Genomic DNA, 56,255 nt, shown 5'->3' with positions numbered 1-56,255 from the left:
GGGACCTTCGTTGATCAGCAGTTCCTCATAGGCGGAGAGGACACGGTCCCGTGCGGATGTCTGTGCAGGCATGGCTTTACGGTACGGCATCTGCTGCTGTACAGTCTAGACGGTACAGTAATCGTCCGGATCGTCCCGGGCGCTTACTGCTGCGTCTTTTAACCCCACTATTTGGCAGGCAAGGTCCTGCCCGAGTCCAAGGAGGAATTGTGCCTGCGGTACAGGAACGGCCCGTGATCCAGCGGGCTGGACAGCGTGAATGGCTGGGACTGGCGGTGCTGATGCTCGCGGTCCTGCTGGTTGCGGTAGACAACACCGTGCTCAGCTTTGCCGTCCCGTCACTTTCCCGTGCCCTGGCGCCTACCGGAACGGAACTGCTGTGGATCATCGATATCTACGCGCTGATCCTTGCCGGACTCCTGGTGCCCATGGGCAGTCTGGGAGACCGGTTCGGCCGGCGGAAACTGCTGCTCATCGGCACCGCAGGCTTTGGGCTGGTGTCCGTCGCCGCTGCCTTTGCACCGTCCGCGGAAGCACTCATTGGTGCCCGCGCACTGCTGGGCTTCTTCGGCGCCATGCTCATGCCGGCGACACTCTCGATCATCCGGAACATGTTCGTGGTCCCGGGCCAGCGGCGGATCGCCATCGCCGTCTGGGCCGCCGGGTTCTCCGGAGGTGCGGCCCTGGGGCCGATCGTCGGCGGCACCCTGCTGGAACACTTCTGGTGGGGCTCGGTCTTCCTGCTGGCTGTGCCGGTACTGATTCCGCTGCTGGTCTTTGGCCCGCGGCTGCTGCCCGAATCCCGGGATCCGAACCCCGGCAAGGTGGACCTGCTGAGCATCGGCCTGATCATGGCCGCGATGTTCCCGCTGGTCTATGGCATTAAGTCCATCTCCAGCCATGGGCTCGACGCCTACTCGCTGGTGCCCATGGCAGCCGGTGTGCTGTTCGGGGCCGCGTTCGTCCGGCGCCAGCTGCGCCGCGCCGAACCCATGCTGGACGTGCGGCTGTTCCGCAATCCGGTGTTCAGCGGCTCCATTTCCGCGAACCTGCTCAGCGTTTTTGCCCAGGTGGGCTTCATCCTGTTCCTGTCCCAGCATCTGCAGCTGGTCCTGGGGCAGGGCCCGCGGGAAGCCGGCCTGATGATGCTGCCCGGCCTGATGCTGACCATCGTCGCCGGACTCGCCGTCGTCCGGGTGGTGCGCCGCGTCCGTCCCGCCTATGCCGTCGCCGGAGGCCTCGCCTTCAGTGCTGTCGGCTACACCGTGGTCCTGCTGACCGGGCAGCAGGAGAGCCCGCTTGGCCTGGTCATTGCCTTCATGCTGCTGGGCATCGGCGTTGGTTCCGCGGAGACAATTTCCAACGACCTCATCCTGTCCAGCGTTCCCCCGGCCAAGGCCGGAGCGGCGTCGGCGATCTCCGAGACCGCCTACGAAGTTGGAGCCGTCTTGGGAACCGCCGTCCTCGGCAGCATCCTGACCGCCGGCTACCGCAATGGGATTTCGCTCCCGGAGGGCATGGACCCCGCTGCCGCCTCCGCGGCGTCGGAAACCCTGGGCGGCGCCGTCGAAGCAGCCGAGGCACTGCCCGGTCCGCAGGCAGCTGAACTGCTGGCCTCCGCACAGGCGGCCTTCGACTCAGGCGTGGTGACGACGTCGTTCATTGGAATCGCCCTGATGGTCGCCGCCGCCGTGGCGATGGTCTTCATGCTGCGCCGGGTCCCGGCAGACAACGACGCCGCCGTGTCCGCAGACAATGAACAGCAGGCCGCCGCAGCCCTGCCCGAACTGCAGGACACCGGCACCCGCGTGTAACGCAGCGCGTGCGGTCAGTCCCGCTCTTCTGGGTGGACGATCAGCACCGGGCAATGGGCATGCGCTGCGGCCGCGGAACTCACGGACCCGAGCAGCAGTCCGGCAAACCCGCCGCGGCCGCGGCTGCCCAGGACCAGCATCTCAGCCCCCTTGCTGGCTTCGATGAGCACCTGCACCGGTTGGCCCGCGACGACGGTCTTCTTTAGCCCTTCCGGGATGTCCTGGCCGAACGCTGCCTGCAGGGTCTCATCCAGGGCATTCTCCGCCTCCATTGCCGGAGCCCAGTCCGTGGAAGGAATCGGGACGGCCAGGGCAATCGGGTAGGACCAGACTGTTATGGCCTGCATGCGGCACTCGAGCAGGTCTGCCAGCCTGCGGGCCGTGCGGAGCGCTGTCAGTGAAAGCGCTGAACCGTCGACACCGACCACAATGCGCTTGCGGTTGTCCTCGGTCATGATCGTCCCCTCTGCCTTGAACGGTGGAAGCCTTTTCCAAAGTCTGCCCCCTGCCGAAGCGATCCACTACCCCCGGCGCTTCGGGCGCTGCCGGCCGAAGTCCGTTTGTGACGTCCCCGCCGCCGGGCATGTTCCCAATTCACCGGTGCGGCCTGGTGGTTCGTACTATCGGTTCATGCCCCCTGCTCATCCCACGCGTCCTGCCGCGCCGGCCCTGCGCACCGGCCTGCTGCTGGTGCTGGCCTTCCTCGCGGCCACCGGTCCGTTCACGACGGACCTTTACCTGCCGTCTTTTCCCGAGATGGCCGCGGAACTGGAGGTGTCGGCGTCGGGCGTGCAGCTCACCCTGACCGCTTTCCTGGTCGGGATGGCGGCCGGGCAGCTGGCCTTCGGGCCCATCTCCGACCGGTACGGCCGGTTGCGGCCGCTCCTGCTGGGATCGGGGGCCTTTGTCCTCGCCTCTGTCGCCTGCGCCGCAGCTCCGAACCTCGAAGTGCTGATCATTGCGAGGTTTGTCCAGGGACTGTGCGCTGCCGCCGGTCCGGTGATTGCCCGGGCTGTCGCCGCGGACCTGACCTCCGGCGCTTCAGCCGCCCGCACCTTCAGCCTGCTCATGACCATTGGAGGAGTAGCCCCGGTGCTGGCCCCGGCCCTCGGCGGAGTGCTGACGGGACTGTGGGGATGGCGCGGGGTGCTCTGGACCCTGGCTTGCATCGCAGCACTGATGTTTGCCTGTGCCGCGGCAGTGGTCCGCGAGACGCACCCGCCCCGGCAGCGCACCGCCGGGCCACCGTTCAAAGGCCTCGGCGTCGTGGTGCGGCGCGGCCGGTTCCTGGGATACGCGCTCCTGTTTGCCTCCTCCTTCGGCGTGCTGATGGGCTATATCTCTGCCTCGCCGTTCGTCTACCAGAGCATCATGGGACTCGGCCCGGAGGCCTACGGGCTGATGTTCGGCCTCAACGCTGCCGGCATGGTCGCCGCCGGGTTCACCGCAGCGAAACTCTCCCGGCGGGTTCCGCCGCGCCGCACCGTCACCAGGGCAGTCGCCGTCATTGTGTGTTTTGCGACGGCGCTGCTGGTGCTGACACTGACAGCGGTTCCGCCGCTGCTGCTGGCCGTGCCGATTTTCGGAATGGTGTGTTCGCTGGGCTTTGTCATGGGAAATACGACGGCGCTGGCCCTGGCTGAGGCGGACGGCGCCACGGGCAGCGGCAGTGCTGTCCTGGGCGGCGCCCAGTTCCTGATGGGCGCCGCCGTCTCCCCGCTGACCGGACTCGGCGGAGAATTCACCGCGCTGCCGCTGGCCCTGGTGATGCTCTGTTCCGCTCTTCTCGCAGCCGCGGCGCTGGCGCTCACCCGGGACAGGCGCCCCGCGTAGACTGGACGAACCATGCGACACATGAATAAGTACCGCACTCCCATTGTCTGGCTCCTCATCATCGCGCTGGTGGGCAGCATCAGCGTCGGCTTCCTGGGTCTCTTCCTCTAGCCAACCCCGCCTTTGCCTGCCGCGGCCCTGCGCCCACACCCGGTACAGCGGAGCCGGTCGCCCCGGCAGCGGCGCTTGATCCCGGACGTCCTTTCACCATAGGGTACTAAGTAAGCTTACTAATGTGTAGGCGGCCGCAGGACGCGGCTTCAATGTCCGTGACCCGTCGAAAGTGGGGAACATTTATGGCCAATGAACAGACTCCTGACCAACTGACCTTCCAGGATCCCGCCAAGCGTTACCCGGAGATTTCGCCCCCCAAGCAGGACCAGCCCGAGCCCGGTCTCGATGCAGACCTTGAGCCCAAGACAGACCGCGGCGAGGACTCCTACCGCGGAACCGGACGGCTCCAAGGCCGCAAGGCACTGATTACGGGCGCAGACTCGGGTATCGGCGCCGCCGTGGCGATCTCCTTCGCCCGGGAGGGTGCCGACGTCGCGCTCTCTTATCTTCCCGAAGAAGAGGAAGACGCCAATGAGATCATCGCGCTGATCAAGGACGCCGGACGGACCGCCGTCGGGCTTCCCGGCGACCTGCGCGACCGGGCCTACTGCGAACAGCTCGTGCAGGACGCCGTCGACGGGCTGGGCGGCCTGGACATCCTGGTGAACAACGCCGGCAAGCAGGTGGCGGTGGAAAGCCTGGAGAACCTCAGCGACGAACAGCTGGATGACACCTTCAAGACGAACATCTACTCGTTCTTCCGCATCACCAAGGCAGCCCTGCCCCACCTGCCGGCAGGGTCGAGCATTATCAACACCACCTCGATCCAGGCCTACAGCCCGTCGCCGCACCTGCTGGACTACGCCAGCACCAAGGCGGCGATCAACAACTTCACCAAGGGCCTGGCCCAGCAGCTGGCGCCCAGGGGCATCCGGGTGAACGCCGTGGCGCCGGGGCCGTTCTGGACTCCGCTGCAGGTTTCCGACGGCCAGCCCAAGGATGCCCTGCCGGAGTTCGGCAAGGACACCCCGCTGGGCCGCGCCGGACAGCCGACCGAACTCGGCCCGGCCTACGTCTTCCTGGCCTCCCCGGAGTCCAGCTACGTGGTGGGCGAGACGCTCAACGTGAACGGCGGCATGCCCTCGCCGTAAGTTCCGCATCAAAACGCCGCCCCCGGGACGATTCCCGGGGGCGGCTTTTTGTGTTCGGGGCGGCGGTTTGTCCATCGGTGTGAGGCGGGCCAGCCTCTGATTCTCAGCGGCTTATCTAAACGGAGCTCCCATGTTGGGCGTTACGGCCAAAGACAGTCCAATCGCCCGGTCCTAGGGTGATGGGTAGATCGGCTGCACCACCGGTCACGCGAAACCGGCAATGTGGCCGTTATTCGCCTTCCGGATGCGGCCCGCCGCACAACCCACGTGAGAGGACCCGGCATGCACGCCACCTTAGGAACCATAGAGACGGAACCTGTTCGTAACGGGCAGGGTGCTGGCCACGACGACTACGCCAAGCGCGCGTATGAAGCCGGCGCCAACTACCTTGGCGCCGTCGACGACATCCTGGAAATCATCCGGAACGGCCGTGCAGAGACCGAGCGAATCGGGCAGGTTCCGACGGCCACGGTGGAGGCTATGCGCCGCGCCGGTGTGTTCCGGGCGCTGACGCCCATGCGGTACGGAGGCCTCGAAATGGCACCCGCCAGCTTCTTCGAAGGCATCATGAAGATCGCGGGCGCTGAATCCTCCGCCGGCTGGATTGGCGGGCAGCTCAATGTGCACTCGTTCGAGATCGCGCTGATGGACAAGCGGCTGCAGGATGAGTTCTGGCAGGACGGCCCGGACACGCGCGCCTCGAGTTCGTATGCCCCGACTGGCAAGTGGACGGAGGTTGAAGGCGGATACATCGTGAGCGGCACGTGGGGATTCTCCAGCGGTGTCGACCATGCCGACTGGGTCATTCTTGGCGGCGGTGACCGTAACTTTGTCATCCCGCGCAGCGACTTCTCTGTGGCCCAGGACAGCTGGGATGTTTCCGGCCTCAAGGGCACCGGAAGTAAATCCGTGACAGTAAACGACGCGTTTGTTCCCGACTACAGGGTGCATCTGCTGAGCAACACCTACAGCGACCAGAATCCCGGCTGGGAGGTCAACGACGGACCTCTCTACCGGGTCTCGTTTATGTCCATCTTCAACTCCACCATGGCCAACTCCGCCGTCGGCGCGACGCTGGGCGGCCTGGAGGAGTTCATTACCGAAAGCAAGGTCCGCAGGGCCCGGCGCGGCACCGGGGTGTCGGTCACCGAAAACCCTCATTTGCTGGTCCGCCTGGCCGGGGCGATCTCGATGGTGCAGACGGTGAAGGAACGGCATCTCCAGAACTGGCGGAGCCTGTTCGAAATCGCCTGCGCCGGTGGAGTGGCGGATCCGGAACAACGCATGAAGGTCAGGTTTGAGGCGGCGGACTCCATTGCCATCAGCCTCAACGCCCTGCAAGAGATCTGGCCGGTGGCCGGAGCCGGAGCGATCCTCTCGACTAATCACCTGCAGACGGTTGTCCGCGATCTGCACGCGATGCGTGTGCACGGTTCAGCTGGACGGGAGGCGGCCGCGACCTTGTATTCACAGTGTTTGCTGGGCTTGCCGGGTCCGAGTTTTGAAGACAACCCGTCCATGCGCGCCCTGGCGTACCACCGATGAGCGTCGTCACGGCTCCGGGAGCCGAATACCAAGTCAGCGATCCCGTTCAGGACCGAAGGGCGTTCCGCAGTGCGCTGGGCCAATACGGCACGGGCGTCGCCGTGATCACCACGCTCAACGGAGGCATGCCCGTTGGCATGACCGTCAATTCGTTTGCCGCGGTGTCACTGGACCCGCCGCTCATCCTCTGGTCCGTGCAGAACACCTCTGGGAGGGCACCGGCGTTCGTCGGAGCACAGCATTTTGCCGTCAACGTGCTCTCTGCCGATCAGGTGGATGTCGCTCGAATCGTCGCGTCGCCACAGGGAGGGACCGGTGCTTTCGAGCAGATTGAGTGGACCCAGGGGCTTGCCGGGGTCCCGTTGATCGAAGGAGCCATCGCGCGCTTTGAATGCCGGACCTACGACGTCCTGCCCGGCGGTGATCACCAGATCCTCCTTGGACACGTAGAGCGCTGCGCCGTGGCCGACGGGGAGCCGCTGCTGTTCGTCCAAGGCGGCTACTCCGCATCAGCTTCCTTCCCTTCCTCCGGTCCCGGGGCCGCAGCTGCAACGGAAGACGCCTCGCCGGAGAGCGAGCCTGCTCCCTTCGCCCAGCTCGTGACCGCGGTGAACCACCGGCTTTCACGGGAATTCGATGAGCACAGGTCCCGTTTCGGGCTCAGTGCGGGCAGCAGCCGGGTGCTCAAAAGGCTCTCAACGGGTCCACAGACCGTCGACGAACTTGTGTCTTCGGCGTTCCTTGGGCCGCAGGCCATCGAGGACGCTTTGAGCGAGCTCATCGAGGGGAACCTGGTCGAAGTCACCGGTTCGGGTTTCCGGCAGACGCCCCGGGGCCGCACCCTCCGCCGGCAGGTAGCCGAGAATGCCCGCCGCTTCAACGAAGCCGCACTCTCAGGCATCCCGGAAGCCGACGTCGAAGCAGCCCACCGGGTACTGACTGCGCTTGCCCGCAGCGAACAACCAATTCGGTTTCACCACACAAAGGAGAATGCATAATGATTGGTCTTGGCTTGGCATGTTCCCATGCAGCTGGAATGTTCCGTCCCCCGGAACATTGGCAGAAGTGGATGACTGACAGGGTTGCTCCCGGCGTCTTTGAACGGTACCCGGAGGCGGCACGGCAGCGGGATAGCCTGGAGTACTGCCAGGAGCTCTACGCGCGGATCCATGAAGATTTCGCGGACATGCGCAAAGCGGTTGAGGAATACGAGCCTGACGTACTGGTCTTCATCGGCGATGACCAAGGCGATCTGTTCAACCTCTCGAACAACCCCACGCTGGCCATCTACACAGGCGAGGAAGAGATGTGGGGGCATCAGGCGTACGAATGGGACGTTCCCATGAAAGACCGCGCCACCATTACCTTCAAGAATGACGTCGGGGTTGCCAAGGCCCTTGCGCATGGACTGGTTAAGCGGAATTTCGACATTGCTACCCTGAACCGGTTCAATCCCCAGGGCCGGGACGGGTACGGGTTGCCCCACATGGCTGCCCGGATTGCTCCCGAGCTCGATCCGTCGCGTGAGATCCCGATCGTCTGCATCCTGATCAATGAGTACTACACCCCGCTGGCCGGAGGGGAACGGTGCGCCGACCTGGGCCGCGCGATCGCCGAGATCCTGAACATGCGTGAGGAGAAGATCGTTCTGGTCGCCTCGGGCGGACTCAGCCACTTCCCGTCGGACAAGGACTTCAACCGCGGAGACATCGATGTCCCGCTGGACAAGTGGGTCCTGGAGCGCGTAGAGCGGAACGACGTCGATGCCCTGGCCAAGCTGTTCAGTTTCGATTCGGACACCATGCGATCGGGTACGGGAGAGATCCGCGCCTGGATTTCGCTGGCCGCGGCGATGAACCGCCCCGGCGAGGTGATCGACTACCTGCCTGTCCACGCCTGTTTCACAGGTATTGGCTTCGCCAAATGGCCAGTCCTGGCCTGAGCGGTTAACTATGAGCGCAGATGATTCTTCACTCATTGCCGAGTACTTCGGCTACGAATCCCGTTGGCTCTCCACCCGTCCGGGCGAGCGCATCCATTACTTGGATGAGGGACGCCCGGACGGTGTCCCGGTGGTCCTGCTCCACGGCTCGGCCATCGGCATCACAGCAGCTGCGAACTTCTACCTCACCATCCCGGCTCTCGTAGCCGCAGGCCACCGGGTCATCGCCCCGGACCTCTACGGGTATGGCTTCACGGAGGCGCCCGGGGATGTTCCGGCAGTCCGGCCCAACCAGGTCGACCTGGTCATCCGGCTCCTTGACGCGCTCGAGCTGCCAAAAGCCTACGTAGTCGGCAACTCACTCGGCGGGATGGTGCTCACCAGCCTGGTACTGGAGCACCCTGAACGGGTGGCGGGAGGAGTAGTGGTCGGGACCGGCGGAGCCAGATGGGAATCCGGATCACGGTTCGAGCCGAATCTGACTTCCCACAAGGACATGGGAGGGTACTCCCCGGCTATGGTCCGCCGGTCCATGGAACACCTCGTACATGATCCGCGCATGATTCCGGAGCCGCTGGTGGAGTTCCGAACCCGGGTGGCTGAACGCCCCGGGGCGTATGAGCAGCACCAGGAATCCACCCGGCTAAGGGAAGCCAGCAAAGCCGACTACCCGTTTGCAGAAGACCGGGCCGGGGCCTGCCCCGTGCCGATGCTGTTTCTCTTTGGGCGGGAAGACAAGGTGAACCCGCCGGAAGATGCGCTGGCGGGAATGGAATCATTCGCCAACGCTGACCTGGTGGTCTTTGGGCACTGCGGACACTGGACCATGGTTGAGCGCGCAGATGAGTTCAACCATTTTGTGCTTCGTTTCATCGCTGGATGGGACCGCCGGATAGCGGCACCGCCGCTTCAGGGAAACGCCTTGGCGGACGCCCGAACAAACGTGGTGCCCGCATGCTGACGTATGACTCAACGTCCAGGTTTGCCCAGGCCGGCGACGTCCGTGTCCACTACCACGAGGCCGGCGAAGGACCTGTGCTGCTCTGCATCCACGGCGGTGCCCCGGGCGCCTTCGGCTGGGGTAACTTCGGCCGCAATGTGGAGGAACTCTCGCGGCACTTCCGGGTGATCGTCGTGGATCTTCCCGGCTACGGAAAATCAGACAAGCCCGACGTGGGGAGCGGGCGTAACGCGATGTACGCCGAAGTCATGGCGGCCCTCCTCGGGTCTTTGGGAATTGACCGGGCAAACGTGCTGGGGATGGCCACCGGAGGTGCGGTGGCCATCCGGCTGGCTGTGGAACGTCCGGACGTTGTGGACCGGCTCGTACTGGTTAGTTCCGCCGGTGGACAGACCATGTTCGGCCTGCGCCGGAAGGTGACTGCCAGCCAGGTCTATTACGGAGGCAGTGGGCCGACGCCGGAGAAGATGCATGAATACCTCTCCCAGCTGATTTATGATCCGTCCCTGATCACTGAGGATGTGGTGCGCGAGCGGTATGAAGCCAGCGTTGAACCGGAGTTTATGGAGAAGGCGCCGGAGGGGAGGACATCTGCCCGGCATACGCCCGAGGACTTGTGGAAGCGCCTGGACGAGATCCAGGCCGAGACGCTGATTGTCTGGGGCAGGGAGAACCGGGCCCAGTCGTACGAGAATGCGGTTTTTATGCTCAGCCGTATTCCGCGTGCTCAGCTCCACGTTTTCGGCGAATGTGGTTTGTGGGTGCCCTTCGAAAAGCCTGCAGAGTTCAATTCACTTGTGACTGGCTTCATACACGGTAAAAAGGAGCGGAGTTTTCCTGACAGCGACTAGTCTCGGAGAGGTCATGGACACTTCACAATTGGCATACGTGGACCTCGTCCGCGCATCGGGTTCTAAATACCCGATCTCTGCGATTCTCAGCTGCCTTATCGACAACAGTGCCGCATGGGCTGCGTTGGTTACTACAAGCGGCCGTTTGATTGAGTCCGTGCAGGCCGGGACCTCAGGCGAGGTAGACCAGGATGCGCTTGCCGAAGCAGTGGCCATCATTCCCCGCCCTTCGCTTAAACCGGCTACCGGTCGGTCGGCTGCCGGGCAGGAGCTGATGGCGTTCCCGGTCGGTGCGGAAGGGCGGGCAACCGCGGTACTCATTTTGGCCTGCGATGCCCCGCTGCATCCTGAGATGCACAGATTCGGCGGCAGCGCCGCCATGCTTCTGCGGCTGCTTCTGCGAGACATGCGACGGCTCCAGACAGCGTCTCGCATGGTACGGGACTCGATTACCCGGCTGATCTTTTCCCAGCGGATAGACAGCGCCTTGGAACTTGCGGCGGAGATGGGGCTGGCGACACCTCCCAGCCGCCCCCACATTGTCTGTGTCCGAGGCGTATCGGCATGGGATCCAGACGATCTCCTCGATTTGCTCGAAGCTGCAATGCCGCCTGATGCGCGTCAGTTGCTTGCGTACATCGACGACGATGAGCTGTGGCTCCTGCTCAACCGCGTCCAGTTTCAGGCTATGGCTCCCGAACTTGTGGCATTGGTTGACCGGCACCCGGCCCTCAGGGTGCTGCTGACCGAGCAGGTGCCCGCTAATAAGCTCTCACACCGGTGGCAGCACTGGATGAACGACATCCGTAAGGCTCCTGCCGGCACCGTGGTGGACAGGTCCCATTATCAAGGAGAGACTCCCAGCGACTGGGTGCACAAACTCCAGCGCGACGGCAGTCCCCAGGTGGTGGAAGCAGTGGTCGAATACCTGCGCTGCCGGGGCCGCTGGGAAGCAGCAGCGGAGTCCTTGGCCCTCCATCGGAACACCCTGCGTTACCGCGTCTCTTCAGCCGAAAAAATGCTGGGCTTGGATCTGACGGATCCCACCACATCCAGCCGGCTATGGCTCGCGCTCCGCAGCGAAGGACTCGCTGACTGAGCACGGTTGAACATTTAGGCAATTGCAGTCCCCGACTAGCTTCGGACGGGCTGCTTTTGTTTAATTGGCGGCGAATACCACCACCTGGCCATTTGGACAAGAGGCCTCCTGACGTAATGGTCCATTCATCTAAAGGTGCGGGAGTGCTTGGTTAGGCTGTCCCGAGACGTGATTCCCAAGACGCGGATACTGTCTGATGAACCGAGTGACACCAGTCACACCATGTTTGAATCCCGCCACAGTGAAGTGGCGACACCCCCTTGGAGTAAATCGATGAACTCTGCGTTTAGCACCTTCCTCCCTCGAGTCGCCTGTTTGGCTTTGGCAGCGGTCGCCCTGACCTCCTGCGGAGACCAGAGCGTGGCAGCAGAGCTTGGTACCGACTTCACTGATGTTGAGCAGCGGGCCTCAGCCGAAGGGGAGCTGGTTGTCTACTCGGCGGCAACCGAGGACGTCAACGCTGCACTCGTTGAGGCATTCGGGGAGGCGTATCCGGACATCTCCGTAACCATGACCCGGCTCTCTACGGGTGACCTGCGCAGCCGGTTCGCCTCGGAAACTTCAATTGGTGCCCAAAGCGCTGATGCTGTGATCGTCACCGACCCGCTCATGTTCAATCAGGATCCTGACTGGTTCCTGGGCCTGAACGAGGATGTGGTGCCGAACCTCGCCGACGTCCGGGAAGGATTCGCGCATGATGCCCATGTTGGGTTGGTGACCTCCCCGTGGGTGCTTACTTACAACACGGACAAGATCACGGCCGCTCCCCAGAGCTGGAAGGACCTGGAGAATCCTGAGCTTCTGAAGGATGCCACCTTGACTGATCCGCAGGTCGCCTCTGACAGCGTCCTCTCCTTCTACCAGCTCCTGATGGATGAATACGGCAGCGGATACCTGAAGAACCTCGGAGACAAGAATGACGATTGGTTCGATTCATCGGTTTCAGCCATCCAGAAGGTGGCAGCCGGACAGGTCGCCCTGTCGGCCCCCGGGGCCAAAGGCCACTCCCAGACACTGGTCAATTCGGGTGCCCCGCTGGGTGTAGTTATCCCGGAACCGGTGTTTGCCTTTACCAATCAGCTCGGTGTGGCCGCTAAGGCCACCCATCCCAATGCTGCTTTGGTTTTCACTAATTTCATGCTCAGCCCCGCCGGCCAGTCCGCGTTCTGCGGTGACGGCCTGTACCTCTCCCTGGTGGAGAGCGAGGTCGAAGGCTGCAGCCCCACACCGGATGACGCACGCATTGCAGACCCACTGCGCGCTGTAAATGAGCGCGACACAATCCTCGGCGCGTTCGAACTCGACTAAGTCCAACTCTTCCCCCCATAAGGAGGCCACCTGTGAGCCTTACCCAAATTCAGCCCGTTGCCCAAGGTGCCCCGGCAGCCGCTGAGACCAAGCCAATCCGTCTCTCCGTTCAAAACGTTGTGAAGGAATTCCAGCGGCATGAAGGAGAGTTCGTCAACGCCGTCGACGATGTGTCCTTTGAAGTGCGAACCGGTGAATTGCTTGTCCTGCTTGGCCCAAGTGGATGCGGCAAGTCCACTCTGCTCCGATGCATCGCCGGCCTGGAGTCACCGACCAGCGGTTCCATAAGCATCAACGGCCAGCCCGCCTATGATTCCGCCAGCGGGACCGCCCTCGCCCCCAACGACCGGGACGTCAACATGATGTTCCAGTCCTATGCGCTGTGGCCGCACATGAACCTGCTTGAGAACGTGGCCTACCCGCTGCGTACGGCCGGGGTGAAGAAATCAGCGGCGCTCAGCCGGGCCGCGGAGTATCTCGATCTTGTCAGCCTCGGAGGGCTGGGCAAGCAGCACCCGGGAATGATTAGCGGCGGCCAGCAGCAGCGTGTTGCGCTGGCGCGCACCCTCATCTCGGAGCCGTCAGTCGTATTGTTCGACGAACCGCTCTCCAACGTGGACGCGAGAATCCGGGTAAAGCTCAGGTCGCTGCTGGTCCGGCTGCACAAGCAGTTGGAGTTCGCCGCGGTCTACGTCACCCACGACCAGGTGGAGGCTATGGGTCTTGGCACCAGAATTGCGGTAATGCGGCACGGACGGGTCGACCAGCTCGCTTCGCCGGTGGCGGTCTACGAACGTCCGAGCAACCGCTCGACAGCGGAATTCATCGGCGAGGCCAATTTTATGGAAGCCACTGTCAGCGAGCAGTCCGCGGACAGCATGAAGGTGAAGCTGTGCGGCAGGGAAATGCAAGTAAGCCGGCGCGCCGACGACCCGGCGTTTGAAGCGGCCCCCGGTGACACCGTGACAGTGATGATCCGCCCGGAGAAGTGCCGGATTGTGCCGGCGGCAGCCGCAACGGGCGATGACGCTGCCTGGCATGGCGTGGTTATGTCCCGGACCTTCTCCGGATCGCACACCGAATACCAGTGCCAGTTGGGTGAGCAGGTGGTGACTGTGTGGGCTTTCGGTGCCCCGGACCCCCAGCTGCGGGAACTCAGCGAGATCGAAGTCACCATCCCCTCGGAGTTCCTGCGGGTGGTAACCGATGACTAGCAGCCCAACCCTTCCGAAGCCTCAGGTGAAAGATCCGCAGCAGGCCCCGGCGGGTCCTCCTGCCCGCAAAGGCTGGGGGAAGCTGCTGCGAAACCGCGCGTTTGGCGGACTGCTGCTCGCGCTCTCGGCACTGGTGGTCTTCCTGGTTGCATACCCGCTGTTCCAGATGTTCCAAAGGGCCGGCGGGCCGCTGGAGGCCTGGATCGAGCTGGTGAACGAGCCGTGGTTCCCCGGGATGATCCGAGACACTGCGGTAGTGGTGGGCATCAGCGCCTTCCTGTCCCTGGCAATCGGCGCCCTCCTGGCCTGGGTCAACGAGCGCACGGACGCCGGCCTGGGATCGGTAGGTGATTCCTTACCGCTGATCCCCTTGTTCCTGCCGGCGGTCGCCCTGGCAGTTGGGTGGGTGGTCCTCGCCAGCCCTGAGGTGGGCCTGTTGTCAGGCGTGCTGGAACCCCTGGGGTTCCAGATCTACTCGGCCGCCGGAATGATTTTGGTGTACGTGCTGCTCACCGTCCCCTATACCTACCTTCCAATCGTTGCGGCGATGCGTTCCCTTGACCCGTCGCTGGAGGAGGCCGCACGTGCCTCAGGTGCGAGCACCCTGCGGGTTATCCGGACCATTTCGCTTCCGGCCGTGGCGCCGTCGCTTCTCTCCGGATTCATCCTGGCCACAATCATCGGGGCCGGCGTGTATTCCGTTCCAGCCATTATCGGCAGCGGGACGGACCTGGACATCATGTCGGTGCGGATTGTCCGCTCGATCCAGAACTCCTACCCGGTGGACTATGGCACCGCTGTGCGGCTGAGTGTCCTGCTGCTGGTCGTGCTGCTGGTTCTTTACTACCTTCAGCACTCCGTGATCTCAAAGCAGCGTTTTGCGCGAATGGGCGGCCAGGCGCCGAAGGTGGCCAAGATCGCGCTTGGCCGCTGGCGCTGGCCGGTGCGGATGGTGGGACTGGCGTACATCCTCTGTGCCGCCGTACTTCCACTTGCTGCGGTGATCTTCCTGAGCCTGCAGCGCTACTGGCAGCCGGACATCTTTGCCCCGAACTGGACGGTGGAGAATTACAAGGTAATGGCCTCCGGAGCCGGCGGGGCACTTGAAGGGATTGGCAACTCGGTATTCCTGGGAGTGACAGCGGGCTTTGTGGTTGTCATGGCCGCCACCCTGATTCTGACGTATGCCCGCCAATCCAATAACTGGGTCTCGAAAGCGGCGGGGGCAGCAGCCAAGTTTCCCGGGGTTGTCCCTGGTGCAGTCCTGGCGGCGGCATTCATTTTCGCTTTCGCCGCTGCCCCTTTCAACCTCGGCGGCACACTGCTGATCATGGGCATGGCGTACTTCGTTTCATTCCTGCCCTACGCAGTGATTTCCCTTGAAGGAACCTCCGCACAAATCGACGGCAGCTTGGAAGACGCCTCCCGCCTCTGTGGAGCGGGAGCCGGGCGGACCTTCGGACAGATTGTGCTGCCGCTGCTGCGTCCTGGCATTTTTGCCACATTCGCCCTGGTGTTCGTGCGGATCATCGGCGACCTTGAGGTTGCCGTGCTCCTTGGCACCGGCCAGACCCCGATGGTCAGTGCCTTGCTGTTCCAGGTCTGGGGAGAAGGACTGTTCACCCAGGTGGCAGCTGTGGCTGTGATGATGACAGCGGTTTCCGCCGTCGTCGTGATCCTGATGATGTGGCTCTCACGTCCTGCGTGGGTGCGGAAGATGCACGCTCGAAACCGAAAGGCTCTGAAGCGTTGAACGCATTGGAAATTGCCGCTGCGGTGGCCCTCCCATGACCCTGAGGGACCAGCTGGGATCCGGCGAACCCCAGTATGGGCTGTGGCTGGGGCTCGCAAATCCGTACTCCGCCGAAATCTGCGCCGGATCAGGAGCGGACTGGGTACTGATCGACGCCGAGCACGCGCCCAACACGCTGACGACCGTTCTGGGACAGGTACAGTCCGCCCGCGGCCTCGTCGAGGTCATGGCCCGAACTCCGGACCGTGATTCGACGCTCATCAAGCAGTACCTCGACCTGGGGGTGCGGAACCTCCTGGTGCCCGGAGTCGAGACGCCGCAACAGGCAGCTGAGGTGGTCGCAGCGACGCGTTATCCCCCGGCGGGCAACCGGGGCGTAGCCAGCACCCTGAGCAGGGCGGCCGACTTTGGGCGCCACACCGATTACCTCAGGACAGCCCACGAATCTATCTGTCTTTTCGTCCAGATCGAATCTGCCGCCGGGTTGGAGTCGGTCAAGGAAATCGCCCTGGTCCAGGGCGTCGACGGCGTCTTTGTTGGGACAGGTGATCTGGCTGCCTCCCTTGGCCACCTCGGGAACCCGCGGCACCCCGAGGTTCGTGAAGCGCTGGGCCACGTCCTTGAGACAGTCCAAAGCGTGGGCCGGCACTTTGGACTCTACGCAAGCTCTCCCGCTGACGGCCGTGAGTGGGCGATGAAGGGCGCCGCCCTGGTTGCGGTCGGCAGCGATGTCGGTGTCCTTCAGCGCGGGACCCGCCAACTCTTTCAGCAGGTACGCGGGGACGCCATCCGGACCGGATGGTGAACACCCATGCCTACTGGACCATCTACCCTTATCCTCAATCGAAAGGCTGACCATGCTCAGTGATGACACCATCACTGCCATCGCCGACGAACTCGTCGAAGCGGGTCGGACCCGTGTTCCGGTTGAACGGCTGACTGCACGGTATCCGGACATGAATGTCCAGGATTCGTACCGGGTGCAAGACCTCTGGCGCAGGCGCTCTGAAGCTAACGGGCGCCGTCTTGCCGGCCGCAAGATCGGTCTGACATCCAAGGCCATGCAGGCGGCTGTCGGGATTACGGAACCGGATTACGGGATCATCTTTGATGACATGGTGCTGGAAAACGGCAGCATCATCCCGTGGGACGAATTCACCCATCCGCGCGTGGAAGTGGAGCTGGCTTTTGTCCTGGGAAAATCCATCAACGGACCCAACGCCACCGTCTTCGATGTTCTCGATGCCACAAAGTACGTTGTTCCCGCGCTGGAGATACTGGACTCGCGTATCGAGATGGAGGGCCGGACCATCGTTGACACCATTAGCGACAACGCCGCAATGGGAGCAATGGTTGTTGGCGGGAACCCCGTCGACCCCCATGACATGGATCTGCGCTGGATCTCAGCGATCCTCTATAAGAATCAGACAGTGGAAGAGACCGGCGTCGCCGCTGGCGTTCTGAACCACCCCGCAGCCGGCGTGTACTGGCTGGCGAACGCGATCGCTGCCCACGGCGATGGCCTTGGGGCCGGGGAAATAATCCTTGCCGGTTCCTTCACCCGCCCAGTGCGGGTTTACAAGGGCGACACCATCGCCGCGGACTACGGCAAGCTTGGGACCATCACATGCCGTTTCGAATAGACCCGCCGAGGTCCTTCAAGGATCTGTTCGAAGGCGGCTGCACGGCAGCCGGAATGTTCCTGAATTCAGGCGACGCCGGCGTCGCTGAGATCTGCGCCGGGTCCGGACTGGACTATCTGCTGATCGACGGGGAGCACGGGCCGATGGGTCTCGAATCCGTCCTGGACCAGCTCCGGGCGATCGCTGGCTACCCGCCCGTGGCCCTGGTCCGGGTTCCGGCCAACGACCCGGTGGTGATCAAGCAGTTCCTGGACATCGGCGCCCAGTCGCTGATTGTGCCCATGGTCCACAACGCTGATCAGGCGCGACAGGCAGTGGAGGCAACGCAATACCCTCCGGAGGGCGTGCGCGGTGTCGGTGCCGCACTGGCACGTTCAGCCCGCTGGAACCGCGTCCCTGACTATCTGGCCCGGGCGAATGACTTCATCTCGCTGCTTGTGCAGGTTGAGTCTGTTGAAGCGGTAGCCAACACCGCTGCGATCGCCGCCACGGAAGGGATCGACGGCATCTTTATCGGTCCGGCGGATATGGCAGCCACGATGGGCCTGCTCGGGCAGCAAGACCACCCCGAGGTGGTCGAATCGGTTATGCGTGTTATCCGGACCGTCAAGGCGCAGGGGAAGATCGTGGGCGTCAATGCCTTCCAGGAACCCCAGGCCCGTGCCTATGCCGAAGCCGGTGCAGATTTCATCAATGTCGGCGCCGACGTAGCCCTTCTCGCCCGTGGTTCTGAAGCGCTCGCTGCCAAGTACTGCCGCGGTGCCGCAAAAGGTACCCCGGCGCCGGCGAGCTACTAGCCATTGCCATGCAGCACGTAACCCTGGATCAGGGAAGTAAGGACAAGATGCCTCAGCCCTTAAATAACATCAGGATTGTCGACCTGTCGCGGATTCTGGCCGGCCCTCTGGCTTCGATGATGCTTGCAGATTTCGGAGCAGATGTCCTCAAGGTTGAAAGCCCGTTCGGGGACGAAACCCGCAGTTGGTGCCCGCCGGTAACGCCGGACGGAACCAGCACGTATTTTGCCGCCGTAAACCGGAACAAGCGTTCCGTGGTGGTCGATTTCAACGACCAGGATGATCTGGCGGCCCTCATGGAACACATCAGGGAAGCGGACGTATTAATCGAGAACTTCCGGCCTGGGGTCCTTACCAAATTCGGACTCGGCTACGACCAGCTCAAAGGGCATAACCCCAAGCTGGTGTACTGCTCCATTTCAGGATTTGGGGATCGGGAGGGCGCCCGCCTTCCCGGATTCGACCTGCTGGTCCAGGCGCTGGGTGGACTCATGAGTATCACTGGGGAGCCGGATGGCCCGCCCAGCAAGGTCGGAGTGGCGCTTGTGGATGTGCTTGCTGCGCAGAACGCCATGACTGGAATCCTGTTGGCGCTGCGGGAGCGGGAACAGTCAGGGAACGGGCAGCAGGTCAGGATTTCGCTGCTCACCTCCCTGTTGGCAGGCTTGACCAACCAGGCCAGCGGGACCCTCTCCACGGGAGAGGCGCCGGCCCGGCTAGGCAACGCACACCCAAGCATCGCGCCGTATGAAACGTTCAACACGGCTGACGGCGTACTCGCGGTGGGCGTCGGCAACGACAGGCAGTTTGCGTCCCTGATCGGTGAGCTTCGGCTCCAAGGCCTGAGCCGGGACGAACGATTCGCTACGAATCCGCTGAGGGTGAAGCACAGGCAGGAGTTGAAAGTGCTGATCGAGGAAGCACTTCAAAGCCGGACCGCCGCGGAATGGCAGGAACAGCTGATGTCAGCCGGCGTACCGGCCGGCAAAGTGAACTCCGTGCTGGAGGCCATCGAATTTGCCGGGTCCCTCGGCCTGGAACCAGTTGTTGCCACAACCGACGAATCGAATGGGCGAACCACACGCCATATTGCCAACCCCATCGGGCTCTCCCGGACGCCCGCTCTTTACACCCGTGTTCCTCCTGAATTGGGAGAACATCAAAGCCTTCTTTGCAACACGAGCACCATCCATTATTCGAACCCCGGCCAATGAGGGAAAGACAGATGACTACCGACGCACTGAACACCGAACTTGAACCGAGCGATCTCATCGATTTCGATGCGCTGCTCTCTCCCGGCGAACTGGAATTGCGGAACCAGGTCCGGGCATTTGTCCAGGCGGAAATCAAACCGAACATCGCAGCTTGGTACGAAGACGCGCACTTTCCTCTCGAGATCGTCCCCAAAATGGCCAAGCTCGGCCTGCTGGGAATGCATCTGGACGGTTATGGCTGCGCCGGGCGTTCCGCGGTGGAGTACGGATTGGCCGGGGCGGAACTGGAAGCCGGGGACTCCGGGCTGCGGACATTCGTCTCGGTCCAGGGCTCGCTTGCCATGTCCGCCATCCACAAACACGGTTCGGAAGAACAAAAGAAGCAGTGGCTGCCGGCCATGGCTGCGGGCCAGGCCATCGGGTGCTTCGGCCTCACTGAACCCACAGCGGGCTCCGACCCCTCCAGCATGACCACCTTTGCCCGCCGCGACGGCGAAGACTGGGTGCTCAACGGAACAAAGCGATGGATCGGCCTGGCATCAGTAGCGCAAGTAGCTGTTATCTGGGCGCAGACCGACGGCGGCATACGGGGATTCGTGGTCCCCACCGACACCCCCGGATTCACCGCAACCCCGATCGAACCGAAACTTTCCATGCGGGCCTCAATCCAGTGTGAAATTGAACTGACTGAAGTACGCCTGCCCGCTGAGGCTGTGCTCCCCGGCGCCGTGGGCCTCAGGGGACCCTTCTCCTGCTTGAATGAGGCCCGTTACGGCATCATCTGGGGTGCCATGGGCGCCGCGCGGGACGCCTTCGAAGATGCACTGGCCTACGCCCAGACGAGAATGCAGTTCGACAAACCGCTGGCCGGGTATCAGCTGACCCAGCAGAAGCTGGTGGACATGGCCCTGGAGATCAACAAAGGATTCCTTCTGGCACTTCATATCGGACGCAAGAAAGACGCCGGGACGCTTGATCTCCACCAGATTTCCCTGGGCAAGCTGAACAACTGCCGGGAAGCGATCGCCATTTGCCGGGAAGCCCGAACGATACTGGGCGGGAACGGCATCACCTTGGACTACTCCCCGATGCGTCACGCGAACAACCTGGAATCAGTTCGAACTTATGAGGGAACGGATGAAGTGCACACACTCATTCTGGGCAACAAGCTCACCGGCGTCCCGGCCTTCCGCTAGAGACTTCTGTGCAGCCGACTGCACCCTTTGGATGAAATGAACAGGAATATGGAAACGACCACCGACCTTGCCCAGGCCCCGCGACGCGAGCCTGTAGACCTGAAGATTTACGTTAACGGCGAATGGAGTGAGGGCACGGGGACCACATTGGTCTCAGCGAATCCCTCGAGGCCAGGAGAAATAGTTGCGCACGGCGCGGAAGCTGTCGCCTCAGATGTACGCGCGGCGATGGCCGCAGCCCGGTCGGCCGCACGTGGGTGGGCCCGCACTCCGATGCATGAGCGTGGAGGGGTGCTTGTACGAGCTGCAGGGCACCTCGAAGCCAACGCCGAGGCGTGGGGCCTGGAGCTGGCACGCGAGGAGGGAAAGACCCTTGCGGAAGGTATTGGGGAGGTGGTGCGGGCGGCTCAAATCCTCCGGTATTACGGCAATGAGGGCGACAGGCCGGCCGGCGAGGTTTTCCAGTCCCCGCGCCGGGGCGAGCGGATCCTCGTTACCCGCAGGCCGCTCGGGGTTGTGGGGGTCATTACGCCATTCAACTTTCCGATCGCTATCCCGGCATGGAAGATAGCGCCCGCACTCATTTACGGGAACACCGTGGTGTTCAAACCCGCCAGCCTGGTGCCGCTGCTGGCGATGCGGCTGGTGCAGGCGCTGGAAGCGGCCGGGCTGCCGCCAGGAGTCCTGAACCTCGTGTTCGGCTCTGGGGAACTGGGCAACGAACTGGTGGAGCACCCTGACCTGGACGGCCTCACCTTTACTGGGTCCACAGGTGTGGGCCGCACCCTCTCCGGGAAAGCCGCCCTTCGGGGAATTCCGGTGCAGGCGGAGATGGGCGGAAAAAACGCGGCGATCGTCCTGGCCGATGCAGACTTGGAGCTCGCCGTGGACCAGGTCCTCTTCGGGGCGTTCCGTTCCAGCGGGCAGAAGTGCACTGCTACGTCCAGACTGATCCTTCAGGAAGAAATAGCGGACGTGTTCCTGGAACGGCTCCAATCCCGTCTGCAGGAATGGGTTGTTGGCGATCCGGCGGACCCTGCCACCCATATGGGCCCGGTGGTATCCGCTTCGGCCGCCGAGGAAATACGCGCAGGTATCCGTACCGCTCTGGACCAGGGCGCCAAGCTGGTCTGCGGAAGTACCCCGGACCCCGCTGGAAGCGAAGCATGCCAGACCGCAGGCAGTTTCCTGGCGCCTTCGGTCTTGGAGGTGCCGGCCGGTAACGCGGCGGAGAATATTGCGTGGCGGGAAGAACTGTTTGGGCCGGTGCTGGCCGTACGCCGTGCCGCGGATGTTCAGGACGCTTTCGACCTTGCCAATGAAAGTGAGTTCGGGCTGAGCGCCGCAGTATTTACGCAGGATGCCACGCGGATCCTGGACGCTCTCGATGAACTTGACGTTGGCATCCTGCACATAAACTCCGAATCCGCCGGGGCCGATCCACACGTTCCCTTCGGCGGGACGAAGAAGTCCGGTTACGGTCCCAAGGAACAGGGCAGCGCTGCCCGCGAGTTCTTCACCCACACCACTACTGTCTATCTGCGCGGAGGTATTCCGGCATGAGCTCCGCTGCGCACACGGACCCTGGGCTTCGGACCATCCGCGTCATGGTCGTGGGGGCTGGAACGATGGGCCGGCAGATTGCCATGACGGCCGCGCTCACCGGATTCCCAACCATCCTTCAGGACATCTCGGCTGAGGGCCTGACCGCAGCGAAACAGGATTTGGCGCGCTGGGCCAAGGGCCGGGTGGGCAAGCAAAAGCTGACGGAGGAGGACGCGTCAGCGGCGCTGGGCCGCATCGAGTATGCAGGCGACCTGTCCGCAGCGGCCCGTGCCGACGTCGTCATCGAAGCCGCCACCGAGCGGCTGGACATCAAGCGGGACATTTTTGCGGAACTTGGGCGCATGTGCCCTCCCCATACGATCCTTGTCACCAATTCCTCGACGCTGGGGTCCTCAAAGATCGCAGGGGAGTCAGGCCGCCCCGACAAGGTCTGCAACATGCACTTCTTCAATCCGGCCCTGGTGATGAAGTGCGTCGAGGTGGTGCGCCATGACGCCACCTCACAGCAGACCGTGGAGACGGTCATGGCACTGGCGCGTGCTTTCGGCAAGGAACCCGTGCTTATTAACCGGGAGGTTCCCGGGTTTATCGCCAACCGCCTGATGGGTGCGATTCAGCGTGAGGCCCTGGCGCTGGCGGAGGCCGGCGTGGCCACCCGTGAGGACATCGATTCCACCGCCCGAACTGCCCTCCGCCATCCCATGGGGCCGTTCGAGCTCATGGACATGGTCGGACTGGATGTCATTCACTTCATTGCGGAGTGCACCTATGCCGAAACCGGGGATCCGGCGGATAGGCCCAGCTCCACAGTCGCCGCACTCGTGGAACAGGGTCGTCTGGGCAGGAAATCGGGTGCCGGGTTCTACGAGTACGGTCCGGCTTCAGCGGAATAGCGGTGTTTGGATCCAAGAAGCCGCCCCCGGGACGCTTCCCGGGGGCGGCTTTTTTGTGTCGCCCTACGTGGTCTGGGGTTCCGGAGTGAAGGTGGCGCGGTCCACGCGGCGGTGGAACCGCATCCCGGCGAGGCCGCCGAGGATGGCGCCTACCAGGCTCACTGCCAGTGTGGCTACCAGGGCCAGCCAGGTTCCGGCGCTTACGTCGCCCAGGTCCTGGGGCAGTGCTGCCACAGTGTTCAGCTGGGTGAGGCTGCGGATGTCATCGTTCAGGATCAGGCCCAGGACGATGACGACGGCGGCGGCCACCAAAGCCCACAACCAGACGGCGAGTCCCTGCTTGGCTCCGTTGAACCGTGCCATCCGCCCTGCGACATAGCCGCCGGCGTAGTAGGCCAGCAGCAGGACAGCCAACGTGATGATGGCGCCGACCAGGTTGGCGGACTGGTTGGAGGTGACCTGGTCGAGGGCGACGCCCAGGTCACTGTCGGTCGAGACGCCGACGGCCGCACCAATGGCTGCCGCCAGGGCTGAGAGCAGCACCACCATGCCGGTGGCGGTCAGCCACCCGAAGAACGCTGCGCCGAACTTGATGCCGCCGAAGCGTTCACGTTCTGCCGCCAGCAGCGCTTCCCGGTTCCGCAGGCCGCCTGCAGGTGCATCCTCCCGGGTCCTTTGACCGGCCCGGTCATGTTGGGTGTCGTGGGCGCCGGCGTCGCGGGCGGGTGCCCGGTAGGTGCCGGTCCGTTCCGTACGGTAGGCGGCATCGTTCGGGTCCCGGGTGCCGGAGACTTCACTGTCGGCCCGGTGGCCGGTGGTGTCCAGGACCTGCGTGTCACCCGGCTCGTTCGTCCCGGTCCGAACTGGTTCGGTAGAAGGTGTTTCCATGCGCCGGGTCGGGTTGCTGTCGGCGTCCTGCCGGATCTCCTCGCTTCGGATCCGCCGGGTGGCGCCGTCACCTTCGTCCTGCGCTGCGCGGTCGCGGTGGCGGGGTTCACCCGCGGCGGTGCTTCCTGGTTCCGTGCTCATCTGCTTCTCCTCTTGCCGTTGAGTGCTGCGGGCTGAAGGTGATCACTTCCTAAGTAACCTTACTGTATGGCCCGTTGGGTGCATTCGGAGGGGTGGAGCCGCGTGGCAGACTGGCTGCATGGATGCCGATCTCTTTATTACCATCGTCGCCGGCCTGCTGATCGCCGTGGGTGTGGCGGGAATAGTGGTGCCGGTGCTGCCGGGCAGCATCCTGATTCTCTTGGCATTCCTGGGCTGGGCCATTGGTGTCAGCAGCGGCGCCGGCTGGTGGTCGTTCGCTTTCGGAGCCCTGTTCGCGCTGACCGGGCTGTCCGCCAGCGCCGTCCTAACCGGCAGGAAGCTGAAACAGCGGCAAATCCCCAACCGTTCTGTGCTGATCGGCCTGGCTGCCGGCATCGCCGGGATGTTCTTTATACCGGTGGTGGGGCTGATCGTCGGGTTTGCAGGCGGGCTCCTGCTCAGCGAATACGCCCGCCAGCGCAGTTTCCCGGCAGCGGCGTCGTCTTCCTGGGCTGCGCTGAAGGCCACCGGACTCGGGATGCTGGTGGAACTGGGGCTGGCGCTCGCCGCCGGAACCGCGTGGATTATCGGCGTCTGGATCCACTTCGCCACGCGCTAGCGGCTCACATCATTCCGGGGCTGACCGGCTTGGCCGGTAGGTCCGGCCAAAGCTCCGCTCCGCCCCCGCAACGATGCCGGTCAGTTCCCAGTCATAGCGCCGGCCGCCGGGGAAATCGAAGATGCGGATCCCGTCACCCAGCATCACCGGAGCCACGAACACCTGCAGCTCATCAATGAGGCCGTGCTCCAGCGCCTGGCGGGCTATGTCCGCGCTGATGATCTGCACGTCTTTCTCCCCGGCAATCTCCCGGGCCCGGCGGACAGCCTCCACCACGTCACAGTTCAGTGCGGTCACGGTTGGATCCCCGGCCAGTTCCTCCGGGCGGTGCGTCAGGATGAACTCCGTCCCGGACCAGGCGCCCCCGTACGCCTCAGCGGTGGCTCCCTCCCGCTCATCCTGCTGGTCCTTGGCAGTGTCATACCCGTTACGGCCGGAGATAATCACGCCCACCGCCTCGGCCATCCGCCCGGTGAGTCCCGGCGGCAGCGGTTCCATTGCGTCGAACCACGCCATGTCGTGGCCGGGTCCGGCAATGAACCCGTCGATCGAACTGGTAAATCCCCATGCGACCTTGCCCATGCCCTGCCTCCCGTGCCGTGCCACACGCCAGCCGTGTGCAGGCGAAGCTATCCAAGGGACCGGCGGCCCGCAAGGATGCCCACCAGGCCTGCGGACAAAAGCTGTCCCCAATCTGGGGAATACTCAAGGGATGCCGCCCCGGCCGGTTTCCCCGCACCAAGGACATCGACAATGACTGAACGAGCCGCCCCGCCCGAACTGGTTGTTGCCGACGCCGCCGCCTGGCAGGCCTGGCTCCAAGAGAATGACGAAGCGAGTGACGGCGTCTGGCTGATCCTGGCGAAAAAGGGGGCCCGGATTCCTACGTCGCTCACCTATGCCGAAGCGCTGGAGGAAGCGCTGTGCAGCGGCTGGATCGACGGCCGGAGGAACACTGTGGATTCCGCAACGTTCCGGCAGCACTTCACGCCCAGACGGGCGCGGTCCCTGTGGTCGAAGCGGAACGTGGAACTGGTCGCCGGACTGATCCAAGCAGGGCGCATGCGGGTGCGGGGGCAGGCCGAAATTGACCGGGCCCAGGCAGACGGCCGATGGGACCGGGCCTACGCAGGACCCGCAGCGCTTGAAGTTCCGGCTGACCTCGACGCTGCACTGGCGGCTGCCCCGGACGCGGCTGCGGCTTTCGCGGGCCTGGGCCGCTCAGCCCGTTATCCGATCCTCCACCAGGTTGTCACGGCCCCCAACGATGCCGTGCGGGCAGCCAGAATCGCCAGGCAGGTGGCCAGGCTGGCCGACGGCGTTCGCGCGGTCGATTAGCCCGCGGCCGGCGAAACGAACTCGGCCAAGGCGGCAAGCTGCCCCAGCCGCGCTTCGGGCTGCAGGTACATCATGTGCCCCGCCTCGTAATAGTGGTGCGTGAACCGTGAGCGGGCTGCATCGGTCAGGCGCATGTGCGCCCAGACGTACTCTGCCGCGAAGTGGGGCGTGGCGCCGTCGTAATAGCCGTAGTCAACGTGCACCCGCAGGCTCGGGTTGTGCGCCATCAGCCGCTCCAGGGTTTGCGTGACGTCAATCGGCACGCCCTCGAACTCCTTATAGCTCCAGGGCTGGACCCGTCCGGTGAGGACCTCGTAGGGGAGGTCGTTCTCGTAGCCGAGCTCGGCTCGGACGTAGTGGTTGATCGCCGCGGCGTAGGGTCCGTTGATGGCGGCAAGACTGGGATCGTCCCAGTTCACGGAGGCCTGCGGGTCCTGGGCGGGAGCTGTGAAGCGCCCGTCGATCCGGCCCACGGCCAGCTCCTGCCCGCGGAGCAGCTCGGCAGAGAACTGGGCGTAGTCCCAGCGCAGGTTGGTGCGGCGGATGAATCCGGGATCCAGGGTGGTGAGTTCGGCCAGGCGCTGGACAGCGGCGTCGTACTCCTCCGTGGTGAGTCGGGAGCCCTGGCTAAGCGCATAGCCGTAGTCCCTCGCGGCGTAGTCCTCAGCTTCACGGACCACATCGGCCAGTTCACGGTCCGGATGCCGCCCGTGGAAGTGCGCTATCGCCGCGTAGGTGGGCAGGTGAAGGGCGTACGGCGTGTCCACACCCGGTGCGAACATGACGGTGCCCAGGTTCAGGACGGTGGAGATCAGCCCAAGCCCGTTGACGGACAGTCCGTAGGCATCGAAGAGACGGCCGGCGACGGCGACGGCGCGGAGGGTGCCGTAGGACTCGCCCACCAGGTACTTCGGGCTCAGCCACCGGTTGTTGCGCGTGGTCCAGAGCCGGATGACTTCCGCCACCAGGTCGCGGTCCTGCTCGAAGGCGTGGAACTCATCCGCGGCGTTCCCGTCCACCACCCGGGAGAAGCCGGTGTTAACCGGGTCGATCATCACCAGGTCGGCATGCTCCAGCAAGGTCTGCGGATTGTCGACCAGCCCGTAGGGTGCGGCCGTGAGGTTCCCGGCGTCGCCCGAATCCACCAAGCGCGGCCCCAGCAGTCCAAGATGCAGCCAGACCGAGGAGGAGCCTGGACCGCCGTTGAAGGCGAAGACGACGGGACGCGGATTGGGGGAGCTGCCGGCGTCGTCCCGGTCCGCCGTGTAGGCGGCGAGGAAGATTTCGGCCTTCGGCTGGAACCCGTCCGCCTTGCCGTCAGTGGTTCCTTCCCGCCGGAACACGATCCGGCCCGTGGTGGTGGTGTAGGCGAGGCCGGAGGGAAGGACATGCCGGCGAACCGCAAGATCATCGCTGACCTGCGCGGGTCCAACCGGGTCCTTGGCGGCGCCCGCAGGGTCGGTGCCGGCGGGCTGGGGGGAGGCGGGCTGCTGGGAAGACATACGCCAAGACTAGTTCGTCACAAAAGGTTCACGATTAGCGCGTCCTTGTGTCACAGCTCACAGGAACCCTATAGTGCTCATAGTTCTTTATATGAAGCATCTGTTCGATTATCGGATTCTCGGTGTGGTGAAACATTCAGCCCTTGCCCGTCACATAGGAAATAAAAGCTGTGTCGGGCATCACACTGTGGGTATCGTGTATCGACTGGTTACCGACCGTTCTTTCAGTTAATGCCGCCCAGCCAAAACAACGGAGTTTCAATGACTACACAAAGCGCGTCTGCTGTGCCGTCCCAGCGGATGAGCAGGGAAGAACGCAAGGTCCTTGCGGGCACCCTGGTTGGCACCACCATCGAGTGGTACGACTTCTTCATTTACGCCCAGGCTGCCGGCCTGGTACTCGCTTCCCTGTACTTCGCTCCCCTGGGTGAAGGCACCCCCCTGGCACAGATCGTCTCCTGGGCCACCATCGGCATCAGTTTCCTGTTCCGCCCGCTAGGCGCCATCGTCGCCGGACACCTCGGTGACAAGCTGGGCCGCAAGAAGATGCTCGTCTTCACCCTGATCATGATGGGCGCCGCCACGGCACTGATCGGCGTCCTGCCGACGTACGCCCAGATCGGCGTTGCTGCTCCGATCCTGCTGCTGGTCCTGCGCATCCTGCAGGGCTTCTCCGCCGGCGGCGAGTGGGGCGGCGCTGCCCTCCTCTCCGTCGAGCACGCTCCGATCAACAAGCGCGGTTTCTTCGGCGCGTACCCGCAGATCGGCGTGCCCATCGGCATGATCCTGGCGACCTTCGTGATGTTCCTGCTCACGAGCATGATGACCGAGGAGCAGTTCCTCGAGTGGGGCTGGCGTGTGCCGTTCCTGCTCTCTGTTGTCCTGATTTTCGTGGGCTACTTCATTCGCCGCTCCGTGGATGAAAGCCCTGTCTTCAAGGAAATGCAGCAGCGCAAGAAGGAATCGTCCGCTCCGCTGGGCCAGCTGTTCAAGTACAACTCCCGCGAGGTCATCCTTGCTGCACTGATCTTCATCGCCAACAACGCCGCCGGCTACCTGGTCATCGCGTTCTTTGCCTCCTACGCCGGCAAGGCCCTGGGCATGGAGCGTCCTGCAGTGTTGCTGGCCACCACGGTCGGTTCCTTCGGCTGGCTCATCTTCACAATGTTCGGCGGCATCCTCTCGGACAAGATCGGCCGTATCCGCACCTTCCAGATCGGCTACGCCTGGGTCTTCCTCTGGGCCATCCCGATGTTCCTGCTGATCGACACTGCCAACGTAGTGCTCTTCGGTCTGTCCATCTTCGTGCTGACGATCGGCCTGGGCCTCTCCTACGGTCCGCAGTCCGCGCTCTACGCCGAGATGTTCCCGGCCCGCGTCCGCTACTCGGGTGTCTCCATCGGCTACGCCATCGGTGCCATCCTGGGCGGCGCGTTCGCTCCGATGATCGCCGAGATGCTGCTCGGGGCCACCGGCTGGTCCGGATCGATCGGCATCTACATCATGGTCCTGTGCGTGATTTCCTTCATCGCTGTGAGCATGGTCAAGGAAACCAAGGGCGCAGACCTGGGGATCGAAGAATCCCACCGGGCTCCGCAGCCCAAGTAGTCCCCCCCCCGCAAGCAGCACCCAGATAGCAGAAACTGCCCGTATGAACCTTCATACGGGCAGTTTCTGTCTTTTCGATGAAGGGGGCGGCTACCGGGTGAGGGTACCGATCTCGTTGCCGGCGCCGTCGTACACCAGCAGTGTGTCGTCGGCCGGAACCGCGCTGGCCGCCGAAGCCAGCCACTGGTCGACGTCAGGACAGGCCATCATGGTCATGGCCACTTCCTTGAAGATCACTTTCCCCTCTTCGAGGACCCACTGGCCCATCAGCCGGTTGCACCCGTCGGTCCCGGTCAGGCGCCCGTCCTCGTGCAGCTCCAGCGAGGGCTCGCGGGAGTTCTCCGGATTGCCCCAGGTTCCGACCGCGCCTCCCGCGACTGACGACGACGGCGAGGGCCCGCCGCTGCTGCCGGAATCATCCGGCGACGCGGGGGAGCCGGAACTGCCCGGGTCCGCAGCGCAGGCCGCTGTGCCGAGCAGCAGGGCCAGGGCCAGAAACGTCAACCGGGTGCGCATGGGAGCCTCCTAGAGCCAGTTGTTCCGCTTGAACGCCGCATAGAGCAGGATGCCGAGCAGAACCATCAGCGCCAGGGCCATGGGATAGCCAAGCGGCCAGTCCAGCTCCGGCATGTGCCGGAAATTCATACCGTACACGGTCCCCACCAGGGTGGGAGCAAAGAGGATGGCCGCCCAGGAGGAGATCTTTTTGGTCTGTTCGTTCTGGGCTATGGAGGTTTCCGCCAGGCGGTTCGAGGCAAGGGTGGAGCTGAGCGCCAGAGCGTTGTCCAGCAGGGAGCGGTAGGCGGTGATCCTGTCGGTCAGGCGCAGGACGTGGTCCAGCACATCGCCGAGGCGGTCCCTGAGCTCGGGCGGGACAGCGTACTTTCCCGGATTGCGCTGCAGTTCGCCCACCACCGTTTCCAGCGGGCTGATGGCACGCTGGCAGCCGATGACTTCGCGGGAGAGTTCGTAGATGCGCCGGGAGACTTCGGCATCACCGCCGAAGAGTTGGTCTTCAATCTCGTCGATGTCGTTTTCCAGGCCCGTGGACACCGGGGCGTACTCATCCACTACCTGGTCCAGGATGGCGTACAGCACCGCCTGCGGTCCCAGGGAGAGCAGGTCCACTTCCCGTTCCAGGCGCTTGCGGACCCGGGCCAGATCCGGGGATTCGGCGTGCCGGACGGTGACCACAAAGTTGGGGCCGACAAAAAGGTGCAGTTCGCCGATTTCCACGCGCTCGACGTCGTCCAGGTAGCGGGCGGGGCGGAGCACCACAAAAAGCTGGTCACCGTACTGTTCCAGCTTGGACCGCTGGTGTCCGGCCAGGGCGTCCTCCACGATCAGCAGGTTCAGCCCAAACTCCTCCGCGACGGCCAGCAGTTCAATGTCATTCGGGCGGTAGAGCCCAATCCAGGCCATGCCGCCGGTTTCCCGGGTGAGGTCGAACGTCTCCTCAAGCGTCGCGGGGCTGTGCAGGCGCCTGCCGTCCACGTACACGGCGTTATCCACCAGGGTCAACTGCTGCTCCTTTGTCGCTAAGCACACTTACCAGATGAGCCTACGTCGCCCGGCGGCGCGGAGCGTCCATCTGCCCTCAGCCGGCGTCGACGATTTGGCGATTGCGCGGCAGCCACGGCTGGCCGGTGCCTGGGCGGGCGAACGTGAGCGGCAGGCCGCGTGCCCGCTTCCAGTCCATGGAGTCGGTGGCCTGGACATGGACGTGCGGCTCGGTGCTGTTTCCGGAGTTGCCGCAGGCGCCCAGCCTTGTTCCCGGAAGGACGGTGTCCCCGACGGCCGCGGCCGTGGAGCCGCGGCGCAGGTGGGCCAGCAGGATGTAGGCACGGGCGGGTCCGGAACCGACCGCCAGCACCACATGGTTTCCGGCGATCCCGGCCGGGCCCCGCCGGACACGCTCCCGCTGCGAAAGCGCATACCCGGCCAGGGACAGCGGTGAGCGGCGAGCCTCGTGGTCCGGTTCGCCGTCGTGCACTGCTGTGACAACCCCCGCGGCCGGCGCGAGCACCGGCGCACCGAACCCGGTGAAATCCTCCGGCGGCTCGGTGCCGAAAGCCGCGCGGAACGACGGCGGCGCGGAGCGTCCGCGGTCATCGACTGCAACGAAGTCGACCGCGTACGTGGTGCCGAACAGATGGGTCCCGTGGCTGGGAACCCGGTTGGCGGGGCTGTTCTGTACCGTCCAGCGGCCGGTGAAGGGGAGCTGGAGGAGCAGGGGATCCATAGGCTCAGGTTAGGGTGTCAGCAGCACTTTGACCGCGCGGCGCTCATCCATGGCGCGGTAGCCTTCCGCCGCCTCCTCCAGCGGAAGGGTCAGGTCGAACACGCGGCCCGGGTCGATCTTCCGGTCCCAGATCCGCTGGATCAGGTCCGGCAGGAAGCGGCGCACCGGCGCCGGGCCGCCCAGCATGTTGATTTCGGCAAAGAACAGTTCCATTCCCGGCAGGGCAACCTCGTAGGTGACGCCCACAAAGCCCATGTGCCCGCCGGGCCGGGTGGAATGGATCGCCTGCAGCATCGACTCCTGGGTGCCCACGGCCTCCACCACGGACTGCGCGCCCACGCCGTCGGTGAGTGCCTTCACCGCGGCCACACCCTCGTCGCCGCGCTGGGGCAGGATGTCGGTGGCGCCGAAATAGCGGGCGAGTTCCTGGCGCCGGGGGTTCCGGCTCATGGCGATGATCCGCTCCGCACCGAGTTCCCGCGCCGCCAGGATAGCCATCAGGCCCACGGCACCGTCGCCCACCACCACTGTGGTTTTGCCTGGGCCGGCCTGCGCCGCGGTGGCGCCGAACCAGCCGGTGCCGAGGACGTCCGAGGCCGCCATGAGGGAGGGGATAAGGTCCGGCGCGGGAGTGCCGGGAGTGGCCACGAGAGTACCGTCCGCCAGCGGAATGCGGGCCAACTGTGCCTGGGTGCCGATCGAGCCCATCGGGATGGCGTTGACGCAGCGGCTCTGGAAGCCCGCCCGGCAGATCACGCAGGTGTTGTCCGAGGCCCAGAAGGAACCGACGACGAAATCTCCGGGTTTGACGGTCCGTACCTCGGCGCCGGCTTCCTCGACCACTCCGATGTACTCGTGGCCCATGGCCGAATCCTGGACTTTCTCCACGCCCCGGTACGGCCACAGATCCGAGCCGCAGATGCAGGTCGCTGCCAGCCGGATGACGGCGTCGGTGGGTTCTTCGATGGTGGGATCGGACCGGTCTTCGGTGCGGACATCTCCGGGTGCATGCATTACTACGCCGCGCATGGTGCTCTCCTTCGACGATGGGTGCTTTCCAGCAGAGCACCTGCGGCGGCCCGCGTACAGGGCTGCCGTTCCCCGACCCCCGCCGCACCCCCGCGCCGAGAGGCCAGTTACGGCTCTTATGGGGGCTCAAAAGAGCCCTAAGTGGCCTCTCGGGGCGGGGTTGGTGATAAATGTCAGTATGTCAGTACAAACCATTGACAGACCATATGGCCTCAGGCAAAGTGTGCTGTGTCATGGATCACGCCCTGCTTCCGCACTGCGGGGGCAGTAGGCCAAACACCGCCCCCGACTAGGAAGGCCGAGGACCTGTTGTGGCTCACGATGTACTCACCATGGGACGGATCAGCGTCGACATTTATCCGGACGACGTCGGCGTAGGACTGGCGGACGTCACCACGTTTGGGAAATACCTGGGCGGATCGCCGTCCAATGTTGCGGTGGCCGCCGCGCGGCACGGACGCCGCAGCGCCGTCATCACGCGGACCGGTGAGGACCCCTTCGGGCTGTACCTGCGGCGCGAACTGGAAAAGTTTGGGGTCGACGCCGCATTCGTCGCCTCCGTGCCGGGCCTGCAGACCCCGGCCACGTTCTGCGCCATTCTTCCGCCGGACGACTTTCCGCTCTACTTCTACGGCCGGTTTCCCACAGCGCCCGACCTGCAGATCGCCGCTGGGGAACTGGATCTCCAGGCCATTAGGGACGCCGGTATCTTCTGGACCACGGTGACCGGCCTGTGCCAGGAACCCAGCCGCTCGGCCCACATCGCAGCCCACGGCGCCCGGCCCCGCGGCGGACTGCGTTCCGGCCAGTTCACCGTGCTGGACCTGGACTACCGGCCGATGTTCTGGGCTGCCGAAGACGAAGCCCGGGAACAGATCCAGCGGGTCCTGCCCCACGTCAGCGTGGCGATCGGCAACGACACAGAGTGCGCGGTGGCCGTGGGACCCGGTACTCCGGATGAACAGGCGGACCGCCTGCTGGCTGCAGGCGTGGAGATCGCCGTGGTCAAACTCGGAGCCGACGGCGTGATGGCCAAGACCCCTGCGGAACGCGCCGTCTCTGCCCCGGTTCCCGTCCAGACGCTGAACGGACTGGGCGCAGGCGATGCCTTCGGCGGAGCCTTTTGCCACGGATTGCTCTCCGGCTGGCCGCTGGAAACAGTGCTGGACTACGCAAACGCCTCCGGCGCGATCGTCGCTTCACGGCTGTCGTGCGCCGATGCCATGCCCACCCCCGATGAGGTGAAGGCGCTGCTGGCCGAACGCGGCCGCTCCCTGCCGGCAGAAGCGGAGGCAGCCTGGTGACCGGAGTGGATGAGGACCCGCGCCGCTACGAACACCTCACCCGCCTGCGGCTGGAAGACCCCGGCGCCGTCGCCCGCGCTGCCGCTGCCCGCCGGCCGCATCCCGGGATCACCCTCGGAAACCAGAACTTCATTGTTGCCGCCGACCACCCGGCACGCGGTGCGCTTGCGGTGGGCGGGAACCCTGCGGCAATGGCGGACCGCCGCGACCTGCTGGACCGGCTGCGCGAAGCGCTCGCCAACCCCGCGGTGGATGGAGTCCTGGCCAGCCCCGACATCATGGATGACCTGCTGCTGCTCGGGGCCCTGGACGGGAAGCTGCTGTTCGGTTCCATGAACCGCGGCGGACTGGCGGGTTATGTCAACGAGGTAGACGACAGGTACACCGGCCATACCGCCGAAGCCCTCGATGCCCTCGGCGCTACCGGCGGGAAACTGCTGCTGCGCATCTGCCTGGGCGACACGGCCACCGCGCCCGCGCTGGAAGCTGCCGCGAAAGCCATCGACGCCCTGGCCGAACGCCGGCTCGTTGCCATGGTGGAACCGTTCATCTCCGAGTGGCAGGACGGCCGTATCCGCAATGACCTCGGCACCGATGCCGTGGTGAAGTCGGTGGCCGTGGCGTCCGGCCTGGGCTCCACCAGCGCTTACACCTGGATGAAACTGCCGGTGGTCCGCGAGATGGAACGCGTCATGGCGGCCACCACCATGCCCACCGTGTTGCTGGGCGGCGATCCGGCCGGCAGCCCGGAGGAAATCTTCACGAACTGGGGCGCAGCCCTGTCCCTGCCCGGCGTGCAGGGCCTTACCGTTGGCCGCACGCTCCTCTACCCCAGGGAAGGCACCGTCAGCGACGCCGTCGCGGCAGCCGCGTCCCTGTTGGAAACCCGCACCCGACAGGAGATCCCGAACTGATGTCGCACCGCAGAATGACCGTGGCCCAGGCGGTCGTAGAGTTCCTGGGCAGGCAGTACACCGTCGACGACGCCGGAGACGGTGAGTACCGCGAACGGTTAATTCCGGGCATGTTCGGGATCTTCGGCCACGGCAACGTCGCCGGTATTGGCCAGGCCCTGAAACAGTGGCAGGTCCAGGACCCCACCCTCATGCCGTACTACCAGGGGCGGAACGAACAGGCGCAGGTGCACCAGTCCGTGGGCTACGCCCGGCACACCCGCCGCCGGTCCGCATTTGCCGTCTCCAGTTCGATTGGCCCCGGCGCCACCAACATGCTCACCGGTGCCGCCGTGGCCACCACCAACCGGCTTCCGGTGCTCCTTCTCCCGTCGGACACCTTCGCCACCCGCGCCGCCGATCCCGTGCTGCAGCAGCTGGAACGCCCCGACGCCTACGACATCACGGTCAACGACTCTTTCCGCCCGCTCTCGAAGTACTTTGACCGGGTCAACCGCCCGGAACAGCTGTTCTCCGCCCTGCACTCCGGGCTGCGGGTGCTGACCGACCCGGCGGAGACCGGCGCGGTGACCATTTCGCTGCCGCAGGACGTGCAGGCCGAAGTCCTGGAGGTTCCCGCCGAATTCCTCGCCGAACGCGAGTGGCGGATCCGGCGCCCAGAACCCGAAGACGCAGACATCCGCCGCGCTGCCCAGCTGATCCGCGCAGCCCAGCGCCCGCTGATTATCGCCGGCGGGGGAGTGCTGTATGCCTTCGCCGCCGCCCGGCTGGCAGAGCTGGCCGAACTCACCGGGATCCCCGTGGCCTACACCCAGGCCGGAGTCGGTGTCCTTCCGTGGGACGCACCGTACTGTCTGGGCGCGGTGGGTTCCACGGGTACGACGGCGGCAAACGCGCTGGCCCGGGACGCTGACCTGATCATCGGGATCGGCACCCGGTACGAGGACTTCACGACGGCCTCGCGCACCGCCTTCCAGCACCCCGGGGTGCAGTTCATCAACATCAACGTGGCAGCCCTGGACGCGTACAAGCAGGGCACCAGCCTGCCGATCGTTGCCGACGCCCGCAAGGCGCTGGCCAAGCTCATCCGGAGCCTCTCCGGCTACCGGGTGTCCGGTGACCTGACGGCCAGGGCAGCTGCGGAAAAGGCGCGCTGGAACACCACCGTGGATGAAGCGTTCGATGCCCGGAACACGCCGCTGCCCAGCCAGAACGAGATCATCGGTGCGGTCAACCGGGCCATGGACGCGCGGGACGTGGTGGTCTGCGCCGCCGGCTCGCTGCCCGGCGACCTGCACAAAATGTGGCGGATCCGGGACCCCTTTGGCTATCACGTGGAATACGCCTACTCCTGCATGGGCTACGAGATTCCCGGCGGTCTCGGCGTCAAACGCGCCGCGGTGGCCGAGGCGCTCCGCGCCCGGGAGGGAACCGAGCCGTCCAAGCCGCGCGACGTCGTCGTCATGGTGGGCGACGGCTCCTACCTGATGATGCACACCGAATTGGTTACGGCCGTGGCCGAGGGCCTGAAGCTGATCGTGGTGCTGATCCAAAACCACGGCTACGCCTCCATCGGTGCGCTTTCGGAGTCCCTGGGTTCCCAGCGGTTCGGCACCAGGTACCGCACCCTGGAACCCAAACGCCACACTTTCGACGACGGTGAGAAGCTGCCGGTGGATTTGGCTGCCAATGCCGAGTCCCTGGGCGTCCGCGTCATCCGCGTGGAACCGGGAGCGAACGTTATTGCGGACCTGGAGGCGGCCGTCGCCAAGGCTAAGGCCGAGCCCGAGGGATTCGGGCCCGTGCTCATCCACGTCGAGTCTGATCCGCTGCTGGACGCACCGGATTCCGAATCCTGGTGGGACGTCCCCGTCTCCGCGGTCTCCGACCTGGAGTCCACCCGGACCGCCTACCAAAACTATGCCCGCCGCAAAGAACAGCAGAAACCGCTGCTGGGCTGAGAGGAGCGAGACCGTGCCCGAGGTTGAAAACAAGCTGATCATCGGAACCGCCCCGGATTCCTGGGGTGTCTGGTTCGCGGAGGACCCAAAGCAGATCCCGTGGGAGCGTTTCCTGGACGAGGTCGCCGAGGCGGGCTACCGCTGGATCGAGCTCGGTCCCTACGGCTACCTGCCCACCGACCCGTCCCGGCTCGCTGATGAGCTGAAGGCGCGCGGCCTCTCGGTGTCCGCCGGAACCGTGTTCACCGCTTTCCACCGCGGTGTGGACCAGTGGGACATCGCGTGGGAACCGGCGCGGAAGGTTGCCGAACTCACGGCAGCGGTTGGCGGGGAGCACATCGTGGTCATCCCGTCCATGTGGCGCGACGACGTCACCGGCGAACCTGTGGAAAACGCCCGGCTGGACCCCGGGCAGCTTCAAGACCTGTTCGACGGGCACAACCGGCTGGGAAAAGTCCTGGGAGAGGAGTACGGGCTGGCACAGCAGTTCCACTCCCACGCGGATTCCCACGTGTGTGCCCAGCCGGACATCGAACGGTTCCTGCAGAACACGGACCCCGAGCTGGTCACCCTGTGCCTGGACACCGGCCACGCCGAATACGGCGGCGCCAGCAGCCTCGAGCTGATCGCCAGATACCCCGAACGCATCGGCTACCTGCACCTGAAACAGATCGATCCCGCCGTGCTGCAGACGGTCCGCGAACAGGACCTGACCTGGGCGGCAGCCAACCTCGCTGGGGTTATGACCGAACCGCCGCACGGCCTGCCGGACCTGGCTCGGGTGATCCGCGCCCTCGAGGCACTGGACCGGCCGGTGTTCGGGATCGTCGAACAGGACATGTACCCGGTGGCCGACTTCGGGATCCCGCTCCCCATTGCCCAGCGCACACGCAGCTACCTGCTTTCCTGCGGGTCGCGGACCCGCGTTCACTAGTTAGAGAGAGACAGACAATGAGCCAGAACCTCCGCGTTGCCGTCATCGGTGCCGGCCGCATGGGAATTGACCACATCCAGCGCATCCACCGACGTATCCACGGTGCCGAGGTGGCAGCCGTCGTTGACATTGCGCTGGACCGGGCCAACGCAGCGATCGCCGGGATTCCGGGCGCCGTGGCGCTCGCCGACGCCCGGGAAGCGCTTGAGAATCCGGACATCAACGCGGTGCTCATCGCCACGCCGGGTTTTCTGCACGAGGACATCCTCCACACCGCTCTGGCCAGGGACGTGCCGATCCTGTGCGAGAAGCCGCTGACCCCGGACGCCGAGTCAGCGTGGAAGGTGGTCCAGGCCGAGGAAAAGCTGGGCCGGCAGCGGATCCAGGTAGGGTTCATGCGCCGGTTCGACGCCGAATACGCGCAGCTGGGGGAACTCATCCGCAGCGGGGAGCTCGGCGAGCTGCTGGTGCTCCACCACCAGCACCGCAACGCCTCCACCCCCGCAGGATTCACCAACGAGATGCTCATCAATGACTCCGTGGTGCACGAATTCGACGCCGTCCGGTTCTTCACCGGCGACGAGATCACCTCCGTCCAGGTAAGGATGGGCAAGCGGACCCGCAATGCCCCGGCAGGGCAGCACGACCCGCAGCATGTCCTCCTCGAAACCGAGTCAGGGGTGCTCGCCGACGTAGAGATCTACGTCAATGCCCAGTACGGGTACGAGGTTGCCACGCAGGCGTCCTTTGAGTCAGGGGTTGTCAGCATCGGTGGCGATTCCGGTCCCAGTGTCCGCACTCAGGGGCGGTGGGGAGGAAAAATCGCCCCGGGCTTCGAAGAACGGTTCGCCGCCGCGTACGACGTCGAAGTCCAGGCCTGGGCGGATGCAGCGCTCCAGGACCGGGTTGGCGGGCCCACGGCCTGGGACGGGTACGCCACGGCGGAGTGCTGCGAAGCAGGCGTCGAAGCGCAGCGCACCGGAGCCAAGGTTCCAGTGCAGCTGAACACCAAGCCCGCCCTGTACAGCTAAACCTCCGCGAAGGACCCATCGATGAAGATTGCCCTGGACCCCACACCCTTCCACTCCAGCCATTCCGTGCTCGAGTTCCCCCAGCTCGCCGCCGAACTGGGTTACAAGTATCTTCAACTCACGCCGCACCCGGACGTGCTGCCGTTCTTCCGGCATCCGAAAGCTGACGACGCGCTGGTTGCTGACCTTCGGAAGGCCTGCGCTGAGGCTGACGTTGAAGTCGCTTCCATCCTGCCGGTGCTGCGCTGGTCCTCTCCGGATGAGAACCTCCGGAAGGCAGCCGTGCGGTACTGGAAGCGTGCCGTGCAGATCGCCGTCGACCTTGGCGTGGAGCAGATGAACACCGAATTCAGCGGCCGGCCGGAACAGCCGGAGGAATCCGAGGCGGCGTTTTACCGCTCGATGGAGGAACTGGTGCCGGTCTTTGAGCGCGAAGGCGTCCACGTGGCCATTGACCCGCACCCGGACGACTTCGTTGAGGAAGGGCTGGAAGCCTTGCGGGTTATCCGCGGGGTGAACTCCCCGAACCTGGGATTCGTCTACGTCGCAGCCCATACCTTCCATATGGAAGACGACCCGGCCCGGATCATGGCCGCAGCGGGAGACCGGCTGCGCGTGGTGCACGTCGCCGACACCATGGACCACCACGCTTCCCACGGGCTGCGCTACATCACCAACCCGCCAGGCAACGCCGTGCGGGTGCACCAGCACCTGAAAATCGGCGACGGCGACGTGGACTGGCAGGAGTTCTTCGGCGGACTGGCCGAGAACGGATTCCTGGACCGGCCCGAGACCGTGATGGTGTCCAGCGTGTTTGGCGAGAATGAGAACGCCTTGGAAGTCTCGCGCTACCAGCTGCAGACCATGAAGGAATTCACCGGCAGTTTCCACTGAGCCGCGGGAGTGCCCCGCCGCGGATCCGGCAGCGAGGACCCGGGCCTGACCTCAGAACGGCAGCCGCGGATCGATCTGCGTGTTCTCCCAGGTGCGGCGTACCCAGCCGTGGTGCGGATCGTCGCTGATCAGCCACTCGCGCACCCGGCCCGGCCCGGCCATCACGTTCAGGTAATACAGGTCGTAGCCCGGCGCCGCCATCGCAGGACCGTGCCAGCCGTAGGGCACCAGCACCACGTCACCGGTGCGGACCTCCGCCGTCACATCAATGGGCCGTTCATCGGAGGCATACACGCGGGCGTAGCCCACCGGATCGGTCTCGACGCCTGCCGGCGCACCGCGTGCCGCCCGGGTCTCGAAGTAATAGATCTCCTCGAGACTGGTTTCGCCGTCCTTTTCCTCATCGTGCTTGTGAGGGGGATAGGAGGACCAGTTGCCCGCCGGGGTGAGGACCTCGCAGACAATGAACCTGTCGGCCTCCAGTACCGCCGGGGTGCCGAAGTTGTGCACCTGGCGGGAGCAGTTCCCCGCCCCGCGCAGCTCCACCGGCGTCTCTTCGGCCCGGATCAGGCGAACCGGGTAGCTCTCACGGGCCGGAGCCAGCGCCACCGCTGCCCGTCCGCCCTCCGGGGCGGAGATGGCGACGGCGGTATCCACACCCGTGTACAGCACGTCCGAGGGACCGGAGAAGACGCTGTCCCTGCCACGCAGTTCATAGTCCGTGCCGTCCACCGTGACGGTGAAGCGGCCCTGGAGCGGAATGATGATCCGTTCTTCAGGCTCCGCCGTAAGCTTCACGGATTCACCGGCGCCGAGCCGGGCGGTCTTGAGTCCGGTATGCGCCCAGCCCTCCGGCTGGATGCCGGCTCCGCCCGCTCCGAGGGAGACCTCCCAGGGGCCGTGTCCTGCGGCGCCAAGCGGGTAGACCCACTGCGTTGATCCGGTCATCGTGCTGCCCTTCCGTCGGGGAGGTGGGGTTAGCGCTGAACGAGCGTCATTTCGAAGCTGTAGGAGTCGGCCCGGTATACGTGGTGCCCGGTTTCCACGTTGCGCCCGGCGTCGTCAACCGCGGTGCGTTCCATGGTGACCAGCGCGGATCCCGGTTCGGTGGTCAGCAGCTTGGCCTGGCGGTCATCGGCAACCACGGCGCCGATCCGCTGGGTGGCCAGGCGGAAGTTCACGCCGGCGTCGCGCAGGATCTGGTAAAGCCCCAGGCGGCGGAGGCTGTCCTCGGTGATCTCGGTAATGTCATCCCGCACCCAGTTCTCCATGAGGGCCAGCGGTTTCCCGTCCACGCTGCGCAGCCGGGTGAAGTGGTACACGTTCACGCCTGCCGGCAGGTCCAGGGAACGTGCGACGGCGGTGTCCGCCTTGCCGTGCCGGAACTCCAGGACCTCGGTGGCCGGCTTCTGCCCGGTGCGCTGCAGGTCGTCAAAGAGGCTGGAGAGTTCCAGATTGCGCCGCACCTGGTTGGAAACCACCTGGGTGCCGACACCGCGCTTGCGGACCAGCAGCCCGGAGCGGACCAGTTCATCCATTGCCTTGCGCATGGTGGGACGGGAGAGGTTCAGCCGGCTGGCCAGTTCAATTTCGTTCTCCAGCCGGGAACCTGATTCCAGTGTGCCGCTGCGGATGGCTCCTTCGATTCCCTGTACCACCTGGTGGTACAGGGGCACCGGGGAAGACCTGTCGATGGGGATGTTGAGTTCCAAACCTGTCTCCTTCGGCATCCGGACCGCAGCGGAAGTCCGGTCATCGGCGCTAAATGACAGGACAATCTGTCTTTCGGATGATCGTAGCAGTGGCCTCACGGCTACGGGAGGATTCCCGCGGCGACTGTCTGGGATGAATGCGCAAGGATCACCCGATACGTTATTATGTCCTGACATACTATTGACTTTTGCGGTACCCGTCATGATGCTGGTGCCCGAGGGGCCAGCCGGGCGAAGGCGCCAGGGGACGTCCACCGGCCTCGCCGGGGCCGGTTCACGGAAGACAAAGGAGATTCTCGTGTCACACAAGCATTCCTGGCGACGATTGGCCGCAGCGGCAGCGCTGGTCCCGATGCTGGCGCTGGCCGCCTGCTCCAGCAGCGGCGGCCGGGAGCCCGAAGCGGGCACCGACGGCGGCGGCGAGGTGGCCGGCACCGAGCGCATGAATATTGCCCTGATTACCCACGCTGCCCCCGGGGACACCTTCTGGGACATCGTCCGCAAGGGCGCCGAAGAAGCAGCTGCCAAGGACAATGTGGAACTGCAGTACCTCTCCGATCCGGAGGGCGGCCGCCAGGCGCAGCTGATCGAGCAGGCCGTTGACCAGGGTGTGGACGGTATCGCGGTCACCTTGGCCAAGCCCGATGCCCTCGCCTCAGCGCTGAAGAAGGCCGCCGACGCCGGGATTCCCGTGGTGAGCCTCAACGCCGGCGAAGACCGTTCGGTTGAGCTCGGGGCCTTTACGCACTTCGGGTCCAACGAAGGCCTGGCCGGTGAAGCAGTTGGACAGCGCCTGTCAGCCGACGGCTACCAGCATCCCATCTGCGTCATCCAGGAACAGGGACACGTGGGACTGGAAACGCGCTGTGCCGGTGTGAAGACCGTGCTGCCTCAAACGGAAATCCTGTATGTGCAGGGAACCGACATGACCCAGGTCCAGTCCACCGTGACGGCCAAACTGCAGGCCACCGGTGCCGCCGACGTCGTTATTGGCCTCGGTGCCCCGTACACCCTGACCATCCTCCAGGCCGTGGAGACCGCAGGAAGCGACGTGATGGTAGCGTCCTTCGACATGAACGCCGAGATGGCGCAGAAGATTGTGGACGGTGAAGTGATCTTCACCGTCGATCAGCAGCCCTGGCTGCAGGGTTACGGCGCTGTTGATGCCCTGTGGCAGAACGTCCGCGGCGGCTTCCAGATCGGCGGCGGACAGCCCGTACTCACCGGTCCTGCCATCGTGGACCAGGAGAGCGCCGCCAACGTGCTCGAATTCGCCGAACAGGGCGTACGCTAACCACCCCGAGCTGCGGGGGGCACCAGTGCTCCGCCGCAGCGCCAAGGAGAACAGACATGACCCTTACGGCAACTCCTCCCGCGGCGGATGAACGGGTAGGCAAAAAAGGTACGCTCAGCCGGCTGCTCGGCCGGCCGGAAATCGGAGCCCTGGTTGGCGCCGTCGCCCTCTTTGTCTTCTTCTCCGCCGTGGCGCCGGTTTTCCTGCAGCCCGGTTCGATTGCAACGGTGCTCTACGGCGCATCCACCATCGGCATCATGGCCGTGGGGGTCTCCCTGCTGATGATCGGCGGGGAGTTCGATCTCTCCACCGGCGTAGCCGTGATCAGCTCCGCGCTGATGGCTTCCCTGTTCAGCTGGTACTTCTCCACCAACGTCTGGGTGGGCGTGGTGCTGGCGCTGGTGATGTCCCTGGGAATCGGATTCATCAACGGCTGGATCCTCATCAAGACCAAGCTGCCCTCCTTCATCGTCACCCTGGCGACGTTCCTGATGCTGACCGGCCTGAACCTGGGCCTCACGCGCGCAATCGGCGGCAGCGTCTCCACCCCGTCAATCGCCACCATGGACGGCTTTGACTCGGCGCGTGCCATCTTTGCCTCCTCGGTGAACATCGCCGGGATCGAAGTGAAGATCACCGTGTTCATCTGGATTGCACTGGTGGCCATCGCATCCTGGATCCTGCTGCGCACCCGGGTGGGCAACTGGATCTTCGCCGCCGGCGGAGATGCCGGTGCAGCACGCGCTGTCGGCGTTCCGGTGGTCCGCACCAAGATCGGCCTCTTCATGGGGGTCGGTTTCTGCGCCTGGGTGCTGGGCATGCATAACCTCTTCGCGTTCTCCACGGTCCAGTCGGGCGAAGGCGTGGGCAACGAGTTCCTGTACATCATCGCGGCGGTCATCGGCGGCTGCCTGCTCACCGGCGGCTACGGGTCCGCGATTGGCGGCGCAATCGGAGCCTTCATCTTCGGGATGGCCAACAAGGGCATTGTCTACGCCGAGTGGAACCCGGACTGGTTCAAGTTCTTCCTGGGCCTGATGCTGCTGCTGGCCACGATCGTGAACCTCATGGTCAAGCGCCGGGCCGAGCAGAAATAACCGCAATCTCAAGGACGGATGAGCCATGACGGATAACGGGATCAGCCAGGACGCCCTGCTGAAGGATGAAAAGGATCCGCTGACCAGCACCCCGGTGCACCTGCTGGAGCTGGACGGCGTGGGCAAGCGCTACGGCAACATCATCGCCCTGCGCGACGTCACCATGGCGGTCGACGCCGGACGGGTCACCTGCGTGCTCGGAGACAACGGCGCCGGAAAATCAACGCTGATCAAGATCATCGCCGGGCTGCACAAGCACGACGAAGGCACGTTCAGCATCTTCGGCGAACCCCGGCACCTCAGCTCCCCGCGGGAGGCCCTGGACGCCGGTATCGCCGCGGTCTACCAGGACCTGGCCGTCGTTTCGCTGATGCCTATCTGGCGCAATTTCTTCCTCGGCTCCGAGCTGACCAAGGGCTCCGGCCCGTTCCGGCGGCTGGATGTGGAGGAGATGAAGCGGATCACCAAGCATGAGCTGCAGGAAATGGGGATCGACCTGCGCGATGTGGAACAGCCCATTGGCCAGCTGTCCGGCGGTGAGCGCCAGTGCGTAGCCATTGCCCGAGCGGTGTACTTCGGAGCCAAGGTGCTCATCCTGGACGAACCGACAGCAGCGCTCGGCGTGAAGCAGTCCGGCGTGGTGCTCCGCTACATCCTCCAGGCCCGGGACCGCGGCCTGGGGGTCATCTTCATCACCCACAACCCGCACCATGCCTACCCGGTGGGGGACCGGTTCCTGCTGCTGAAGCGCGGCAAGTCCATTGGCTATTACAACAAGAAGGACATCACACTGGAGGAACTGACCGGGCAGATGGCCGGCGGGGCCGAACTCACCGAACTGGCACACGAGCTGGAGTCCCTGGGCGAGCACAGCGATGTGCTGGCGCAGGTCGAGGCTGAGGTGGCGAACACCGAAACCCCCCGCGGCTGAGCATGCGGACGCTGACCCTGGGCCTGGCCGGTGCCGGCAGGATCGGCGCCATGCACGCGGCGAACATCGCCGGCCTCCGGCATCCGGGGCAAGACGTCCGTCTGCTGGTTACCGACGTCGCTGCCGCGCAGGGACAGGCGGTGGCCACCTCCGTGGGAGCGGAGTTCCTCCCGGACCTTCGCGGGATGCTCGCCGCCGGCATCGACGGACTGGTTATCGCCACCGGCACGGCTACGCATCCGGACCTGATCCGGGCCGGCGTGGAGGCGGGCGTTCCGGTGTTCGTCGAGAAGCCGGTTGCCTCCAGCGTCGCCGGAGCGCTCCCGGTGCTGGAGTACGTGCGGGACCGGGGCGGGGTGGTGCAGGTGGGACATCAGCGCCGTTTCGATGCCGGGTACCTGGAAGCCAAGCGGCTGTATGAAGCGGGGGAGCTGGGCTGGCTCCACTCCTTCCGTGCCGCCACCGCCGACATGGCTCCGCCGCCCGTCAGTTACCTGGCGACCTCCGGCGGGCTCTTCCGGGACTGTTCCGTGCACGACTTCGACATCCTCCGCTGGCTCACCGGCCGAGACATCACGGAGGTTTACGCCCGCGGCTCCAACAACGGGGACCCGGCCATCGGGGAGGCCGGGGATGTGGACACGGCGCTCGCCGTCGTGACTCTCGACGACGGAACGATCGGTACCGTTTCAGCCACACGCTACAACGGGGCGGGCCACGATGTGCGGCTGGAGCTTCAAGGCTCTAAAGGGTCCGTGATGGTCGGCCTGGATGAGCGGCTCGCCTCCCGGTCAGCCGAGCCCGGCGTTCCGTTTCCGGACGGGACACCGCACCGGACCTTTGCCGAGCGCTTCGACACTGCCTACCGTGCAGAGATGCTGGCCTTCGTGGAACTGATTCTGGGGGAGCGGGAGAATCCGTGCCCGCCCGAGGACGCCGTCGCAGCTTCCCGGGTTGCCGACGCCGCGCAGTTGTCCCTGGAGACCGGGGTGTCGGTGAAGGTGGAGGGGTAAGTCCGGGACCCTCCAGACGTGCTCACTGCACTGTGGATGACGCAGCAGCCGCCCCTGAAACGGTCCGTCGGACGGTAAACGCCTCCCGGAAACGGTCCAGCGCGAGTTCGCTGCCGGACGCCGCCCACGCCTCCATGCCCACGGTCCCCCGGTAGCCTGCAGCCGTCAGCGCCTGCGCAATGTTGGGGTAGTTGATCTCCCCGGTTCCCGGCTCGCAGCGGCCGGGAACATCGGCAACCTGGATCTCGCCGACGTGCGGAAGGGCCCGTCCGAGCAGGTCGATCAGGTTTCCCTCACCAATCTGGGCGTGATAGAGGTCCAGCATCATTTTGACGTTCGGGTGCGCCGCTGCTTCGACCATGGCCAGCGTGTCTTTGGCGCGTGCCAGCGGGATTCCGGGATGGTCGACGATGGTGTTCAGGTTCTCCAGGGCGAAGACGACGCCGTGCTCCGCGCCGAGGTCGCCCAGCTTCGCGAGTGTGCGCACTCCGGTAAGCCACATGAGGCCGGTGGCGCGATAACCCGGTTTGGCAGCTTTCCCGTCGATCAGCTCCGCGGGGTGGATGACCATGCGGCTCACCCCCAGCTCCAGGGCTGAGGGAATGAGTTCCGCCGCGGTGCGCAGGACATCGGGGGCGGTCTCCGGATCGATGAGGCTGCCCGTCGAATAACCGGTCATCGAAGAGAAGACGGCTCCCGTGGCAGCCAGCCGTGCGACGTCGTGCCGGCGGGAATCCCAGAGCTCGACGTCGAAGCCCGCGTTCGCGATCCGGCGGACGCGTTCCTCCATGGGCAGGTCCAGAAACACCATTTCTGCGCATACCGCGAGCCTCATTCCGTCTGCGGACGGCGGAGGCGGGCTCATCGGTTTCCTTCCCCCGCCGCGGCCGCCCGGGTTCCTGCGACCTGAACCGCTGCTCCCGTCTTGACGGCCTCGATGCAGGCCAGCGCCATGGCCAGGGCAGCACGGGTATCGGTTCCGCCGGGCGCCAAGGGCGCCGGTGCAGGGCCGCCGTCACGGCGGCTGCGGATCATGGCTGCGAAATGGGCGATTTCGGCGGTGTAGGCGTCAGCAAAGAGTTCAACGTTCAACCGTGGAGTTTCGCTGCTGAAGCCCGCGGCTGTGTAGCTGCCGGCCGCCGTCGCCCGCAGTGAACCGGCCTGGACCATGCCCGCGGAGCCGAAGACCTCACCGCGTACGTCATAGCCGTACAGCGCGCTGAAGCTCGCTTCCGCAACCGCGATCGCACCGTTGCTGTAGCGGATGGTCACCACAGCGGTGTCAAGGAAGCCTGAGTCCCTGAGCGAGGGTTCCACCAGGGCATCGGCCATCACCTGCACTTGTTCAGCGACGGCTCCCTGGTTGAACCAGTTGAGGGTGTCGAAGTCGTGGATCAGCGTTTCCAGGAAGATGGTCCACGGGGGTATCCGCTCTGCTCCGGGAATGGTGTCAGTGCGGCCTGGGTCCCGGGTCACGGACCGCAGCAGCCGGGGCTCGCCCACCGAGCCGGCATCAACCGCGCGCTTGGCCGCGGCGAAATCCGCCGCGAACCGGCGGTTAAAACCGATCTGGAGTTCGACGCCGGCTTCCCGGACCGCGCCCAGGGCGCCGTCGAGTTCGGCGAGGCTGGTAGCAGCGGGCTTCTCGCAGAACACGTGTTTTCCGGCCGCGGCTGCAGCGGAGATCAGGGAGGCGTGGAACCGTGCCGGCGCCGCGATGAGAACGCCGTCGACCTCCGGATCAGCCAGCACGTCGGCGGGATCCGCCGTCACCTTCGCGACGCCCAGACGCTCTGCACGTTCGACGGCGGGAGCCAGGGCCGGATCCGCGATGGCAACAAGCTGTACCCCGCCAAGCCGCGCGGCAGCGGTCTCGGCGTGGAAAGCACCGATCCAGCCGGAGCCGATCAAAGCCAGCCGTACCGGGTTGGCCGGTTCGGTGCTGCGGGGAACGTAGGCCATGGGAGCTCCTGTAGGAGGTGATGTGGAGGGGGTAATGCCGGTGTGGGGCTTAGGCCCAGCGCCGCCGGGGGTTCCCGACTTCCGGCTGGGCGCGCTCCCGTTCAGGCTGCGCGGCCCAGCGGACGGCGTTGGCGATGACCCGCTGGATGCCGGGGTGATGGTAGATCGGATAGTCCTGGTCGCCGGGGCTGAAGTAGAAGATCCGGCCGTGGCCGCGGGTGAAGGTCAGGCCTGAGCGGAAAACCTCGCCGCCCTCGAAGTTGCTGATGAACACCAGGTCGTCCGGCTCGGGAACGTCGAAGAGCTCCCCGTACATTTCGCTGCGCTCGAGGTGAAGCGGGTTGGGGACACCATCCGCGATGGGATGGGAAGGTTTGACGGTCCAGACCAGCTCGCGTTCGCCGTCGTTCCGCCACTGAAGCGAGCAGGTGGTGCCCATTAGCTTGGTGAAGATCTTCGAGAAATGCCCCGAGTGCAGGACGATCAGGCCCATGCCGCCCAGGACATGCCGGTGCACCCGCTCGACCGCCTCGTCGGAGACCTCGTCGTGGGCTTTGTGCCCCCACCAGAGGAGGACATCCGTGGCGGCGAGCCGCTCCTCGTCGAGTCCGTGGCCGGGATCAGCCAGGACGGCGGTGGACACCTCAGATCCCGGGAAGAAAGCCGCAAGGCAGTCCGCCACCGCTCCGTGGATCCCGGCAGGATAGTCCTCGGCCATGGAGACCGGCTGGTTGCTGGCCTCATGCACACCCTCGTTCCAGACCAGCAACCGCAGCTTGTCCTCAAACCGGACCGGTGTTTCAGGGGACTGCATCAGACATCCACCTCCCGCTGTTCGGCGGCAGAGCGGTAACAGGCATCGATGACCCGTGCCCGGCTCAGTGCCAGGGACCCGTCATGGGCACCCCACACCTCGGGGCCGCCCCGCACGGCAGCCAGGAAATCATCGATGACGGCCTGGTGGCCGGCCCCGGCTTTCACCTCGGGGGACCAATCGGCATTCCGGCCGTCCTTCTCGGCAAACACCCGCAGGTCGGCCATCGGATTCTTGGAAGCCCCGAGTGCGTGCAGCCGCGCCCCGCCCTCGGTGCCGTAGACCTGGAAATCCAGCAGGTCCTCCTGCTCCCGGTAGGCAGCCCAGCCGGCCTCCAGGACCAGGGTCCCGCCGCCTTCCAGCCGGACGAATGCGCTGGCAAAATCCTCCACTTCGAACGCCGACTGGGTGGCCATGGCCGAGTAGCGTTCATCGCCGCCGCGGCCGTGGCGTCCCAGTTCGGAGTAGGTTGCCGCGGAAACGGAGCGGACCTTGGGTTCGCCGAGCAGATGGAGCGCGTAGTCCAGGACGTGGACGCCCAGGTCAACCAGCGGTCCGCCGCCGGACATCTCCCGGTTGGTGAACCAGCTGCCGAGCATGGGGATCCCGGCCCGGCGCAGCCAGGAGGCTTTCGCGTAGTACGGCCGCCCCAGGTCCCCGGCTTCGATGATCCCGCGCAGGGTCATGATGTCTCCGCGCCTGCGGTGGTTGAACGCGACGTCGAGCACCCGCCCGGCCCGGCGGGCGGCGTCGACCATGTCCTGCCCTTCCACAGCGTTCCGGGCGAGCGGTTTTTCGCTCAGGACATGCAGTCCGCGGTCCAGGGCCGCGACGGCGATCGGGGCGTGCAGGAAAGTCGGCACCGCAACGCTGACGGCGTCGAGTTCCGCCAGGGCTACCAGGTCCTCCCAGTCGGGAACGGCATGGGGAACGCTGTGCTGTTCCTGGAGCTCGCCGCGCAGGTCCTCTTCGAGCCCGGCCAACGCAACGACCTCCACCCCGGGGGCACGGGAGTAAGCGTCGAGGTGCTGCTGGCCTGCCCAGCCGAGCCCGATCACCCCGACTTTCAGGGGCGGTTCATGGGTGCCGTTGGTTGGCGCGTGGCTCACGGGCTGTCCTCCTGTGTTGCAGTTGATGTTTTATCCCTTGACCGCACCGGCGGTAAGCCCGGAGACGATCCGTTTCTGGCAGACCAGCACCAGGATCACCAGCGGGATCGTGATGATGATCGAAGCGGCGCTGATGGTGCCCAGCGGCTGGTCGAACTCGCTGGTTCCGCTGAAGAACGCGATGGCCACCGGAACCGGCCGCGCCTCCGGGGAGGAGGTCAGGGTGACCGGCAGGAGGAACTCGTTCCACACGGAAATAAAAACCAGGATGGCAGTGGTCGCCAGCCCCGGCACCGCCAGCGGCAGGATCACCCGGTAGAACGCCTGGAAGGGCGAAGCGCCGTCCATGTAGGCGGACTCCTCCAGCTCACGGGGGATCTCCCGGAAGAAGGAAGTGAGGGTGTAGATGGCCAGGGGCAGGGCGAAGGTCAGCTTCGGAATGATGACGCCCAGCAGGGTGTCGTACAGCCCGATCTGGGTCCACATGGAGAACAGCGGAGCCGCGATGGCGATGGCGGGAAAGGTTGTGACCGAAAGGATCAGCGCCAGCAGGAACGCCTTGCGCCGCATCCTCAGCCGCGCCAGGGCATAGGCGGCGAAGGACGCGAACACCATGGCGATGGCAGTCGCGCTCACCGCGATGATGACGGAGTTCCGGATGGAGAGCAGGAAGTCGCCGTCCTGGAAGACGGTCAGGTAGTTCTCCAGCGTGGGGGTGCTGGGGAAGAGTTCGCCGGAGCTGAGGGCACTGCCGGCCTTCAGCGACGTGTTGAGCAGCCAGTAGAAGGGAACCAGGGAGAACGCCATCACGGCGACCACCACCAGCCAGACGAACGGCCCGGGCCCGGCGTTCCGCGGCCGGCGTGGCTTCCCGGCCGGACGGGGACGTGCTGCGGATGGTGCTACGGCTGTTTCCTGTGCCGTGCTCATTCTTTCTCCTCGGCTACTGCGCGGATGTTTCCACCGGCGAATCGGATGTAGATCAGGGAGACCACCATGACCGTGATGAAGGTGAGGATGGACAGGGCCGAGCCTTCGCCGACCAGCCGGTTTTCCCGCAGCTCGCGGTAGGCCAGCATCGACATGGACTCGGTGCCGTTGGCGCCGCGGGTGAGGACGAACGGCAGGTCGAAGACCCGCAGCGCGTCCAGGGTGCGGAAGATCGCCGCCAGCACGATTGCCGGTTTCAGCAGGGGCAGGGTGATGTTCAGGAAGGTCTTCCACTTCCCGGCTCCGTCCAGTTCGGCCGCTTCGTACACATCCCCGGGGATGACCTGCAGGCCGGCAAGGACCAGCAGGGCAACGAACGGTGCCGTCTTCCAGACATCGGCCAGCACGATCACGGCCATGGCGTAGCCGGGTTCCCCCAGCCACACCACGTCCCCGCCGGGCAGGCCGAGGGCATTGAGGACGGTGGTGACCAGCCCCAGGTTGGGTTCGAACATGGTTCGCCAGGTGATGGCCGAGACCACGGTGAGGACCGCATAGGGAACCAGCACCACCGTCCGCAGCAGCGCCCTCCCGCGGAACGCCATGTTCAGCAGCAGGGCCAGGCCGATTCCCAGGACGATCTCCAGGCTCACCGAGAACGCAGTGAAAATGAAGGTCTGGCCCATCGCCGTCCACCATTCCCCGCTGGTGAGCGCACTGATGTAGTTGCCCAGCCCCACGAACCGTGAAAGCCCGGACTGGCGCAGGCTGTACTGATTCATCGACAGCCAGATCGCGTAGGCGATCGGGAAGGCTGCCACCAGCGCCATGACGGTCAGGGCCGGTGCCACCATCTTCCGCGCCAGGCGGCGTTCCGCCTGGGTCCGGCCGGAGGGGTTGTCCCGGCCCGAGGAGCGCTTTCCGGTTCCCTTCGCGGACGCTTTCCTGCCGGGTCCGGTGTCCCGGGCCTCAGCCTCTGTCCCGGCGGCCATGGCTAGAACGTCTCCTGGGCGGCCTTGATCTGCTCAGCCATCCGCGTCACGGCCTCGTCGGCGCTCGCATCGCCGGAGATCACCGCATAGGCGTTTTCATAAATGGCCTGGGAGATCTGCGGGTACACGGGCGACTTCGGCCGGGGCTTGGCACCCTCCACCGAATCGCGCAGCTGCTGTGCGAACGGCATCTTTTCCTGCACCGCGGGATCGTCATAGGCTGCTTCACTGACCGGGGCCTGCGAATAGTCCGCGGCGACCCGCTTCTGCCAGTCGGGGTTGGTGGCGAAATTGATGAGGGCGACGGCGGCTTCCGGATTGTCGGAGAAGGCGTTGATCGCGAGGTTCCAGCCGCCGAGGACGCCGCTGGGGGTGCCGTCCTCGCCGAAGGCGGGCAGCGGAGCGACCTCGAAGGTCCCGGCGAGGGCGCTTTCGTTCAGCAGGCGGTACACGTGCGGCCAGTTGCGCTGGTAGCCGTAGTCTCCGCTCTCAAAGGCCAGGCGGGTGGCGTCCTCATCATAGGTAAGGACGGACCGCGGGGCTGCTCCGTCTTCGAGGCCCTGTGCCATGAACTCCAGCACCTCCCGGGTTTCCGGCGAATCGACGGTGACGTTGCCGTCCTCGTCCAGGACTTCGCCGCCGGCACTGTAGAGCAGTTCGAGGAAGTTCACCGTCAGGCCCTCATACTGCTGGGCCTGGTAGACGTACGCGTTTTCCGGAGCGGCGCCTGCCTCCTCGTAGAGCTGCTGCCAGGACTCCGGGGCGCTGACCTTCTCCGGCATGTAGTAGATGAGGCTGGCGTTGGTATAGAAAGGGGCCGCCCAGTACTTGTCCTCAAACAGGGCGGTCTCCAGGGTGGAGGGGATGGTCCCTTCCTCGTAGCCGCTCACCAGTTCCGTCTGGTCCATGACCCAGCCCTGGCTGGCGAACTCACTGACCCAGGTGACATCCATGAGGAAGAGGTCGCACTCCGTGGACTCTCCTTCCAGGCGCTGCACCATCTGGGTACGTGACTGGTCCGAGTTGGCGCCAATCTCCACGTATTCGGCCTGGATGCCAGGGTTCTGCTTGGTGAACTCCGCTACGGTTCCGCGGTTGATGCCGCTGGCGTCCTTGTGCCCGCAGAGCTTGACTTCTCCGCTCGCCCCGTCTGCCATGCCCGGGTTTACGGACTCGGTTTCGGCGGTTCCGACGTCGCCGCCCCCGCCGCATCCGGCCAGCACCATGGCGGCTGCTGCCAGTCCGGCGCCCATCCGACGGGTCCGTGCGGTGCTACTGCGTCCTCTGCTCACGTGCTGTCCTTCCGCGCTGTCGACGATGACAGCTGGCTTGGCCGGGAGCTTTCCCGGCGACTTGGCATCCCGTTCTGGCTTCGCGTTCACCTCTTACCGCGCACGAGGTGCTGCCCACATTTGCGGAGGGCGCCTAAGCATGTCAATGGTTTTGGTGCGAAAAGAGCGCTTAATGGGCGAACCAGCAACTCTGGTCTCAGGAGTCACAACCAGCACAGGCTTCATTGCCATTCCGTGTTCCAGCCCAGCTGTATCCAGAAGCGCAAACCTCGGCTAGGCTCCCGGCGCATGGACATCGTCGAATACCGCCCCCGGCCGGACCAGCTGGTTTACACTTTCGGCGGTGCCGGGCCGGTGATGCGGATCAAGCCGGGCACTGCGCTGAAACTCTGGTCGGAGGACGCGTTCAACAATGCCCTGACCTCTGTGGAGGACTTGTCCAGTGAGAAGGTCAACCTGAACTTCGTGAACCCGCAGACCGGCCCTTTCTACGTGGAGGGCGCCGAGCCCGGGGACACCCTGGCCCTGCACATCGTGGAGCTGACCCCGGCCCGCAGCTACGGCGCCTCTGCCACCATCCCGTTCTTCGGCGGGCTCACCAGTACCGACCGCACTGCGTTCCTGCAGGATCCGCTGCCGGACACCACCTGGATTTACCACGTGGACTCCACCCGTTCCACTGTGGGTTTTCAGGCCAGGTTCGGAGACTTCGAGGTCGCCCTGCCGCTGGAACCCATGCTTGGCACCGTCGGAGTGGCCCCGCCCGGCGGCGAGGTGCGCTCCTCCCTGGTTCCCGAACGCTTCGGCGGGAACATGGACGCCCCGGAGGTCAAGGCCGGAACCACGGTGTACCTCGGCGTGAACCAGCCCGGCGCCCTGTTCTCCATTGGCGACGGCCACTACCGGCAGGGCGAGGGCGAGGCGTGCGGCACCGCCGTCGAAGGTGCCATGCACTCCACGATCCTGGTGGAGCTGATCAAGGGCGGCGCCCCGGCCTGGCCGCGGCTGGAGACCGACGGTGAGTGGATGGCTGTGGGGTCCTCCCGTCCCATGGAAGATTCCTGGCGGATCGGGCAGGTGGAGATGGTGCGCTGGTTCGGCGAGCTGTTCGGCCTGCACCAGATGGACGCCTACCAGCTGCTCACCCAAACTGCGCAGGCACCAATCGCCAATGCCGTTGATGCGAACTATTCCGTGGTGGTCAAGGCGCGGAAATCGCTCTTCCCCAGGGCCGACGCCTACGACGGCCTGCACGCCGACCTGCGCCGGCGCAGCGCAGAAATTCTCTAAAACCAGGAGCAGTCATGGATCTGCAGTTGAGCGGCAAAACGGCACTGGTCACCGGCGGAACGCGGGGGATCGGGCGGGCCATCGTTGAGGCTTTCGCCGCGGAAGGTGCGAACGTTGCCTTCTGCGCTCGGGACGCTGCGGAGATCGCTGCGACCGAGGCAGCCCTGACGGGCAGCGGGGTCAAGGTGGAAGGCGCCGTCCTGGACGTGGGCGACGGCGACGCCGTGGCCACCTGGGTGGACGACGTCGCCAGCCGCTTCGGCGGACTGGACGCCGTGGTGAGCAACGTCAGCGCGCTGGCCATCCCGGACACGCCGGAGTCCTGGGAGGCGAGCCTGCGGGTGGACCTCATGGGCACGGTCCGGCTGATGAAGGCGGCCATTGCGCATGTTGGCCGCAGCGAGTCGCCGTCGCTGGTCGCGATCTCCAGTGTTTCCGGCCGGGAGGTGGACTTCGCGTCCGGGCCCTATGGCACGGTGAAGTCCGCACTGATTGGGTACATGGCCGGGCTCGCGTTCCAGCTGGCCGGCACCGGTATCCGCGCCAATACCGTCTCGCCCGGCAACACCTATTTCGACGGCGGCGTCTGGCAGGGCCTGGAAGCGGGGGCTCCGGAGATGTTCACGGAGTCCCTGGCCCTGAACCCGACCGGCCGGATGGGCACGCCGCAGGAGGTGGCCGACGTCGTCGTTTTCGTCTCCAGCCCCCGTGCCTCGCGGATGACCGGTGCGAATGTGCTGGTGGACGGCGGCCTGTCCCGCGGGATCCAGTTCTAGGCGAGCGTCAGGAGGTTCGCTCCGCCTCGCTGCGCAGGATGCAGAACTCGTTGCCTTCGGGGTCCGCGAGAACCACCCAGCCCGTTCCGTCCGGCCGCCGCTGGTCATCCACCTGTGTGGCGCCGAGGGTCAGGAGACGCTGGAGCTCCCGGTCACGCCCGCCAGGCTCCGACGCCTGCAGGTCCAGATGCACGCGGTTCTTGCGCTGTTTGCTGTCCGGCACCGAGATGAAAAGCAGCCGATGGGTGCCGTCGGGGGAGTAGATCATGCACTCGTCGTCGCCGGGCTGGTTGGGGTCAGCGGGGTCTTCGCGGAAGTCGAGCACCCGGGCCCAGAATTTCGACTGGGCGTATGCATCGAGGCTGTCGAAGGTCGTGTGGGAAATCGATACGGTCATGACCGGAAGCATACGGCCGACCCGTCGGAGTGGGGCCAGTCCAGTCACAGCCTGCGGATGGAGACATCCTTCACGTGTGCAGGGGAATGCTGTCCGACGACGGAACGGACGTATTCGATCGCATCTTCAGTCACGCCGTCGTAAAGCTCCGCAAAGGCCTCCCGAGCGGCCGCCGCGGCCAGTCCTCGGCCAGCAGACCCAGGGGGAGGTCCGGATCGAAGCGGGGAAACCCCCGGAAAACGTTGACCACTCCGGTGCGGACGCGCATCGCCTCGGCTGGAGAGAGCTTGCCGGCACGTTGGTGGTCCGGGTCAGCCCAGCCTTCCAGCGGGTTATCGAATCTGTCACCGCGGCTACTCCCGAATCCTGATATCTGCCGCACGCGACTACGGCGCCCGCCCTTCCCACCTTTCGGGACAGCTGTTACTGGAGTGGTCGCATCCGTTCACAGCAGTAACAGACGGTGGGAAGGACGGCCCCGCCACCGAGCCCAACGCCAACGAAAAGCGGGAGCTGCTCCCGGATGACCGGTGCGAATGTGCTGGTGGACGGCAGCCTGTCCCGCGGGATCCAGTTCTTGCCTGCGCGAAGGGATCTGAGAAGTCCGTCACCGCTCCGGTTCAGCCTCACGTGGAGAGCCCGCGGATGACTAGGACATTCGGCTATAAAGGTGCCCCGGCCGCGGTAACGCACCGAAAACGGGGCAGAAGTGTGCGGCTAGCCTAGAGGTGGTTGACGAGAAATCGCCGCCGAAGCCGCCCTCTATGGGAGCCGAGGTAAGCGCCGCGATACGCACGTATAGGACGTGCCGCAACTCGAGCGGTCTTCCCTCCGCTCCCCGGCAAGACCAGCCGGACGGTCCTGGCAAGGACAGCCGGCTTGCATTCGGTGTCAAAGAAGAAGCCGAACGCGAATGACGACTAGGGGCGGCAATCAGATGGGGGTCTGGTTGCCGCCTTTGGCTTGTCCAAAACTGAATCTGGAAGGAAGGCAATGAAGCTCCGCAAGATCACCGCCACCGCCGCCATCGCCGCCGTGATGGTTGGCGGGGCAACTGCCGCCGCCGAGCCCGGCCTGGATCCCGGCCCGGCTCTCACCGGCACCAGCGACGCCGCGACGCCGTATCAAGTCACCGGGCAGGGCATCCAGCTGCCCGCCGGCGACACTTTTCAGGCGCATGGGCACGTGAATATCCGATGGACCAACCCCGACGGCACCGAGGGCTCCGCTGGCATCCAGTTCGACCCGTACAACAATCAGCCCGGCGGCGCATGGATCGGAGATTCATTCATCCCGTGGGATGCCTTCAGCGTACCGGCTGGCGCCAGCATCACCTGGGTCCAGATCAGCCACTACAACGAGCACTTCGGTGAAGGCGGGCAGGACCCCGTCCCCGTCACGCCGACC

54 protein-coding genes and 1 pseudogene (1 of these 55 running past the window's edge) are annotated in these 56,255 nt (G+C 65.1%); 35 read left to right on the top strand and 20 right to left on the bottom strand.

Features of this window, described 5'->3' with window-relative positions:
• Positions 1–72, bottom strand: the 5' portion of a protein-coding gene (locus TVB01_RS08890) for a TetR/AcrR family transcriptional regulator (protein WP_422455539.1). The gene continues 495 nt to the left of window position 1, outside the view; 72 of the gene's 567 nt are visible here — the first part of the coding sequence; its start codon is at positions 70–72; the stop codon falls past the left edge of the window.
• A 137-nt stretch (positions 73–209) separates the two neighbouring features.
• Here TVB01_RS08890 and TVB01_RS08885 point away from each other — a divergent pair, with 137 nt between their 5' ends.
• The gene (locus TVB01_RS08885) at positions 210–1,814 is read left to right on the top strand and encodes an MFS transporter (protein ID WP_422455538.1); all 1,605 of its coding nucleotides are present in this window, start codon (positions 210–212) and stop codon (positions 1,812–1,814) included.
• 14 nt (positions 1,815–1,828) lie between these two features.
• Here TVB01_RS08885 and TVB01_RS08880 read toward each other — a convergent pair whose 3' ends face one another.
• A complete protein-coding gene (locus TVB01_RS08880; RefSeq protein ID WP_422455537.1) occupies positions 1,829–2,269 on the bottom strand; it encodes a universal stress protein in 441 nt (146 codons plus the stop codon).
• A 175-nt stretch (positions 2,270–2,444) separates the two neighbouring features.
• Here TVB01_RS08880 and TVB01_RS08875 point away from each other — a divergent pair, with 175 nt between their 5' ends.
• The 18 genes from TVB01_RS08875 (at position 2,445) to TVB01_RS08790 (ending at position 22,834) form a co-directional block, all read left to right on the top strand.
• Positions 2,445–3,647 carry a multidrug effflux MFS transporter gene (locus TVB01_RS08875; RefSeq protein ID WP_422455536.1) on the top strand — a complete coding sequence of 401 codons (1,203 nt, stop codon included), beginning with the start codon at positions 2,445–2,447 and terminating at the stop codon, positions 3,645–3,647.
• 296 nt (positions 3,648–3,943) lie between these two features.
• Positions 3,944–4,852, top strand: coding sequence for an SDR family oxidoreductase (locus tag TVB01_RS08870; protein ID WP_422455535.1), 909 nt, complete (start codon positions 3,944–3,946; stop codon positions 4,850–4,852).
• A gap of 282 nt (positions 4,853–5,134) precedes the next feature.
• Positions 5,135–6,397, top strand: a complete 1,263-nt coding sequence (locus TVB01_RS08865) for a hypothetical protein (protein WP_422455534.1) — start codon at positions 5,135–5,137, stop codon at positions 6,395–6,397.
• Complete coding sequence (locus TVB01_RS08860; protein ID WP_422455533.1) at positions 6,394–7,395, top strand: flavin reductase; 1,002 nt, start codon at positions 6,394–6,396, stop codon at positions 7,393–7,395. Before TVB01_RS08865 ends, TVB01_RS08860 begins: the two co-directional genes overlap by 4 nt.
• A gap of 71 nt (positions 7,396–7,466) precedes the next feature.
• Positions 7,467–8,339, top strand: coding sequence for a hypothetical protein (locus TVB01_RS08855; protein WP_422455532.1), 873 nt, complete (start codon positions 7,467–7,469; stop codon positions 8,337–8,339).
• Between the two features lie 10 nt (positions 8,340–8,349).
• Positions 8,350–9,300 (top strand): alpha/beta fold hydrolase, encoded by a 951-nt coding sequence (locus TVB01_RS08850; RefSeq protein ID WP_422455531.1) that lies wholly within the window; start codon positions 8,350–8,352, stop codon positions 9,298–9,300.
• On the top strand, positions 9,294–10,151 hold the full coding sequence (locus tag TVB01_RS08845) for an alpha/beta fold hydrolase (RefSeq protein ID WP_422455530.1): 858 nt from the start codon (positions 9,294–9,296) through the stop codon (positions 10,149–10,151). The genes TVB01_RS08850 and TVB01_RS08845 overlap by 7 nt, the downstream gene beginning before the upstream one ends.
• 145 nt (positions 10,152–10,296) lie before the next feature.
• On the top strand, positions 10,297–11,250 hold the full coding sequence (locus tag TVB01_RS08840) for a helix-turn-helix domain-containing protein (protein ID WP_422455529.1): 954 nt from the start codon (positions 10,297–10,299) through the stop codon (positions 11,248–11,250).
• A 315-nt stretch (positions 11,251–11,565) separates the two neighbouring features.
• A complete protein-coding gene (locus tag TVB01_RS08835; protein ID WP_422455528.1) occupies positions 11,566–12,558 on the top strand; it encodes an extracellular solute-binding protein in 993 nt (330 codons plus the stop codon).
• A gap of 32 nt (positions 12,559–12,590) precedes the next feature.
• Positions 12,591–13,772 (top strand): ABC transporter ATP-binding protein, encoded by a 1,182-nt coding sequence (locus TVB01_RS08830; RefSeq protein WP_422455527.1) that lies wholly within the window; start codon positions 12,591–12,593, stop codon positions 13,770–13,772.
• Positions 13,765–15,525 carry an ABC transporter permease gene (locus TVB01_RS08825; RefSeq protein WP_422455526.1) on the top strand — a complete coding sequence of 587 codons (1,761 nt, stop codon included), beginning with the start codon at positions 13,765–13,767 and terminating at the stop codon, positions 15,523–15,525. Before TVB01_RS08830 ends, TVB01_RS08825 begins: the two co-directional genes overlap by 8 nt.
• A gap of 34 nt (positions 15,526–15,559) precedes the next feature.
• A complete protein-coding gene (locus TVB01_RS08820) occupies positions 15,560–16,330 on the top strand; it encodes an HpcH/HpaI aldolase family protein (RefSeq protein WP_422455525.1) in 771 nt (256 codons plus the stop codon).
• Between the two features lie 52 nt (positions 16,331–16,382).
• The gene (gene hpaH / locus TVB01_RS08815; RefSeq protein ID WP_422455524.1) at positions 16,383–17,168 is read left to right on the top strand and encodes a 2-oxo-hept-4-ene-1,7-dioate hydratase; all 786 of its coding nucleotides are present in this window, start codon (positions 16,383–16,385) and stop codon (positions 17,166–17,168) included.
• Entirely contained in the window at positions 17,153–17,965 is an 813-nt protein-coding gene (locus TVB01_RS08810; RefSeq protein WP_422455523.1) for an HpcH/HpaI aldolase family protein, read from the top strand. The genes hpaH and TVB01_RS08810 overlap by 16 nt, the downstream gene beginning before the upstream one ends.
• Positions 17,966–18,012: 47 nt before the next feature.
• Entirely contained in the window at positions 18,013–19,179 is a 1,167-nt protein-coding gene (locus TVB01_RS08805) for a CaiB/BaiF CoA transferase family protein (RefSeq protein WP_422455522.1), read from the top strand.
• Positions 19,180–19,190: 11 nt separating this feature from the next.
• On the top strand, positions 19,191–20,375 hold the full coding sequence (locus tag TVB01_RS08800; RefSeq protein WP_422455521.1) for an acyl-CoA dehydrogenase family protein: 1,185 nt from the start codon (positions 19,191–19,193) through the stop codon (positions 20,373–20,375).
• A gap of 36 nt (positions 20,376–20,411) precedes the next feature.
• Complete coding sequence (locus tag TVB01_RS08795) at positions 20,412–21,938, top strand: aldehyde dehydrogenase family protein (RefSeq protein ID WP_422455520.1); 1,527 nt, start codon at positions 20,412–20,414, stop codon at positions 21,936–21,938.
• Positions 21,935–22,834 (top strand): 3-hydroxyacyl-CoA dehydrogenase family protein, encoded by a 900-nt coding sequence (locus TVB01_RS08790; RefSeq protein WP_422455519.1) that lies wholly within the window; start codon positions 21,935–21,937, stop codon positions 22,832–22,834. The genes TVB01_RS08795 and TVB01_RS08790 overlap by 4 nt, the downstream gene beginning before the upstream one ends.
• 63 nt (positions 22,835–22,897) lie before the next feature.
• Here the strand turns inward: TVB01_RS08790 and TVB01_RS08785 are convergent, their stop codons facing one another.
• A complete protein-coding gene (locus tag TVB01_RS08785) occupies positions 22,898–23,863 on the bottom strand; it encodes a hypothetical protein (RefSeq protein ID WP_422455518.1) in 966 nt (321 codons plus the stop codon).
• 118 nt (positions 23,864–23,981) lie between these two features.
• Here TVB01_RS08785 and TVB01_RS08780 point away from each other — a divergent pair, with 118 nt between their 5' ends.
• Positions 23,982–24,482, top strand: a complete 501-nt coding sequence (locus tag TVB01_RS08780) for a DUF456 domain-containing protein (protein ID WP_422455517.1) — start codon at positions 23,982–23,984, stop codon at positions 24,480–24,482.
• Between the two features lie 9 nt (positions 24,483–24,491).
• Here TVB01_RS08780 and TVB01_RS08775 read toward each other — a convergent pair whose 3' ends face one another.
• Positions 24,492–25,064 (bottom strand): dihydrofolate reductase family protein, encoded by a 573-nt coding sequence (locus tag TVB01_RS08775; RefSeq protein WP_422455516.1) that lies wholly within the window; start codon positions 25,062–25,064, stop codon positions 24,492–24,494.
• A gap of 171 nt (positions 25,065–25,235) precedes the next feature.
• On the opposite strand from TVB01_RS08775, the gene TVB01_RS08770 reads away from it, so the two are divergent.
• Positions 25,236–25,820 carry a YdeI/OmpD-associated family protein gene (locus tag TVB01_RS08770; protein WP_422455515.1) on the top strand — a complete coding sequence of 195 codons (585 nt, stop codon included), beginning with the start codon at positions 25,236–25,238 and terminating at the stop codon, positions 25,818–25,820.
• Here the strand turns inward: TVB01_RS08770 and TVB01_RS08765 are convergent.
• Complete coding sequence (locus tag TVB01_RS08765; protein ID WP_422455514.1) at positions 25,817–27,322, bottom strand: S10 family peptidase; 1,506 nt, start codon at positions 27,320–27,322, stop codon at positions 25,817–25,819. The genes TVB01_RS08770 and TVB01_RS08765 overlap by 4 nt on opposite strands.
• 261 nt (positions 27,323–27,583) lie before the next feature.
• Between TVB01_RS08765 and TVB01_RS08760 the strand changes: the two genes are divergently transcribed.
• Positions 27,584–28,930 carry an MFS transporter gene (locus TVB01_RS08760; protein WP_422455513.1) on the top strand — a complete coding sequence of 449 codons (1,347 nt, stop codon included), beginning with the start codon at positions 27,584–27,586 and terminating at the stop codon, positions 28,928–28,930.
• A gap of 90 nt (positions 28,931–29,020) precedes the next feature.
• Here the strand turns inward: TVB01_RS08760 and TVB01_RS08755 are convergent, their stop codons facing one another.
• The 4 genes from TVB01_RS08755 to TVB01_RS08740 form a co-directional block, all read right to left on the bottom strand.
• Positions 29,021–29,446: an META domain-containing protein gene (locus TVB01_RS08755; RefSeq protein ID WP_422455512.1), complete on the bottom strand. Its 426-nt coding sequence runs from the start codon at positions 29,444–29,446 to the stop codon at positions 29,021–29,023.
• A 9-nt stretch (positions 29,447–29,455) separates the two neighbouring features.
• On the bottom strand, positions 29,456–30,451 hold the full coding sequence (locus tag TVB01_RS08750) for a magnesium and cobalt transport protein CorA (RefSeq protein ID WP_422455511.1): 996 nt from the start codon (positions 30,449–30,451) through the stop codon (positions 29,456–29,458).
• Between the two features lie 76 nt (positions 30,452–30,527).
• The gene (locus TVB01_RS08745; RefSeq protein WP_422455510.1) at positions 30,528–31,172 is read right to left on the bottom strand and encodes a M23 family metallopeptidase; all 645 of its coding nucleotides are present in this window, start codon (positions 31,170–31,172) and stop codon (positions 30,528–30,530) included.
• 9 nt (positions 31,173–31,181) lie between these two features.
• A complete protein-coding gene (locus tag TVB01_RS08740; RefSeq protein ID WP_422455509.1) occupies positions 31,182–32,201 on the bottom strand; it encodes a zinc-dependent alcohol dehydrogenase family protein in 1,020 nt (339 codons plus the stop codon).
• Positions 32,202–32,512: 311 nt separating this feature from the next.
• On the opposite strand from TVB01_RS08740, the gene iolC reads away from it, so the two are divergent.
• Genes iolC through TVB01_RS08710 form a run of 6 tightly spaced genes read left to right on the top strand, consistent with a single transcriptional unit; the run spans position 32,513 to position 39,239 of the window.
• Positions 32,513–33,505: a 5-dehydro-2-deoxygluconokinase gene (gene iolC / locus TVB01_RS08735; RefSeq protein WP_422455508.1), complete on the top strand. Its 993-nt coding sequence runs from the start codon at positions 32,513–32,515 to the stop codon at positions 33,503–33,505.
• On the top strand, positions 33,502–34,419 hold the full coding sequence (locus TVB01_RS08730) for a Cgl0159 family (beta/alpha)8-fold protein (RefSeq protein ID WP_422455507.1): 918 nt from the start codon (positions 33,502–33,504) through the stop codon (positions 34,417–34,419). The genes iolC and TVB01_RS08730 overlap by 4 nt, the downstream gene beginning before the upstream one ends.
• 14 nt (positions 34,420–34,433) lie before the next feature.
• A complete protein-coding gene (iolD, locus tag TVB01_RS08725; protein ID WP_422455553.1) occupies positions 34,434–36,380 on the top strand; it encodes a 3D-(3,5/4)-trihydroxycyclohexane-1,2-dione acylhydrolase (decyclizing) in 1,947 nt (648 codons plus the stop codon).
• A 13-nt stretch (positions 36,381–36,393) separates the two neighbouring features.
• On the top strand, positions 36,394–37,314 hold the full coding sequence (locus TVB01_RS08720; protein WP_422455506.1) for a sugar phosphate isomerase/epimerase family protein: 921 nt from the start codon (positions 36,394–36,396) through the stop codon (positions 37,312–37,314).
• A 17-nt stretch (positions 37,315–37,331) separates the two neighbouring features.
• Positions 37,332–38,345, top strand: a complete 1,014-nt coding sequence (locus TVB01_RS08715; RefSeq protein WP_422455505.1) for a Gfo/Idh/MocA family protein — start codon at positions 37,332–37,334, stop codon at positions 38,343–38,345.
• A 21-nt stretch (positions 38,346–38,366) separates the two neighbouring features.
• Complete coding sequence (locus TVB01_RS08710) at positions 38,367–39,239, top strand: sugar phosphate isomerase/epimerase family protein (protein ID WP_422455504.1); 873 nt, start codon at positions 38,367–38,369, stop codon at positions 39,237–39,239.
• Between the two features lie 51 nt (positions 39,240–39,290).
• Here TVB01_RS08710 and iolB read toward each other — a convergent pair whose 3' ends face one another.
• Positions 39,291–40,187 (bottom strand): 5-deoxy-glucuronate isomerase, encoded by an 897-nt coding sequence (gene iolB, locus TVB01_RS08705; RefSeq protein ID WP_422455503.1) that lies wholly within the window; start codon positions 40,185–40,187, stop codon positions 39,291–39,293.
• A gap of 29 nt (positions 40,188–40,216) precedes the next feature.
• Positions 40,217–40,969, bottom strand: coding sequence for a GntR family transcriptional regulator (locus TVB01_RS08700; protein WP_422455502.1), 753 nt, complete (start codon positions 40,967–40,969; stop codon positions 40,217–40,219).
• 334 nt (positions 40,970–41,303) lie between these two features.
• Here TVB01_RS08700 and TVB01_RS08695 point away from each other — a divergent pair, with 334 nt between their 5' ends.
• Genes TVB01_RS08695 through TVB01_RS08680 form a run of 4 tightly spaced genes read left to right on the top strand, consistent with a single transcriptional unit; the run spans position 41,304 to position 45,286 of the window.
• Positions 41,304–42,245, top strand: coding sequence for a substrate-binding domain-containing protein (locus tag TVB01_RS08695; RefSeq protein WP_422455552.1), 942 nt, complete (start codon positions 41,304–41,306; stop codon positions 42,243–42,245).
• Positions 42,246–42,301: 56 nt separating this feature from the next.
• Positions 42,302–43,342, top strand: a complete 1,041-nt coding sequence (locus tag TVB01_RS08690; protein ID WP_422455501.1) for an ABC transporter permease — start codon at positions 42,302–42,304, stop codon at positions 43,340–43,342.
• A gap of 25 nt (positions 43,343–43,367) precedes the next feature.
• Complete coding sequence (locus TVB01_RS08685; RefSeq protein ID WP_422455500.1) at positions 43,368–44,273, top strand: ATP-binding cassette domain-containing protein; 906 nt, start codon at positions 43,368–43,370, stop codon at positions 44,271–44,273.
• 2 nt (positions 44,274–44,275) lie between these two features.
• Complete coding sequence (locus tag TVB01_RS08680; RefSeq protein ID WP_422455499.1) at positions 44,276–45,286, top strand: Gfo/Idh/MocA family protein; 1,011 nt, start codon at positions 44,276–44,278, stop codon at positions 45,284–45,286.
• Positions 45,287–45,308: 22 nt separating this feature from the next.
• Here the strand turns inward: TVB01_RS08680 and TVB01_RS08675 are convergent, their stop codons facing one another.
• The 7 genes from TVB01_RS08675 to TVB01_RS08645 are packed head-to-tail and all read right to left on the bottom strand — an operon-like array spanning position 45,309 to position 52,385.
• Complete coding sequence (locus tag TVB01_RS08675; protein WP_422455498.1) at positions 45,309–46,151, bottom strand: TIM barrel protein; 843 nt, start codon at positions 46,149–46,151, stop codon at positions 45,309–45,311.
• Entirely contained in the window at positions 46,148–47,248 is a 1,101-nt protein-coding gene (locus TVB01_RS08670) for a Gfo/Idh/MocA family oxidoreductase (protein WP_422455497.1), read from the bottom strand. Before TVB01_RS08670 ends, TVB01_RS08675 begins: the two co-directional genes overlap by 4 nt.
• 49 nt (positions 47,249–47,297) lie before the next feature.
• Positions 47,298–48,062 (bottom strand): ThuA domain-containing protein, encoded by a 765-nt coding sequence (locus TVB01_RS08665; RefSeq protein ID WP_422455496.1) that lies wholly within the window; start codon positions 48,060–48,062, stop codon positions 47,298–47,300.
• Entirely contained in the window at positions 48,062–49,171 is a 1,110-nt protein-coding gene (locus tag TVB01_RS08660; RefSeq protein WP_422455495.1) for a Gfo/Idh/MocA family protein, read from the bottom strand. The genes TVB01_RS08665 and TVB01_RS08660 overlap by 1 nt, the downstream gene beginning before the upstream one ends.
• Before the next feature lie 30 nt (positions 49,172–49,201).
• On the bottom strand, positions 49,202–50,101 hold the full coding sequence (locus tag TVB01_RS08655) for a carbohydrate ABC transporter permease (RefSeq protein ID WP_422455494.1): 900 nt from the start codon (positions 50,099–50,101) through the stop codon (positions 49,202–49,204).
• On the bottom strand, positions 50,098–51,093 hold the full coding sequence (locus tag TVB01_RS08650) for a carbohydrate ABC transporter permease (protein ID WP_422455493.1): 996 nt from the start codon (positions 51,091–51,093) through the stop codon (positions 50,098–50,100). Before TVB01_RS08650 ends, TVB01_RS08655 begins: the two co-directional genes overlap by 4 nt.
• A 2-nt stretch (positions 51,094–51,095) precedes the next feature.
• The gene (locus tag TVB01_RS08645) at positions 51,096–52,385 is read right to left on the bottom strand and encodes an ABC transporter substrate-binding protein (protein ID WP_422455492.1); all 1,290 of its coding nucleotides are present in this window, start codon (positions 52,383–52,385) and stop codon (positions 51,096–51,098) included.
• A 288-nt stretch (positions 52,386–52,673) separates the two neighbouring features.
• Between TVB01_RS08645 and TVB01_RS08640 the strand changes: the two genes are divergently transcribed.
• Positions 52,674–53,675 (top strand): acetamidase/formamidase family protein, encoded by a 1,002-nt coding sequence (locus TVB01_RS08640; RefSeq protein ID WP_422455491.1) that lies wholly within the window; start codon positions 52,674–52,676, stop codon positions 53,673–53,675.
• 14 nt (positions 53,676–53,689) lie between these two features.
• Positions 53,690–54,451, top strand: a complete 762-nt coding sequence (locus tag TVB01_RS08635; protein ID WP_422455490.1) for an SDR family NAD(P)-dependent oxidoreductase — start codon at positions 53,690–53,692, stop codon at positions 54,449–54,451.
• Positions 54,452–54,458: 7 nt separating this feature from the next.
• On the opposite strand, the gene TVB01_RS08630 is transcribed toward TVB01_RS08635, so the two are convergent.
• Positions 54,459–54,848 carry a VOC family protein gene (locus TVB01_RS08630; RefSeq protein WP_422455489.1) on the bottom strand — a complete coding sequence of 130 codons (390 nt, stop codon included), beginning with the start codon at positions 54,846–54,848 and terminating at the stop codon, positions 54,459–54,461.
• A gap of 130 nt (positions 54,849–54,978) precedes the next feature.
• The gene (locus TVB01_RS08625) at positions 54,979–55,230 is read right to left on the bottom strand and encodes a PaaX family transcriptional regulator C-terminal domain-containing protein (protein ID WP_422455488.1); all 252 of its coding nucleotides are present in this window, start codon (positions 55,228–55,230) and stop codon (positions 54,979–54,981) included.
• A gap of 611 nt (positions 55,231–55,841) precedes the next feature.
• Here TVB01_RS08625 and TVB01_RS08620 point away from each other — a divergent pair.
• A pseudogene (locus tag TVB01_RS08620) lies at positions 55,842–56,255 on the top strand (hypothetical protein); the annotation flags it as partial.

Source organism: Arthrobacter sp. 7Tela_A1 (assembly GCF_049311065.1).
In the GTDB taxonomy this organism is placed as follows: Bacteria; Actinomycetota; Actinomycetes; order Actinomycetales; family Micrococcaceae; genus Arthrobacter_B.
Note: the sequence above shows the minus strand (reverse complement) of the source record. Positions and strands in the feature narration are given on the sequence as shown.

Excerpts from the sequence above, each read along its gene's own strand:
- TVB01_RS08880 (WP_422455537.1), bottom strand. The coding sequence starts at position 2,269 with ATGACCGAGGACAACCGCAAGCGCATTGTGGTCGGTGTCGACGGTTCA.
- TVB01_RS08875 (WP_422455536.1), top strand. The coding sequence starts at position 2,445 with ATGCCCCCTGCTCATCCCACGCGTCCTGCCGCGCCGGCCCTGCGCACC.
- TVB01_RS08870 (WP_422455535.1), top strand. The coding sequence starts at position 3,944 with ATGGCCAATGAACAGACTCCTGACCAACTGACCTTCCAGGATCCCGCC.
- TVB01_RS08865 (WP_422455534.1), top strand. The coding sequence starts at position 5,135 with ATGCACGCCACCTTAGGAACCATAGAGACGGAACCTGTTCGTAACGGG.
- TVB01_RS08860 (WP_422455533.1), top strand. The coding sequence starts at position 6,394 with ATGAGCGTCGTCACGGCTCCGGGAGCCGAATACCAAGTCAGCGATCCC.
- TVB01_RS08855 (WP_422455532.1), top strand. The coding sequence starts at position 7,467 with ATGACTGACAGGGTTGCTCCCGGCGTCTTTGAACGGTACCCGGAGGCG.
- TVB01_RS08850 (WP_422455531.1), top strand. The coding sequence starts at position 8,350 with ATGAGCGCAGATGATTCTTCACTCATTGCCGAGTACTTCGGCTACGAA.
- TVB01_RS08845 (WP_422455530.1), top strand. The coding sequence starts at position 9,294 with ATGCTGACGTATGACTCAACGTCCAGGTTTGCCCAGGCCGGCGACGTC.
- TVB01_RS08825 (WP_422455526.1), top strand. The coding sequence starts at position 13,765 with ATGACTAGCAGCCCAACCCTTCCGAAGCCTCAGGTGAAAGATCCGCAG.
- TVB01_RS08820 (WP_422455525.1), top strand. The coding sequence starts at position 15,560 with ATGACCCTGAGGGACCAGCTGGGATCCGGCGAACCCCAGTATGGGCTG.
- hpaH (WP_422455524.1), top strand. The coding sequence starts at position 16,383 with ATGCTCAGTGATGACACCATCACTGCCATCGCCGACGAACTCGTCGAA.
- TVB01_RS08810 (WP_422455523.1), top strand. The coding sequence starts at position 17,153 with ATGCCGTTTCGAATAGACCCGCCGAGGTCCTTCAAGGATCTGTTCGAA.
- TVB01_RS08805 (WP_422455522.1), top strand. The coding sequence starts at position 18,013 with ATGCCTCAGCCCTTAAATAACATCAGGATTGTCGACCTGTCGCGGATT.
- TVB01_RS08800 (WP_422455521.1), top strand. The coding sequence starts at position 19,191 with ATGACTACCGACGCACTGAACACCGAACTTGAACCGAGCGATCTCATC.
- TVB01_RS08795 (WP_422455520.1), top strand. The coding sequence starts at position 20,412 with ATGAACAGGAATATGGAAACGACCACCGACCTTGCCCAGGCCCCGCGA.
- TVB01_RS08790 (WP_422455519.1), top strand. The coding sequence starts at position 21,935 with ATGAGCTCCGCTGCGCACACGGACCCTGGGCTTCGGACCATCCGCGTC.
- TVB01_RS08785 (WP_422455518.1), bottom strand. The coding sequence starts at position 23,863 with ATGAGCACGGAACCAGGAAGCACCGCCGCGGGTGAACCCCGCCACCGC.
- TVB01_RS08780 (WP_422455517.1), top strand. The coding sequence starts at position 23,982 with ATGGATGCCGATCTCTTTATTACCATCGTCGCCGGCCTGCTGATCGCC.
- TVB01_RS08775 (WP_422455516.1), bottom strand. The coding sequence starts at position 25,064 with ATGGGCAAGGTCGCATGGGGATTTACCAGTTCGATCGACGGGTTCATT.
- TVB01_RS08770 (WP_422455515.1), top strand. The coding sequence starts at position 25,236 with ATGACTGAACGAGCCGCCCCGCCCGAACTGGTTGTTGCCGACGCCGCC.
- TVB01_RS08765 (WP_422455514.1), bottom strand. The coding sequence starts at position 27,322 with ATGTCTTCCCAGCAGCCCGCCTCCCCCCAGCCCGCCGGCACCGACCCT.
- TVB01_RS08760 (WP_422455513.1), top strand. The coding sequence starts at position 27,584 with ATGACTACACAAAGCGCGTCTGCTGTGCCGTCCCAGCGGATGAGCAGG.
- TVB01_RS08755 (WP_422455512.1), bottom strand. The coding sequence starts at position 29,446 with ATGCGCACCCGGTTGACGTTTCTGGCCCTGGCCCTGCTGCTCGGCACA.
- TVB01_RS08745 (WP_422455510.1), bottom strand. The coding sequence starts at position 31,172 with ATGGATCCCCTGCTCCTCCAGCTCCCCTTCACCGGCCGCTGGACGGTA.
- TVB01_RS08740 (WP_422455509.1), bottom strand. The coding sequence starts at position 32,201 with ATGCGCGGCGTAGTAATGCATGCACCCGGAGATGTCCGCACCGAAGAC.
- iolD (WP_422455553.1), top strand. The coding sequence starts at position 34,434 with ATGACCGTGGCCCAGGCGGTCGTAGAGTTCCTGGGCAGGCAGTACACC.
- TVB01_RS08715 (WP_422455505.1), top strand. The coding sequence starts at position 37,332 with ATGAGCCAGAACCTCCGCGTTGCCGTCATCGGTGCCGGCCGCATGGGA.
- TVB01_RS08710 (WP_422455504.1), top strand. The coding sequence starts at position 38,367 with ATGAAGATTGCCCTGGACCCCACACCCTTCCACTCCAGCCATTCCGTG.
- iolB (WP_422455503.1), bottom strand. The coding sequence starts at position 40,187 with ATGACCGGATCAACGCAGTGGGTCTACCCGCTTGGCGCCGCAGGACAC.
- TVB01_RS08700 (WP_422455502.1), bottom strand. The coding sequence starts at position 40,969 with ATGCCGAAGGAGACAGGTTTGGAACTCAACATCCCCATCGACAGGTCT.
- TVB01_RS08695 (WP_422455552.1), top strand. The coding sequence starts at position 41,304 with ATGCTGGCGCTGGCCGCCTGCTCCAGCAGCGGCGGCCGGGAGCCCGAA.
- TVB01_RS08690 (WP_422455501.1), top strand. The coding sequence starts at position 42,302 with ATGACCCTTACGGCAACTCCTCCCGCGGCGGATGAACGGGTAGGCAAA.
- TVB01_RS08685 (WP_422455500.1), top strand. The coding sequence starts at position 43,368 with ATGACGGATAACGGGATCAGCCAGGACGCCCTGCTGAAGGATGAAAAG.
- TVB01_RS08680 (WP_422455499.1), top strand. The coding sequence starts at position 44,276 with ATGCGGACGCTGACCCTGGGCCTGGCCGGTGCCGGCAGGATCGGCGCC.
- TVB01_RS08675 (WP_422455498.1), bottom strand. The coding sequence starts at position 46,151 with ATGAGCCCGCCTCCGCCGTCCGCAGACGGAATGAGGCTCGCGGTATGC.
- TVB01_RS08670 (WP_422455497.1), bottom strand. The coding sequence starts at position 47,248 with ATGGCCTACGTTCCCCGCAGCACCGAACCGGCCAACCCGGTACGGCTG.
- TVB01_RS08665 (WP_422455496.1), bottom strand. The coding sequence starts at position 48,062 with ATGCAGTCCCCTGAAACACCGGTCCGGTTTGAGGACAAGCTGCGGTTG.
- TVB01_RS08655 (WP_422455494.1), bottom strand. The coding sequence starts at position 50,101 with ATGAGCACGGCACAGGAAACAGCCGTAGCACCATCCGCAGCACGTCCC.
- TVB01_RS08650 (WP_422455493.1), bottom strand. The coding sequence starts at position 51,093 with ATGGCCGCCGGGACAGAGGCTGAGGCCCGGGACACCGGACCCGGCAGG.
- TVB01_RS08640 (WP_422455491.1), top strand. The coding sequence starts at position 52,674 with ATGGACATCGTCGAATACCGCCCCCGGCCGGACCAGCTGGTTTACACT.
- TVB01_RS08635 (WP_422455490.1), top strand. The coding sequence starts at position 53,690 with ATGGATCTGCAGTTGAGCGGCAAAACGGCACTGGTCACCGGCGGAACG.
- TVB01_RS08630 (WP_422455489.1), bottom strand. The coding sequence starts at position 54,848 with ATGACCGTATCGATTTCCCACACGACCTTCGACAGCCTCGATGCATAC.